This window comes from Streptomyces sp. NPDC102279 (assembly GCF_044766365.1).
Lineage (GTDB): Bacteria > Actinomycetota > Actinomycetes > Streptomycetales > Streptomycetaceae > Streptomyces.
The window spans coordinates 1-57,044 of the sequence record NZ_JBIWLU010000006.1; the positions used below are offsets into that span (position 1 = coordinate 1).

At 72.3% G+C, this 57,044-nt stretch carries 47 protein-coding genes and 2 pseudogenes (1 of these 49 running past the window's edge); 20 read left to right on the plus strand and 29 right to left on the minus strand.

Translation table 11 applies throughout. The features are described from left to right. The 3 genes from ACIRQH_RS15610 to glgB form a co-directional block, all read left to right on the plus strand. The coding region (locus tag ACIRQH_RS15610) for an alpha-glucosidase C-terminal domain-containing protein (RefSeq protein WP_404226184.1) at window positions 1–332 on the plus strand (332 nt) is incomplete at its 5' end. Between the two features lie 46 nt (window positions 333–378). After that, window positions 379–1,755 (plus strand): maltokinase, encoded by a 1,377-nt coding sequence (locus ACIRQH_RS15615; protein ID WP_404226187.1) that lies wholly within the window; start codon window positions 379–381, stop codon window positions 1,753–1,755. 141 nt (window positions 1,756–1,896) lie between these two features. Further along, window positions 1,897–4,059, plus strand: a complete 2,163-nt coding sequence (glgB, locus tag ACIRQH_RS15620) for a 1,4-alpha-glucan branching enzyme (RefSeq protein ID WP_404226578.1) — start codon at window positions 1,897–1,899, stop codon at window positions 4,057–4,059. Between the two features lie 29 nt (window positions 4,060–4,088). On the opposite strand, the gene ACIRQH_RS15625 is transcribed toward glgB, so the two are convergent. After that, entirely contained in the window at window positions 4,089–5,516 is a 1,428-nt protein-coding gene (locus ACIRQH_RS15625) for a M1 family metallopeptidase (RefSeq protein WP_358820336.1), read from the minus strand. Window positions 5,517–5,764: 248 nt separating this feature from the next. Between ACIRQH_RS15625 and ACIRQH_RS15630 the strand changes: the two genes are divergently transcribed. Next, on the plus strand, window positions 5,765–6,664 hold the full coding sequence (locus ACIRQH_RS15630; RefSeq protein ID WP_388872656.1) for a Gfo/Idh/MocA family protein: 900 nt from the start codon (window positions 5,765–5,767) through the stop codon (window positions 6,662–6,664). Between the two features lie 89 nt (window positions 6,665–6,753). Beyond that, window positions 6,754–7,719, plus strand: coding sequence for an ATP-dependent DNA ligase (locus ACIRQH_RS15635; RefSeq protein ID WP_358820334.1), 966 nt, complete (start codon window positions 6,754–6,756; stop codon window positions 7,717–7,719). Window positions 7,720–7,798: 79 nt separating this feature from the next. On the opposite strand, the gene ACIRQH_RS15640 is transcribed toward ACIRQH_RS15635, so the two are convergent. From ACIRQH_RS15640 to ACIRQH_RS15655, 4 genes are all read right to left on the minus strand, one after another. Next, complete coding sequence (locus tag ACIRQH_RS15640) at window positions 7,799–8,167, minus strand: DUF6479 family protein (RefSeq protein WP_358820333.1); 369 nt, start codon at window positions 8,165–8,167, stop codon at window positions 7,799–7,801. A gap of 100 nt (window positions 8,168–8,267) precedes the next feature. Then, complete coding sequence (locus ACIRQH_RS15645) at window positions 8,268–9,086, minus strand: methyltransferase domain-containing protein (RefSeq protein ID WP_358820332.1); 819 nt, start codon at window positions 9,084–9,086, stop codon at window positions 8,268–8,270. Between the two features lie 37 nt (window positions 9,087–9,123). Next, a complete protein-coding gene (locus ACIRQH_RS15650) occupies window positions 9,124–10,437 on the minus strand; it encodes an MFS transporter (protein WP_388872664.1) in 1,314 nt (437 codons plus the stop codon). A 161-nt stretch (window positions 10,438–10,598) separates the two neighbouring features. Beyond that, window positions 10,599–11,210 (minus strand): LysE/ArgO family amino acid transporter, encoded by a 612-nt coding sequence (locus tag ACIRQH_RS15655; RefSeq protein ID WP_358820330.1) that lies wholly within the window; start codon window positions 11,208–11,210, stop codon window positions 10,599–10,601. 66 nt (window positions 11,211–11,276) lie between these two features. Here ACIRQH_RS15655 and ACIRQH_RS15660 point away from each other — a divergent pair, with 66 nt between their 5' ends. Together ACIRQH_RS15660 and ACIRQH_RS15665 are read left to right on the plus strand one after the other, a co-directional pair. Continuing rightward, complete coding sequence (locus ACIRQH_RS15660; RefSeq protein WP_388872666.1) at window positions 11,277–12,194, plus strand: LysR family transcriptional regulator ArgP; 918 nt, start codon at window positions 11,277–11,279, stop codon at window positions 12,192–12,194. 189 nt (window positions 12,195–12,383) lie between these two features. Then, window positions 12,384–14,939: a SpoIIE family protein phosphatase gene (locus tag ACIRQH_RS15665; RefSeq protein ID WP_388872669.1), complete on the plus strand. Its 2,556-nt coding sequence runs from the start codon at window positions 12,384–12,386 to the stop codon at window positions 14,937–14,939. A gap of 25 nt (window positions 14,940–14,964) precedes the next feature. Here ACIRQH_RS15665 and ACIRQH_RS15670 read toward each other — a convergent pair whose 3' ends face one another. Together ACIRQH_RS15670 and ACIRQH_RS15675 are read right to left on the minus strand one after the other, a co-directional pair. Further along, window positions 14,965–15,951 carry an aldo/keto reductase gene (locus ACIRQH_RS15670; RefSeq protein WP_388872672.1) on the minus strand — a complete coding sequence of 329 codons (987 nt, stop codon included), beginning with the start codon at window positions 15,949–15,951 and terminating at the stop codon, window positions 14,965–14,967. A 71-nt stretch (window positions 15,952–16,022) separates the two neighbouring features. Next, window positions 16,023–16,688, minus strand: coding sequence for an NUDIX domain-containing protein (locus tag ACIRQH_RS15675; RefSeq protein WP_388872674.1), 666 nt, complete (start codon window positions 16,686–16,688; stop codon window positions 16,023–16,025). A 107-nt stretch (window positions 16,689–16,795) separates the two neighbouring features. Between ACIRQH_RS15675 and ACIRQH_RS15680 the strand changes: the two genes are divergently transcribed. Then, window positions 16,796–17,149 carry a hypothetical protein gene (locus ACIRQH_RS15680; RefSeq protein WP_358820325.1) on the plus strand — a complete coding sequence of 118 codons (354 nt, stop codon included), beginning with the start codon at window positions 16,796–16,798 and terminating at the stop codon, window positions 17,147–17,149. Window positions 17,150–17,175: 26 nt separating this feature from the next. Here the strand turns inward: ACIRQH_RS15680 and ACIRQH_RS15685 are convergent. The 6 genes and pseudogenes from ACIRQH_RS15685 to ACIRQH_RS15710 form a co-directional block, all read right to left on the minus strand. Then, a pseudogene (locus tag ACIRQH_RS15685) lies at window positions 17,176–17,459 on the minus strand (glycoside hydrolase family 16); the annotation flags it as partial. 138 nt (window positions 17,460–17,597) lie between these two features. Beyond that, the gene (locus tag ACIRQH_RS15690) at window positions 17,598–18,470 is read right to left on the minus strand and encodes a universal stress protein (RefSeq protein WP_388872677.1); all 873 of its coding nucleotides are present in this window, start codon (window positions 18,468–18,470) and stop codon (window positions 17,598–17,600) included. A gap of 152 nt (window positions 18,471–18,622) precedes the next feature. Next, window positions 18,623–19,663: a LacI family DNA-binding transcriptional regulator gene (locus ACIRQH_RS15695; protein WP_355877668.1), complete on the minus strand. Its 1,041-nt coding sequence runs from the start codon at window positions 19,661–19,663 to the stop codon at window positions 18,623–18,625. Window positions 19,664–19,725: 62 nt separating this feature from the next. Continuing rightward, a complete protein-coding gene (locus ACIRQH_RS15700) occupies window positions 19,726–22,485 on the minus strand; it encodes a glycoside hydrolase family 3 C-terminal domain-containing protein (RefSeq protein WP_388873070.1) in 2,760 nt (919 codons plus the stop codon). Between the two features lie 53 nt (window positions 22,486–22,538). Then, window positions 22,539–24,290 (minus strand): discoidin domain-containing protein, encoded by a 1,752-nt coding sequence (locus ACIRQH_RS15705; RefSeq protein ID WP_388872680.1) that lies wholly within the window; start codon window positions 24,288–24,290, stop codon window positions 22,539–22,541. A gap of 101 nt (window positions 24,291–24,391) precedes the next feature. Next, a complete protein-coding gene (locus tag ACIRQH_RS15710) occupies window positions 24,392–25,486 on the minus strand; it encodes a DUF1996 domain-containing protein (RefSeq protein ID WP_358820322.1) in 1,095 nt (364 codons plus the stop codon). A 421-nt stretch (window positions 25,487–25,907) separates the two neighbouring features. Between ACIRQH_RS15710 and ACIRQH_RS15715 the strand changes: the two genes are divergently transcribed. Beyond that, window positions 25,908–27,707 (plus strand): coagulation factor 5/8 type domain-containing protein, encoded by a 1,800-nt coding sequence (locus ACIRQH_RS15715; protein ID WP_358820321.1) that lies wholly within the window; start codon window positions 25,908–25,910, stop codon window positions 27,705–27,707. Between the two features lie 93 nt (window positions 27,708–27,800). Here ACIRQH_RS15715 and ACIRQH_RS15720 read toward each other — a convergent pair whose 3' ends face one another. From ACIRQH_RS15720 to ACIRQH_RS15735, 4 genes are all read right to left on the minus strand, one after another. Beyond that, window positions 27,801–28,421: a hypothetical protein gene (locus tag ACIRQH_RS15720; RefSeq protein WP_388872683.1), complete on the minus strand. Its 621-nt coding sequence runs from the start codon at window positions 28,419–28,421 to the stop codon at window positions 27,801–27,803. 137 nt (window positions 28,422–28,558) lie between these two features. Beyond that, on the minus strand, window positions 28,559–30,409 hold the full coding sequence (locus ACIRQH_RS15725) for a GMC family oxidoreductase N-terminal domain-containing protein (protein ID WP_388872686.1): 1,851 nt from the start codon (window positions 30,407–30,409) through the stop codon (window positions 28,559–28,561). Further along, window positions 30,406–31,788 carry a hypothetical protein gene (locus ACIRQH_RS15730; RefSeq protein WP_388872689.1) on the minus strand — a complete coding sequence of 461 codons (1,383 nt, stop codon included), beginning with the start codon at window positions 31,786–31,788 and terminating at the stop codon, window positions 30,406–30,408. The genes ACIRQH_RS15725 and ACIRQH_RS15730 overlap by 4 nt, the downstream gene beginning before the upstream one ends. Continuing rightward, entirely contained in the window at window positions 31,785–32,471 is a 687-nt protein-coding gene (locus ACIRQH_RS15735; RefSeq protein ID WP_358820317.1) for an FCD domain-containing protein, read from the minus strand. The genes ACIRQH_RS15730 and ACIRQH_RS15735 overlap by 4 nt, the downstream gene beginning before the upstream one ends. Before the next feature lie 299 nt (window positions 32,472–32,770). Here ACIRQH_RS15735 and ACIRQH_RS15740 point away from each other — a divergent pair, with 299 nt between their 5' ends. Then, window positions 32,771–33,934 (plus strand): glycoside hydrolase family 64 protein, encoded by a 1,164-nt coding sequence (locus ACIRQH_RS15740; RefSeq protein ID WP_358820341.1) that lies wholly within the window; start codon window positions 32,771–32,773, stop codon window positions 33,932–33,934. 78 nt (window positions 33,935–34,012) lie between these two features. Here ACIRQH_RS15740 and ACIRQH_RS15745 read toward each other — a convergent pair whose 3' ends face one another. Further along, complete coding sequence (locus tag ACIRQH_RS15745) at window positions 34,013–34,675, minus strand: TetR/AcrR family transcriptional regulator (protein ID WP_404226201.1); 663 nt, start codon at window positions 34,673–34,675, stop codon at window positions 34,013–34,015. A 125-nt stretch (window positions 34,676–34,800) separates the two neighbouring features. On the opposite strand from ACIRQH_RS15745, the gene ACIRQH_RS15750 reads away from it, so the two are divergent. Further along, entirely contained in the window at window positions 34,801–35,364 is a 564-nt protein-coding gene (locus tag ACIRQH_RS15750; protein WP_404226204.1) for an NAD(P)H-dependent oxidoreductase, read from the plus strand. Window positions 35,365–35,489: 125 nt separating this feature from the next. Beyond that, the gene (locus tag ACIRQH_RS15755) at window positions 35,490–36,167 is read left to right on the plus strand and encodes an AIM24 family protein (protein ID WP_358820314.1); all 678 of its coding nucleotides are present in this window, start codon (window positions 35,490–35,492) and stop codon (window positions 36,165–36,167) included. Window positions 36,168–36,237: 70 nt separating this feature from the next. Here the strand turns inward: ACIRQH_RS15755 and ACIRQH_RS15760 are convergent, their stop codons facing one another. The 3 genes from ACIRQH_RS15760 to ACIRQH_RS15770 all read right to left on the minus strand — a co-directional run bounded on the left by ACIRQH_RS15760 (window position 36,238) and on the right by ACIRQH_RS15770 (window position 40,831). Next, window positions 36,238–38,013 (minus strand): M4 family metallopeptidase, encoded by a 1,776-nt coding sequence (locus ACIRQH_RS15760; RefSeq protein ID WP_404226207.1) that lies wholly within the window; start codon window positions 38,011–38,013, stop codon window positions 36,238–36,240. Between the two features lie 674 nt (window positions 38,014–38,687). Continuing rightward, window positions 38,688–39,779, minus strand: coding sequence for a polyprenyl synthetase family protein (locus tag ACIRQH_RS15765; protein ID WP_388872703.1), 1,092 nt, complete (start codon window positions 39,777–39,779; stop codon window positions 38,688–38,690). After that, window positions 39,776–40,831 (minus strand): tetratricopeptide repeat protein, encoded by a 1,056-nt coding sequence (locus tag ACIRQH_RS15770; protein ID WP_358820311.1) that lies wholly within the window; start codon window positions 40,829–40,831, stop codon window positions 39,776–39,778. The genes ACIRQH_RS15765 and ACIRQH_RS15770 overlap by 4 nt, the downstream gene beginning before the upstream one ends. A gap of 323 nt (window positions 40,832–41,154) precedes the next feature. Between ACIRQH_RS15770 and ACIRQH_RS15775 the strand changes: the two genes are divergently transcribed. Beyond that, entirely contained in the window at window positions 41,155–42,051 is an 897-nt protein-coding gene (locus tag ACIRQH_RS15775; protein WP_388872706.1) for an aminoglycoside phosphotransferase family protein, read from the plus strand. 22 nt (window positions 42,052–42,073) lie between these two features. Here ACIRQH_RS15775 and ACIRQH_RS15780 read toward each other — a convergent pair whose 3' ends face one another. Next, on the minus strand, window positions 42,074–42,913 hold the full coding sequence (locus tag ACIRQH_RS15780) for a helix-turn-helix transcriptional regulator (protein WP_388872709.1): 840 nt from the start codon (window positions 42,911–42,913) through the stop codon (window positions 42,074–42,076). Window positions 42,914–43,015: 102 nt separating this feature from the next. On the opposite strand from ACIRQH_RS15780, the gene ACIRQH_RS15785 reads away from it, so the two are divergent. Further along, window positions 43,016–43,723 (plus strand): SDR family NAD(P)-dependent oxidoreductase, encoded by a 708-nt coding sequence (locus tag ACIRQH_RS15785; protein WP_404226212.1) that lies wholly within the window; start codon window positions 43,016–43,018, stop codon window positions 43,721–43,723. A 154-nt stretch (window positions 43,724–43,877) separates the two neighbouring features. After that, window positions 43,878–44,504 carry an alpha-ketoglutarate-dependent dioxygenase AlkB gene (locus ACIRQH_RS15790; protein ID WP_358820307.1) on the plus strand — a complete coding sequence of 209 codons (627 nt, stop codon included), beginning with the start codon at window positions 43,878–43,880 and terminating at the stop codon, window positions 44,502–44,504. A gap of 29 nt (window positions 44,505–44,533) precedes the next feature. Here ACIRQH_RS15790 and ACIRQH_RS15795 read toward each other — a convergent pair whose 3' ends face one another. From ACIRQH_RS15795 to ACIRQH_RS15805, 3 genes are all read right to left on the minus strand, one after another. Beyond that, entirely contained in the window at window positions 44,534–45,118 is a 585-nt protein-coding gene (locus ACIRQH_RS15795; RefSeq protein WP_388873073.1) for a TetR family transcriptional regulator, read from the minus strand. A 74-nt stretch (window positions 45,119–45,192) separates the two neighbouring features. Continuing rightward, complete coding sequence (locus ACIRQH_RS15800; protein ID WP_388873076.1) at window positions 45,193–46,638, minus strand: MFS transporter; 1,446 nt, start codon at window positions 46,636–46,638, stop codon at window positions 45,193–45,195. A gap of 141 nt (window positions 46,639–46,779) precedes the next feature. After that, window positions 46,780–47,982 carry an FAD-dependent monooxygenase gene (locus tag ACIRQH_RS15805; RefSeq protein WP_388872715.1) on the minus strand — a complete coding sequence of 401 codons (1,203 nt, stop codon included), beginning with the start codon at window positions 47,980–47,982 and terminating at the stop codon, window positions 46,780–46,782. 337 nt (window positions 47,983–48,319) lie between these two features. Between ACIRQH_RS15805 and ACIRQH_RS15810 the strand changes: the two genes are divergently transcribed. Continuing rightward, complete coding sequence (locus ACIRQH_RS15810; protein ID WP_404226216.1) at window positions 48,320–48,709, plus strand: tyrosinase cofactor; 390 nt, start codon at window positions 48,320–48,322, stop codon at window positions 48,707–48,709. Between the two features lie 33 nt (window positions 48,710–48,742). Next, on the plus strand, window positions 48,743–49,567 hold the full coding sequence (locus ACIRQH_RS15815; protein WP_388872721.1) for a tyrosinase family protein: 825 nt from the start codon (window positions 48,743–48,745) through the stop codon (window positions 49,565–49,567). Window positions 49,568–49,577: 10 nt separating this feature from the next. Here ACIRQH_RS15815 and ACIRQH_RS15820 read toward each other — a convergent pair whose 3' ends face one another. The 3 genes from ACIRQH_RS15820 to ACIRQH_RS15830 form a co-directional block, all read right to left on the minus strand. Beyond that, window positions 49,578–50,285: a ribonuclease H gene (locus tag ACIRQH_RS15820; RefSeq protein ID WP_358820303.1), complete on the minus strand. Its 708-nt coding sequence runs from the start codon at window positions 50,283–50,285 to the stop codon at window positions 49,578–49,580. Window positions 50,286–50,324: 39 nt separating this feature from the next. Continuing rightward, window positions 50,325–51,323: an ArsR/SmtB family transcription factor gene (locus tag ACIRQH_RS15825; protein ID WP_388872724.1), complete on the minus strand. Its 999-nt coding sequence runs from the start codon at window positions 51,321–51,323 to the stop codon at window positions 50,325–50,327. A gap of 111 nt (window positions 51,324–51,434) precedes the next feature. Continuing rightward, entirely contained in the window at window positions 51,435–52,232 is a 798-nt protein-coding gene (locus ACIRQH_RS15830; protein WP_358820301.1) for a VOC family protein, read from the minus strand. Window positions 52,233–52,375: 143 nt separating this feature from the next. On the opposite strand from ACIRQH_RS15830, the gene ACIRQH_RS15835 reads away from it, so the two are divergent. Both ACIRQH_RS15835 and ACIRQH_RS15840 read left to right on the plus strand, forming a co-directional pair. Continuing rightward, complete coding sequence (locus ACIRQH_RS15835) at window positions 52,376–53,392, plus strand: zinc-binding alcohol dehydrogenase family protein (RefSeq protein ID WP_388873079.1); 1,017 nt, start codon at window positions 52,376–52,378, stop codon at window positions 53,390–53,392. Between the two features lie 444 nt (window positions 53,393–53,836). Beyond that, window positions 53,837–55,624: pseudogene (locus tag ACIRQH_RS15840) on the plus strand (ABC transporter ATP-binding protein). Window positions 55,625–55,698: 74 nt separating this feature from the next. On the opposite strand, the gene ACIRQH_RS15845 reads toward ACIRQH_RS15840, so the two are convergent. Continuing rightward, window positions 55,699–56,181, minus strand: a complete 483-nt coding sequence (locus ACIRQH_RS15845) for a VOC family protein (protein WP_358820298.1) — start codon at window positions 56,179–56,181, stop codon at window positions 55,699–55,701. 199 nt (window positions 56,182–56,380) lie between these two features. On the opposite strand from ACIRQH_RS15845, the gene ACIRQH_RS15850 reads away from it, so the two are divergent. Further along, window positions 56,381–57,044, plus strand: the 5' portion of a protein-coding gene (locus tag ACIRQH_RS15850; RefSeq protein WP_404226221.1) for an alpha/beta fold hydrolase. 533 nt of this gene lie beyond the right edge of the window; the window shows 664 of its 1,197 coding nt (coding positions 1–664); its start codon is at window positions 56,381–56,383; its stop codon lies beyond the right edge, outside the window.

Consider the following 57,044-nt stretch of genomic DNA (forward strand, 5'->3'; position numbering starts at 1 on the left):
AGATCCGCAAACAGAACCCCGCCTTCGGACTCGGCTCCTACACCGAACTCCCCTCGTCCAACCCGGCGGTCTTCGCCTTCCTACGGGAAGCCCCCACCAACCAGGACGGAGCAGACGACCTCGTCCTGTGCGTCCACAACTTCTCCCGCTTCGCCCAACCCACCGAACTCGACCTCAGCGAGTTCACCGGCCGCCACCCCGTCGAACTCATCGGCGGCGTCCGCTTCCCGGCCATCGGCGAACTGCCGTACCTGCTGACCCTCGCCGGACACGGCTTCTACTGGTTCCGGCTGCGCAACGGGGTCGCCCCCGTCGGCGCGAAGCACTCGTGAAGCCGTGCAGCCCACAGCCCGCCCGCACCTGAAAGGACGTGTCGCCATGGCGAAGACCGCTCTGCACCGTCCGAGCGGCCTCGGTCCCGCTCCGCTGCTCACCTCGCTCGCCGAGATGCTGCGCGCCTGGCTGCCGCGGCAGCGTTGGTTCGCCGGCAAGGGCAGACCCGTCACGGACCTGACGCTGGTGTCGTCGACCGAGCTGTACCCGGGGTGCCTGCATCTGCTCGTCCGCACAGAACACCTGGGCCCGCCGGCCCACGGCGGCGCCGGTACTCCCCCGGCCGAGGACTGCTACCAACTGCTCCTCGGCGTACGGGAGGTGCTGCCCCCGCACCTCGCGCACGCCTTCATCGGCCGGGCGAGCAGCGGCCCGCTGGCCGAACTGACCGTGTACGACGCCTTCCACGACCCCAAGGCGGCGGGGCTCCTGCTGGAGCGGCTGCGCGTCTCGGGCTCGGCGGGCCCCCTGCGCTTCGAGCGTGATCCGCGCGTGACGGTGCCGGGCGGACTCGCGCCGCGGCTGCTCGACGCGGAGCAGTCCAACTCCTCACTGGTGTACGGGGACGCGTTCATACTGAAGGTCTTCCGGCGCGTCCAGCCCGGCATCAACCCGGACCTGGAGGTGCCGCGGGCGCTGGCCCGCCAGGGCTGCACCCGTGTCCCCGCACCCGCGGCCTGGTTCCGCACCTCGGAGCCGCAGGACGCCACGCTCGGTGTCCTCCAGCCGTATCTGCGCGACGCCGCCGACGGCTGGACGCTCGCCCTCGAATCGCTCACCTCGGAGAAGGACTTCACCGAGGAGGCGTACGAACTGGGGCGGGCCACCGCGGAGGTGCACCTCGCGCTGGCCACGGCGTTCCCCCTCGACACACCGAGCCCGGGCGGCAACAAGCGGCTCGCGGAGGCGATGCACGAGCGGCTCGACGCGGCGGTCCGGGCCGTGTCCGAACTCCGGCCCCACGCGGCCGGGTTGGGGTCCGCATTCGACGCGCTCGCCGGTCTGGACTCCGCGGTCCGCCCCGCCCAGCGCATCCACGGTGACCTCCACCTCGGCCAGGTCCTGCGAGCCGGGCAGCGGTGGTCGGTGATCGACTTCGAGGGTGAACCCGCCCGCCCGATCAGCGAACGCCGGCGTGTCCAGTCCCCCGTCCGCGACGTGGCCGGCATGCTGCGCTCCTTCGACTACGCGGCCCGCTCCCGTCAGCCGTGGCGCCCCGCGTGGGCGGACCGCTGCCGGGAGGCCTTCTGCGCGGGCTACGCCGTCGCCGCGGCCTGGGACCCGCGGGAGGAACCCGAGCTGCTGCGCGCGTACGAGACGGACCGCGCGGTGTACGAGGTGCTCTACGAGGCCCGCCACCGTCCCGACTGGCTGCCCGTCCCCATGGCGGCGGTCGGACGACTCGCCGACGCCCGCCCCTGACCCCTGTCCCCCGACCGACCCCGTCCGAGAACCGATCCCCAGAACCCCCCACTCCGAGAGGCCCGAGCCGTGACAGTCCGCACCGCAACCCCCCGCGTACGGCGCGCCAAGCCCGCCGCCCCGCCGGCGCAGCACACCGCGCTGGACCCCACGGACCGAGGACGGCTGCTGTCCGGCTCCCATCACGATCCGCACGCGCTGCTCGGAGCCCATCAGGTGCCGGGCGGCGTGGTGTTCCGGGCTCTGCGGCCGTACGCCCAGGGTGTGTCGGTAGTCGTGGACGGGCGCCGCACCGCGCTCGACGACCTGGGCGACGGTCTGTTCGGGGCGGTGCTGCCGGTCGACACGATTCCCGCGTACTCGCTGGTGGTGACGTACGAGGGCACCGAGTTCGAGACACAGGACCCGTACCGTTTCCTGCCCGCTCTCGGTGAGATGGACCTGCACCTGATCGGTGAGGGCCGGCACGAGGAGCTGTGGAAGGCGCTCGGCGCGGAGCCGATGACCCACGAGGGGGTCGTCGGGACGCGGTTCACGGTGTGGGCGCCGAACGCGCAGGGGGTGCGCGTCTGCGGGAACTTCTGCCACTGGGACGGCGCCTCGGGATTCCCGATGCGCTCGCTCGGTTCGTCCGGCGTATGGGAGGTGTTCCTGCCCGGGATCGGTGAGGGCGAGCTGTACAAGTACGACATCACGCGCCCCGACGGTTCGCGCACCCTGCGCGCCGACCCGATGGCCCGCCGTACGGAGGTTCCGCCGGCGACCTCCTCGATCGTGACCCGGTCGTCGCACACGTGGCAGGACGCCGCGTGGATGGACGCGCGGGCGAAGCGTCGTCCGCTCCACGAGGCGCCGTTCTCGGCGTACGAGGTCCATCTGGCCTCCTGGCGGCCCGGGTTGACCTACCGCCAGCTGGCGGACCAGCTCCCCGCCTACGTGACGGACCTGGGCTTCACGCACGTCGAGCTGATGCCTGTCGCCGAGCACCCCTTCGGCGGCTCCTGGGGCTACCAGATCACGGGCTTCTACGCGCCGACCGCGCGCCTGGGCACCCCGGACGACTTCAAGTACCTCGTCGACGCCCTCCACCAGGCCGGTATCGGCGTCCTGATGGACTGGGTTCCGGCCCACTTCCCGCGCGACGACTGGGCGCTGGCCGCCTTCGACGGACGCCCGCTGTACGAGCACGCCGACCCGCAGCGCGCCGACCACCCCGACTGGGGCACCCTGGAGTTCGACTACGGCCGCCGCGAGGTCCGCAACTTCCTCGTCGCCAACGCCACCTACTGGTGCGAGGAGTTCCACATCGACGGCCTGCGCGTCGACGCGGTCGCCTCCATGCTCTACCTCGACTACTCCCGCGAAGACGGCCAGTGGAGCCCCAACGAACACGGCGGCCGGGACAACCCCGACGCCGTGGCGTTCCTCCAGGAGATGAACGCCACCGTGTACCGCCGCAACCCCGGCGTCGTCACCACGGCGGAGGAGTCGACCGCGTGGGACGGCGTCACCCGCCCGACCTCCGAGGGCGGGCTCGGATTCGGGCTGAAGTGGAACATGGGCTGGATGCACGACTCGCTCGAGTACATCCAGCACGAGCCGATCCACCGCAAGTACCACCACAACGAGATGACGTTCTCGATGGTGTACGCGTACAGCGAGAACTACGTGCTGCCGATCTCCCACGACGAGGTCGTCCACGGCAAGCAGTCACTCGTCTCCAAGATGCCCGGCGACTGGTGGCAGCAACGCGCCAACCTGCGCGCCTACCTCGCCTTCATGTGGGCCCACCCCGGCAAGCAACTCCTCTTCATGGGACAGGAGTTCGCCCAGGGCGGTGAGTGGAAGGAGGCCGACGGCCCCGACTGGTGGCTCCTCGACCCCGCCTACGGCGCCGAGGCAGACCACCGGGGCGTCCAGGATCTCGTCCGCGAACTCAACACGCAGTACCGCGCGGAACCGGCCCTGTGGGAACGCGACACCGACCCGTCGGGCTTCCGGTGGGTCATGGGCGACGCGGCCGACGACAACGTCTTCGCGTTCCTTCGCCACGCCGCCGACGGCACCCCGCTCCTCGCCGTCACGCATCTCTCCCCCGCCGTCCGCCACAACTACCGCCTCGGCGTCCCCGACGACATCCCCGCCTGGCACGAGGTCCTCAACACCGACGCCCTGCGCTACGGCGGCAGCGACGTCACCAACCCCGAGCCGGTGAAGGCCGAGGCGATCGGCATGCACGGGCGTCCGACGAGCATCGAACTGACGCTGCCGCCGCTGGCGACGGTGTGGCTGCGGCCGGCCTGAGCCGACCGCAGCGAACGGGAAGGCCCGTCTCAGGGAGAGGCGGGCTTTCCCGCTGAATAGAGCCAGGTGTGGAAGAGGCCCGACAAGTCCTTGCCGGACTCCCGTTCGGACAGGCGGACGAACTGGGCCGTCGTACCGTGCCCGTCGCGGTGGCCCGCCGCCCAGCAGCGCAGGATGCGGAAGAACGCGCGGTCGCCGACCGCGGTGCGCAGCTGGTGCAGGGCCATGGCGCCGCGGGCGTAGACGGGCGTCTCGAAGATGTGCTCGCCGCTGCCGGGATCGGCGGGCGGGAACGCCCACAGGTCCTTGCCCGCGGGGGTGGCGTACAGCGCGTCGAAGGTCTGCTGGGCACTCTTGCCGCCGTGCTGCTCGGTGTAGAGCCACTCCGCGTACGTGGCGAAGCCCTCGTTGAGCCAGATGTCCTTCCACCTGGTCAGGCTGACGGAGTCGCCGAACCACTGGTGGGCGCTCTCGTGGACGAGGGTGCCGAGGTCGGGCGCGGAGTCGTAGACGGGCCGAGTCTGGGTCTCCAGGGCGTAGCCGACCTGCGGGGCCCGGTCGACGATGGCGCCGGCGGCCCGGAACGGGTAGGGGCCGAAGAGCTTGCTCTCCCAGGCGAGGACGGACGGCAGCTTCTTCAGGACCGGCGCCGCGTCGGCCGCCTCGCGGGGGTCGACCGCGTTGTAGACCTGGATGCCGTCGCGGGTGGTGTACCGCTCGACCTTGAACGTGCCGACGGTCGCCGTGGCGAGGTAGGCCGCCATCGGCTCGGACTGCCGCCAGCGGAAGGTGGTCCGGCCGTGGCTGGTCCGCTGTCCGAGCAGGACCCCGTTCGCGACGGCGGTCCGGCCCTGAGGAACCGTCAGCGTGAAGTCGTAGGACGCCTTGTCGGTGGGGTGGCTGTTCGCGGGGAACCAGGTCATCGCACCCTGCGGTTCGCCCGCCACGAAGGCGCCGTCGTCCGTGGGGATCCAGCCGTCCGGCGAACCGTCCGGGTCCGTGACGGGCTTGGGCGTACCGGCGTAGGTGACGGTGACGCGGAACTCCTGGCCCTGGTGGAGGGCCTTGCTCGGGGTGACGACGAGTTCCTGTCCGGTGCGCCGGAAGGACGCCCTCGCGTGGTCGACGGTGACACCGGTGACCTTCAGGCCGTTGAGGTCGAGGTCGAAGCGGGTCAGCCGCTGCGTGGCGCGGGCGGTGACGACCGCCGTGCCGTCGAGGTGCCGGGTCGCCGGGTCGTAGCCGAGGGTCAGGTCGTAGTGGCGGACGTCGTAGCCGCCGTTGCCCGAGAGGGGGAAGTACGGGTCACCCGCGCCCGCGGAGCCCGCGCTCCCGGCCGCCGTGGCGGGTCCGGCGGCGGTGAGCAGTGCGGCGAGGGCGACGGGAACGGCCGCGACGACGGCTTCGCGGCGCAGGACGGTCGTACGTCGTGCGGCCTGCTGCGGGCGTGGTCTCACGTTCGCTCCTCCGGTTCGACGGTGATCATCGCGCACAGCCTATGAGGCTCTCCGGCCGCTGCACCTCTCGATCGGGTCAAGTCCCGCCGAGCCCGCCCCGGCCGTCCCTCTGGCCGGACGGCGGGCCGGCGTGATGAAGTCTGTCCACGCGTCCGAAGATCCGGTGCTCGGCCGCCGTCACCTCCGGTGCCCGCTCCTCCGGCGCCGCCGCGGCCGACGGTACGTCAGGCCCGTACACCGCAGAGGAGATGCACGTGACAGGTACGTCGCCCACCTGGACCCAGGCCCCCGTGAGGGTGGGGCTCGTCGGCGCGGGGCCCTGGGCGCGGGCCGTGCACGCCCGGGTGCTCGCCGCCGGGCCGGAGACGCGGCTGACGTCGGTGTGGGCGCGCCGCCCGGAGGCCGCCCGGGAGACGGCGGAGCCGCACGGTGCCGCCGTGGCCGCGTCCTTCGAGGAACTGCTCGACACCTGCGAGGCGGTCGCCTTCTCGGTGCCGCCCGCCGTTCAGGCCGAACTCGCCCTCCGGGCCGCCGAGGCGGGCAAGGCTCTCCTCCTGGAGAAGCCCCTCGCGCTCGATCTGCCGTCGGCGCGGCGGCTCGTGGACGCGATCGACACGGCGGGCGTCGTCTCCCAGCTCGTCCTGACCAACCGCTACCACCCGGCCACCCGGCAGTTCCTCGACCGGGCGAGGGCCCTCGACGTCTCGGGTGCCCGGTCCTGCATGCTGGGCGGTGCCTTCCTGGGCGGGGACTTCGCGACGCCGTGGCGCCTGGAGCACGGGGCGCTGCTGGACATCGGGCCGCATCTGCTCGATCTGCTGGACGCCGCGCTCGGGCCGATCGTCCGGGTCCGCGGCGCGGGCGATCCGCGCCGCTGGGTCGAGCTGACCTGCGAGCACGAGGGCGGCGCGGTCAGCCAGGCCTCGCTGTCGGGGTCGGTGGACGTCGAGCGCGGCATCACTCGGATCGAACTGTTCGGCCGGCATCCGGAGGTGGTCTTCGACGGCGGCGCGCTCGACCACGAGGAGTCCTGGCCGGTGCTGCGCCGCGAGTTCGCCACGGCGGTGCGGTCGGGGCGGTCCGGCGAACTCGACGCCCATCGGGGACTGCGGCTCCAGACGCTGATCACCCAGGCGTTGGAGGGCTGAGGGTCCACGGCGGCGCGGGCGCGGGGCCGTTCAGGGGAAAGGGGCGACGGGCCGGCGTGTGCGGCCGGCGGTGTGTCGACACAACAGCTGTGAACCTGCCGCTGATCGCCCCCATGCTCGCGACACCCGGAACTCTGCCGGCCCCGGCACAGGACATGCGCTGGGCCTACGAGACGAAGCACGACGGCCAGCGCGCCGTGGTCTATCTGCCCGGCGACGGCAGCGTGCGGTTGCGGGCCCGGTCGGGCGAGGACATCACCGCGGCCTATCCGGAACTGCGTGCCCTCGGCGGTGTCCTCGGCACGACGCCGGCGGTCCTGGACGGTGAGGTGCTGGTCCTGGACGAACAGGGCCACGGCGATTTCCAGTTGCTGCAGTCCCGGATGGGCCTCGCCGGGTCGCCGGGCAAGGCGATCCGGCTCGCGGACCGGGCTCCCGCCCACCTGGTCGTGTTCGACGTGCTCCGGCTCGGCGACGACCAGACCGGTCTGCGCTACACGGTGCGGCGCCGGAAGCTGGAGGAACTCGCGCTGGAGGGGCCGTTCTGGTCTACGCCTGCGGCGCTGGTGGGCCACGGCGAACTGGCGCTCCGGGCGACGCGGGAGAGCGGTCTGGAGGGGCTGGTCTGCAAGCGGCTGGACTCGGTGTACGAGCCGGGAACGCGTTCGCGGTCCTGGATCAAGATCCGCAACATGCGCACGGCGGATGTCGTCGTGGGCGGCTGGGTGCCCGGACGGGGACGTCTGTCGGGCCTGCCCGGCGCGGTGCTCGTGGGGCAGCGCGCCGCCGGGCGGCTGCGCTACGTCGGGAGCGTGGGCACCGGCTGGAACGCGGCGGAGCGCACCGAACTCGCCCGGCTGCTGGGGGCCTCGGGAACGGACCGCTGCCCCTTCGACACGGTCCCGCGCGCGGGAGAGGCACGCTGGGTGCTGCCCCGGCTGGTGGGCGAGGTGCGCTACAGCACCCGCACCCGCGCGGGCCTGCTGCGCCAGCCCTCCTGGCTGCGGCTGCGCCCCGACCTCACCCCCGAGGAGTCGGCGGCGGATCTCCCGTAGGCGGTACGCCTGTTCTCCCGGTTCACCGCGCACGAAGGAGCCGGCCGCTCGCGGGCGGTCGGCTCCTCGGTGTCCCGGTTCAGGTTCTGCCGGGTCCGCCGCTGCCGAAGGATCCGCTGGATCCCGGTTGCCAGCGCTTGCGATGCTGGTCGTCGGCGTGCTTGGTGCTGGAGGAATGCATGTTGTACGGCATCAGCCGTTCACTCTCGTCGGCGGCGTGCGGGACCTCGTCGGGTTCCCGCATCTCCCGCTCCTCGTGGACCGCTCCGCCCTCGGGCAGCCTGGGCTGCTCCTCGGCGGTCGGTGGGGCCGATTCCTGACCCCGCACCCTGATGCCCATCCGGACCGCCCAGACGAGGGCGGCCACGATGACGAGGCCACCGACGAAGGCGGCGACCACGTTGGTCGTCGAATTCGCCAGGATCACTTCTTGGCTCGCGATGTACATGATGGTCGCGTACCCCCAATACAAGGGGAGATCGGCGTACTAATCCGTCAGCGACGGCCATCCCATTATATTCCGGATCATTTCGGGCGCCGCCACTCGTTCACGCCGGACGGTGCGCCACGGCCCCGAACATCGTCACGGACATGTGCAGGCCACCCTGCCGGGCCGCTTCCGCGAGCTCCTCGTAGAGGCTGTCCCGCTGGGCTTCGCCGATGAGGCCGCGGCGCATCGCCGACTCGGCCATCATCCGGATCAGCGGCCAGGCCACGGAGGTGTGGTCCTGGAGCAGCGCCTGCGAGCCCCGGTCGTCGATCACCAGTCCGGCGGCCGTCAGCCGGCCCACCAGCTTGCGGCCCGAGTACGGGTCGGCCGCCGCGGACAGCGCTCCGGAGGTCAGCGCGGCGACCGTCTCCGGGTCGCCGGGGTGCAGGATCGTGGTGGCCCAGTCGGTGTCCAGCAGGGCGACCCGACCGCCGGGGCGCAGCACGCGGGCGATCTCGACGACGGCCTTCTCCGGTTCGGCGAGGTGCTGGAGCACCCGTTCGCACCACACCACGTCCACGGTGGAGTCGGGCAGCGGCAGGGCGAGGGCGTCACCGTCGGCAAAGCGCGCGGAGCTGCCCGCCTCGGCCGCCCGCTGCTCGGCGACGGCCCGCAGGCCGGGGTTCGGTTCGAGGCCGAGCACCCTGCCCTGGGGCCCGACGGCGGCCGCGAGGTTGCGGGTCTGGGAGCCGGTCCCTGCGCCGATGTCGAGGGCCCGTTCCCCGGGCCGGACGGCCAGGGCCGAGTGGGCCCAGGAGCGCAGCCGGTGCACGCCGTTGTTGACGTCCTGTGCGTCCAGGGCACCGACCAGACGGGCCGTGCTGTCCACGCTGATGTTGGGCGCGTGGAATTCCGAAGTGGGTCGCGTGTCCCGCATGGCGGTCACTCTAGAACCACCTTGGTCATTTCCGTATTCAGATTGTGTAACGCCTCAGGGCCGGGGTGACCAAGGCCAGGACGAGCACCGCCACGACCACCAGGACACCGCCTCCCGCGACCGCGGCCTGCGCGCCGGCCAGTGATCCCGCCGTGCCGTGCAGGACGTCCGCGACACGCGGGCCGCCCACGACGACCACGGTGAAGACACCCTGGAGCCGGCCGCGCATCTCGTCGGTGGCTGCGGACAGCAGGATCGCGCCGCGGAAGACCATGGAGACCATGTCCGCCACCCCGGCCACGGCGAGGAAGACCACGGCGACCCAGAGGCTGTCGCTGAGTCCGAACCCCGCGATGGCCGCGCCCCAGGCGGCGACGGAGACGATGACCATCAGGCCGTGCCGCCGGGCGCGGGAGAAGGTGCCCGACAGCAGTCCGCCGAGGACCGCGCCGATGGGAACCGCCGCGAACAGCAGGCCGAGCGCCAGCCCTTCGCCGTAGGGCGCGTACGTCTCGGCGGCGAGCTGCGGGAACAGGGCGCGGGGCATGCCGAAGACCATGGCGATGATGTCGGCGAGGAAGGACAGCAGCAGCACCTTGTGCAGGGCGATGTAGCGGAATCCCGCGGCGACCTCGCGCCAGCCGGCCCGCCGGGAGCCGCCGCCGTCGAGCGGTGGCAGGGCGGGCAGCCTGACGACGGCCCACACGGTGACGCACAGGGCGAGGGCGTCGATCAGGTACAGCTCGGGCAGCCCGATGAGCGGGATGAGGGCGCCCGCCAGCATCGGGCCGGCCACCGAGCCGGTCTGCATGACGGTCGACCCGAGCGCGTTGGCGGCGGGCAGCTCGTCCGCGGGTACGAGCCGGGCGATGGAGGCGCTGCGCGCCGGGGAGTTGAGACCGAAGAATGCCTGCTGGAGGGCGAGGAGGACCATCAGGACGAGCACCGACTCCAGACCGGCAACGGCCTGGACCCAGAAGAGCAGCGATGTGACGGCTATGCCGCAGTTGGTGATGATCAGGAGCTTGCGCCGGTCCATGCTGTCGGCGATGGCGCCGCCCCACAGGGCGAAGAACACCAGCGGCAGCAGTCCGGCGAGGCTCGCGTAGCCGACCCAGGCGGAGGAGCCGGTGATGTCGTAGATCTGCTTGGGCACGGCGACGGCGGTGAGCTGGCTGCCGACGGCGGTGACGGCGGTCGACGACCACAGCCGTCGGTACGCGGGGCGGCGCAGCGGCCGGGTGTCCATGGCCCACCGGCGCCACCCGGTCCGACCCGGCAGTTCCGTGGCCCTGGCCCCCGCGTCCTGCGGGGCGGCGGCGCTGTCCGTGTTGCTCTTGCTCGTGTCCACGCTCGTCCTGGTTGCTTGGTACATCTTTCGATTCAGGGATCACTATGGCCGAGCGCGGGTGACGCGTGTCCCCCGGGGGACGGGATTGGTGCACAGGGCTCCACAGGTCCGGAATCGAACAGCAGGGGACGGGCCGGACGGCGACGGGCGTGTACGGCGGCTCAGGCGCCGGCGACCAGCGCGGTGCCCATCGCGATCATCGTCACGGCGACGAGGCCGTCCAGCACGCGCCAGGCCGTGGGCCGGGCCAGCGGGCGGCTGAGCAGCCGGGCTCCGAACCCGAGGGCGGCGAACCAGCACAGACTGGCGAACGCCGCGCCCAGACCGAACGTCCAGCGCAGCGGCCCGCGGTCGGCGGCGAGCGAGCCGAGCAGGAACACGGTGTCGAGGTACACGTGCGGGTTCAGCCAGGTCAGGGCGAGGCAGGTGAGGACGGCGCGGCGCCACGAGGCCGCGGATCCGGTCGCCGCGCGCAGCGCCGAGGGCCGCAGGACACGCCGCGCGGCGAGGACTCCGTAGACGATGAGGAAACCACCCCCGACCAGGCCGACCGCGGTGAGCGCGGCGGGCCAGGCCACCACCAGCGCGCCGACGCCGCCGACCCCGAGGGCGATGAGGGCCGCGTCGGACAGAGCGCAGATGCCCACCACGGCGAGGACCGCGTCCCGGCGGATCCCCTGGCGCAGGACGAAGGCGTTCTGCGCGCCGATGGCGACGATGAGGGAGAGACCGGAGCCGAATCCGGCGACCGCTGCGGTGAGGGCGTCTGTCATGCCTTCGACGCTAGAAAGCCGATCGTCAGGAGTACAGCTAAAGATTCTTACGTATCATTAGCGCTCGTGATGAAGGAACTGCCGCTCGACCAGGTCCGCACCCTTCTCGCGGTGGTCGACGAGGGCACCTTCGACGCTGCGGCGGCAGCACTCCACGTGACGCCCTCGGCGGTCAGCCAGCGCGTGAAGTCACTCGAACAGCGCACCGGCCGGGTCCTGCTCATGCGGACGAAGCCGGTGCGGCCGACCGAGTCCGGCGAGATCGTCGTCCGGTTCGCCCGTCAGCTGGCCCTGCTGGAGGGCGAGGCCCAGGCCGAGTTGGGCATGCCGGGCTCCGGGGAGCCCACCCGGCTGTCGATCGCGGTGAACGCCGACTCCCTGGCGACCTGGTTCCTGCCGGCCCTCACCCGCGTACCTCCTCGGCTGCGGCTCTGCTTCGAGTTGCGCCGCGAGGACGAGGACCACACGGCCGCCCTGCTGCGCGAAGGAGCGGTGATGGCGGCGGTGACGTCGTCGCCGGACCCGGTGGCCGGCTGCTCGGTCCGTGCGCTCGGGCGGCTGCGGTATCTGCCGGTGGCGGCCCCCTCGTTCGCCGACGAGTGGCTCGGCACCGGGACCGGCACGCCGCTGCACGAGGTGATCGGCGCCGCCCCGGTGGTGGCCTTCGACCGGAACGACGACTTCCAGGACGACTTCGTCCGGACCCTCACCGGCGGCGCAGCGGGTGCGCTGCGCCACTTCGTCCCCACCTCGGAGGGGTTCGTCGCGTCCGTGGCGGCCGGCATGGGCTGGGGCATGGTGCCGGAGGTCCAGGCCCGGCCGCTGCTGGAGGGCGCGCGGCTGGTCCGTCTGCTGCCGGGGCGGAGTGTCGACGTGCCGCTGTTCTGGCAGCAGTGGAAGCTCGACTTCCCCGCACTCGGCGCGATGGCCGAGGCCGTGGCGGCCGTCGCCGCCGAGACGCTGGACCACGGCCCGCCCGTCTGAATCACTGCCTTCCGAACGGGTCCCGGACCGCGCTCGACCCGGTATCTTCGCGCTGAGCACATCCGGGCACGACCGGAATGCTCGGGTTCCGTCCCGGTGCCTCGGGCGGTGCCGAGGTGCGGTCAGGGACCTGGGAGGCGCATTCTTGCTGTGTTACCCACCTGGCGGCGGGCGGACGAGGGCAGATCGATGACAGGGAGCGCCGAACGCGAGGACCGGGATCCTGACGGCCTGGCCACCCTGCTCAGTGACGCGGTGACGGACGCGATCCGCGCGGCCCGCGGATTCGCCGGCGGCGTCTACCTGCGATCCGGAACACCGGGTCTGCTGCGTCTGGCGGTGCTCGCCGGACTGCCGGGGCCGCTCTTCCGCCCCTGGTGGCGCATGCACGTGGAGCGGCCGTTCCCGGTCGCCGACGCCCACCGGCTCGGTGTCGAGGTCCTGCTCGCCGACCCGACGGAGACGATGCGCCGCTACCCGCAGCTCGCGGCGGGCCTGCCGTTCCGGTTCGGTTCGCTGTACGTCCCGGTGGTGGGCGGCACGACCCCGTACGGCGTCCTCACCGTCCTGCGTCCCTCGGCCTCGGACGCCACCGAGGTCCTGCCGGACCGGGACCGGATGACGGCCGTCGCGGAGGAACTGGGGGCCGCGCTGGCGGGGCTGGCCAAGGACGGGTGCCCGGTCGTGTGGGACGCGGAGCCCCTGGGCGCGCGCCCGCCGGCCGAGGGCCCCTCCTCACGGACCGTCGGCGGGTTCACCTGGGACCCGGTCACAGGCACGGTGACCGTGGACGACGCCCTGTGGGCGCTCCTCGGAACCCGGCACGAGACGTTCCCCGGCACGCCCGAGGCACTCGCGGACGCGGTGGCCCACGACGAACCCCGGCTGCTGCTGGCCGCCCTGCGCGAGACGGCCGCGGGCCGTCCGCCGCCCCACCCGTTGCCCGTACACACCGGCAGCGGCGAGCTGCGACTGCTCGACCTGTGGCCGTCGGGCGGGACGGGCGGCGCGCCGCACCGCGTCAGCGGTGTGCTCGTCGACCCGGGGCCGGGACCCGCCGCGGACGGGGCGGCCGACCAGCTCCCGGAGGGCGTCTTCGCCCTCGACCGGCTCGGACTGTTCACCTACGCCAATCCGCGCGCGGCGGAACTGCTCGGCCGCCCGCGCGCCGAACTGCTCGGGCGTTCGCTGTGGGACGCGGTCCCGTGGATGGCCCGGCCCGCGTACGAGGACCATCTGCGGGGCGCGCTGCTCTCCACCGAGCCGGTGCACTTCCGGGCCCGCGGCCCGCTGACGAACGACGCCGGGAGCACGTCCGGAACCACGGACGAGGCCTGGCTGAGCCTGTCCGTCTACCCCGGCCCCGGTGGTGTGACCTGCAAGATCGTGCCGCTCGGCCGGGCCGCGGAGACCACCGGCAACACTCCGTTCGGGACCGAGCCCGCCCGCTCCGCACACCTGGACCCCGACGAGACCGAGTCCGCAACCGCAACCGCGACCACGGCCCCGCTGTACCGGCCCATCGTCCTCGCCATCGCCCTGGCGGAGGCCGTGACCGCCCGGCAGGTGTCCGAGGTCGTGATGCGTGAACTGCTGCCCGCGTTCGGCAGCCGCCGCCTGGCGATCTATCTGCTCCAGGACCGCCGTCTGTACCTGGCCTGGGAGACCGGCTTCCCACAGGGGTTCCTCGCCCCCTTCGACGGTGTCGGCCTGGACGCCCGGCTGCCCGGCGTCGAGACGCTCACCAGCGGCCGTCCGCTCTTCTTCGAGTCGATGCAGCAGATGACGGCCGCCTATCCGGGCATCGCCCTCGACGCCAAGGTCGGCGCCCGGGCGTTCCTGCCGCTGATCGCCTCCGGGCGTCCCGTCGGTTCGTGCATCCTCGGTTTCGACCGGCCCCGCACCTTCAGCACCGAGGAGCGGACAGTGCTGACCGCGCTGGCCGGTCTGATCGCGCAGTCCCTGGAGCGGGCGCGGCGTTACGACAACGAGGCGGCGCTCGCCCGCGGGCTCCAGGAGGCCCTGCTGCCGCACCGGTTGTCGGCGCACCCGATGGTGCAGACGGCCGGCCGGTATCTGCCCGGCACGGTCGGCATGGAGGTGGGCGGCGACTGGTACGACGTCGTGGAGGCCGGTGACGGTCTGGCGCTGGTCATCGGCGACGTACAGGGCCACGGTGTCCAGGCGGCCGCCACCATGGGCCAACTCCGCAGCGCTGTAAGGGCGTTCGCGCTCGGGGACCATGCCCCGGACGAGGTGATGAGCGGCACCAACCGGCTGCTCATCGACCTCGACCCGGGCCAGTTCGCGAGTTGCTGCTACGTCCGGGTCGACCCGCTCACCGGCGTCGCCCGCGCTGCACGGGCCGGGCATCCGCAGCCGCTGCTGCGCCATCCCGACGGGCGCACCGAGGTGCTCGACCTGCCGGGCGGGGTGGTCCTCGGGGTGGATCCGCGGGCCGTGTACCCCGTGACGGAGCTGATGCTGGAACCCGAGGCCGTGCTGGCCCTGTACACGGACGGTCTGGTCGAGCAGCCGGGCACGGACATCGACGACGGTGTCGAGGCGCTGCGGGCGACGCTCGCCGGGGCGGGCTCGCCGCAGCGCTTCCGTCCGGGCGGCCACTCCCTGTCGCACGCCGCCGACCTCCTGACCGCGGAGGCCCGCCGGGCCCACGCCCGCCCCGACGACATCGCCCTGCTCCTCACCACCCGCCGCGCGCCCCACGACGGCGACAGGCCCTAGAGCCGCCCGGGAGGCGCGGCTCCGGTCAGTGGGCCTCGTCCAGGCGGGTCCGCTGGTCGGGGGTCAGCTCCAGGTCCACCGCCGCCAGGTTCTCCTCCAGTTGGGCCACCGAGGAGGCGCCGGCCAGCGGGATGACGGGCAGATCGGCGCCGATCTGCCAGGCCAGCACCACCTGGTTGAGGGTCGCGTCGCTCTCCTTGGCCACCTCACGCAGGACCGCCATCCGGGCGGCGGTGCCGGGGTGGTCGTAGTCGGAGGGCACCGGCTTGTCCGGCCGGCCGTACCCTCCGCCCAGCAGCGGGGAGTAGGCGACCAGGGTCAGGCCGGGTTCGGCGCCCAGATAGCTGAGGAGTTCACCGGTCGCGGCGCCGAGGCCGCCCTCGGGGAAGAGTCCACTGGGCACGTCGGCGCGGGGACGCAGCAGGCTGTGGTGGTACTGGAGGACCTCGTAGCCGGGCAGTCCGGCCGCGGTGGCGAGGGCACGGGCCCGTTCGACGCGCCAGACCGCGTGGTTGCTCACGCCGAGCAGTGCGACGCTTCCCTCGGCGACGAGCCCGGCGAACGCCTCGACGGTCTCGCGGGGTTCGACCCCGCGGTCCTCTATGTGCGCGTACAGCAGGTCGATCCGCTCGACGCCGAGGCGTTCCCGGCTCCGTTCGGACGCTTCGCGGATCACCTGGGCGGAGAGGCCCTCGGGGTTGTCGGTGAAGCTGGTTCCGGGTGCCAGCGGGCGGGCGCCGAGCTTGGTGGCGATGACGATCTCGTCGCCGATGCCCCGGCTGCGCCGCCAGCGGCCGAGGAGTTCCTCGCTCTGGCCGCCCTGTCCGCCGTCGGTCCAGAAGGCGTAGTTGTCGGACGTGTCGATGAAGTTGCCGCCGGCCTCGACGTACCGGTCGAGTACGGCGAACGACGTCTTCTCGTCGGTCAGCGAGCCGAACAGCATCGCGCCGAGCGCGAGCACACTCACCTCCCGACGGGTCGCGGGGTCGCTGCCGATGGTGCGGTACCGCATGGGTTCCCTCCCGTTCGGGCCCGAAGTCCTCGGGCCTGAAAGGGAGTCTGGAGCTTGGAGTGCTCTTGAGGTCAAGCCTTCCTGAACGGCCCTTCCAGAGCGGCCCACTGCAACAGCATGATCGTCTTGGCGTCGGCGATCTCGCCGGTGCGGACCATGGACAGCGCCTCGCGGAAGGGCAGTTCGACCGTCTCGATGTCCTCGCCCTCCTCCTCGAGGCCGCCGCCCTCGTGGGTACGGGTGGACGGGCCGTAGGAGGCCGCGTAGAAGCTCACCCGTTCGGTGACCGAGCCGGGGCTCATGAACACGTCGAAGACGTGCTCGACCGCGCCGACGGTGTGCCCGGTCTCCTCGATGACCTCGCGGCGCACGGCCTGCTCGGGATGCTCGTCCGCCTCGTCGAGGAGGCCGCCGGGGGTCTCGATCAGCATGCCGTCCGGGTGCCCGTTGACATATACGGGGTAGCGGAACTGCCTGGTCAGCAGCACGGTTTCCCGGTCGGCGTCGTAGAGCAGCAGGGTGGCGCCGTTGCCCCGGTCGTGCGTCTCGCGCTCCTGCGTGCTCCAGGTCCCGTCCGCGAGCCGGAGGTCGAAGGTCGTGCTGCGCTCCACGTACCAGTGGCAGGACAGGAGGCGCACGTCGCGGATCTTCACCCGGGGGTTGCCGGTCAGGTCGCGGCCCACCTGGTCGAGTCCGGTGCGGCCCCTGCGGTCCGGAGTGTCGATGCCCGCGGTCATCGCGCGCCGGCCCGGTGGGAGCGGGAGATGTCGTTCATGAGCCCTGTCTACCATCCCGACACCAAGATCCCTGCCCGAGCCGGGCCTCGCCCGTTTAGGCTCACGGCATGGAACAGACGGAGATCATCCTGCGCGCCATCGGCGTACTCACCGAGACCAACGCGATGGTGCGCAGGATCGCCCAGGACGAGGAGGCCGGCGTCGAGTCGGCGGAGAACAACCTGGGCGCGCTCGTCACGGAGGTGTTCCCCCGGGTCGAGGTGCCGGGCGACGCCGGCCCGGCGGAGGCCGGGCAGGCGGTCGCGGACGCGTATCTGCCCGCCGCCATCTCGCTGGTGGGCGCCTTCGCGTTCCTCTTCTCCGAACTCGCCGACCTCCACGACTCCGGCCGGACCGAGGTCAGCACGGCCGACCTGCTTCAGGATCTGGCTCTACGGATGTCCCGGGCCGGGAACGGGTGACCGACCCGCCCGGCCGCCGCGCCGTCTCACCTCTTCCGCTCGACGCGCACCCAGTCGATCTCGGCCTGAACGCCGCCGGCTGGACGCGGTCGACGCTGGACTGGGGCAGCCCCCAGTAGGGCGTGGTGACCTTGTTCCAGCCCGCCGGACAGGCGCCGCCGAGGGCGAGGTTGAGGATGACGTACTGGTTGCGGTCGAAGACCCACCGGCCGCGGGCGGACTCCAGCTTGTTGCGGGTCGTCTCCTGGACGACGGCGCCGTCGACGGAGAAGCGCATGCCCGTAGAGGCCCAGTCCACCGCGCAGGTGTGCCTGTCCGGGAGTCGACCGGAGCGGCATGGCACCGTCAGTACTTCACCTCAGGATTGGCACGGAGGGCCGTCAACACGGCTTCTGGGTTCGGGAGTTGAACGCGGCCGGGCGACGGGCCGGCCGCTTCCGACGGGCCGTCAGGAGTGCGGGACCACCGCCACGGGGCACGGAGCGTGGTGCATCACCGCGTGCGCCACGGAACCGATGCGGCCGCCCACCGCGGACCGTTCGACGCGGCGCCCGACGACCATCAGCTGGGCCCGGTCGGAGAGGGACAGCAGCACCTGGCCCGCGCTGCCCATCTCCACGTGCTCGGTGACGGCCACGTCGGGAAAGCGCTCCCGCCACGGCTGGAGCGCCTCGTCGAGAGCCTTCCGCTCGTACGGTTCCAGGCCGCCTGCCTCGTCGAGCAGCCGCAGCGAGGCGGGGCTGTAGGCGAACACCGGAGGCAGACTCCAGGCCCGTACGGCCCGCACCGTCGCTCCCCTGGCCGCGGCGGTCTCGAACGCGAACCGGAGGCCCGGCGCGCTGTCGTCGGGGCCGCCCTGCTGGCCCACCACGATCTCCCGGCCCCCGGCCTCGCCCTCGGGGCGGTCCTCCGTGCGCACGAGGACCACCGGGCCCGGTGTCCGGGAGATCACCTGCTGGCCGACGGAGCCCAGCAGGAAGCCGACGAACGCGCCGTACCCGCGCGAACCGAGGACCAGGACGCCCGCCGGGGTGGCGATCCGCAACAGCGCCTCCACCGACTCACCGTCGAGCACCTCGGCCGTCACCCGCAGACCCGCGTGCCGGTCGGTCACCGTACGGGCCGCGTCCTCGACCATGCCGCGCGCCCAGCGCTCCTGGTCCTCCCGGTCACCGCCGCCGACCATGTCGTGCGGCGGCCAGTGCCAGGCGTACACCACCCTGAGGGGCAGATCCCGGCGGACCGCCTCCCTGGCCGCCCAGCCGAGCGCCGCCCTGCTCTCGGGAGATCCGTCCACGCCCACGGTGATGGGGTCGGTCATGCGCCTGCCTTCCGTCGCCGGCCCGCCCGCGCGGCCGGTGGCTCTTCCCTCTTGACCGGTCCAGTGTCCGCCACACACCTCGGCGTACCCGGCAGACCGGGGTGAACGGGCCCCGTGTGGCACAGCGGTCCGACCCCCCTGCCGGACGAGCCTCAGGCCGAGGCGCGGACCACGATCTCCGGGTCGAAGATCAACGACGTGGGCTCCGTGCGTACGCCCCGGATGTGCTCGTCGAGGAGCCGGGCCATGGCCGCGGCCATCTCCTCCACCGGCTGGCGCACGGTGGTCAGCGGGGGCCGGCAGGTCACGGCCACGCTGGAGTCGTCGAACCCGACGACCGCGACATCGTCCGGCACCCGTCGGCCCTGTTCCCGCAGCACCTGGCACACGCCCTGCGCCATCAGATCGTTCGCGGCGAACACCCCGTCCACGTCCGGGTGTTCGGACAGCAGTCCGGACATGGCGGCCATGCCGCTGTCCAGCGTGAACCCGCCCTCGGCGACCGGGACGTACGGGTGGCCCCTGCGGGCCATCGTGTCGCGGAAGCCGGCGAGCCGGTCCTGGCTCGCGGCCACCCCGAGGGGCCCGGTGACGGTGACGATCCGCCGGCAGCCCCGGTTCAGCAGGTGTTCGGCGGCGAGGCGCGCGCCGTCCCGGTGGGCGAGGTCGACATAGCTGAGCGCGACGGGCCGGGTGGGACGGGCGAAGAGGACGGCGGGCAGGCCCGCGCCGGCGAGCAGCGCCGGCAGCGGGTCGTCGGCGTGCGTGGAGACGACGAGCGCGCCGTCGGCGCTCCCCTGCCGCAGGTCGGTCAGCACCTGGTTCCGGGTGTCCGCGGACTCGGCGAACATCAGCAGCGGATGCATCGACCGCGGACGCAGGTATCCCACGACGCCGCTGACGACCCGTCCGAAGAAGGGGTCCGCGAACACCCGCGCCGCGAAGGCGTTCTGCTCCTCCCCCGGTGTGTCGCCCGCGCCGGACACGATCAGGGCCACCGTCTGGCTGCGCCGGGTCACGAGCGATCTGGCGGCCCGGTTGGGCGCGTACCCGGTCCGCTCGATGGCCTCGCGCACCACTTCCTGAATTCCGGGGTCGACGTTGCGGACACCGTTGATGACCCGGGAAACGGTCGCGCGCGAGACTCCGGCCTCCCGCGCGACATCCTCCAGCGTGGGAGCCTGTCTGCTCATGGCGGCACCCTAACCGCCCGGCCCCGCCTCGGGATAGAGCGCTCTCCGCGACCTCCGGGGGCTCAGCGCGAGGCCCGGACCAGGGTGACGGCCGTCAGCGGGAGTGATCCGGCGGAGCGGCCCGCGAGCACCCGGTAGGGCCCCGGCCGTGTGTGCCACGCGTGGGTGTTCTCCTCCCAGTGACGCAGCGCGCGGCCCGGGATCCGCACCACCGCCGTCGTCCGCTCGCCCGGTGCGGCGTGTACGGCCGCGTAGCCCGCGAGCCAGCGTTCCGGGCGCTCCAGGGGGCCCGGAGGTCCGGCGAGATAGACCTGGACGACCTCGCGTCCCGGGCGCCCGCCCGTGTTGCGCAGCCCGATCCGCACGGTGAAGGACTCACCGGCCACCAGGTCGTCGGGGACGTCGAGCGCTTCGTACGCCCAGGTGGTGTAGCCGAGTCCGTGTCCGAACCAGTAGGCGGGCGTGCGGTGGTGGCGCGCCCAGGCGCGGTAGCCGATGTGCAGGCCCTCGTCGTAGTCGAGGCGGCCGTCGACGGGTCCGGTGCGGGTGACCGGGGCGTCGGCGAGCGTGCCCGCCCAGGTCGTGGGCAGCCGGCCACCGGGTTCGGCGTGCCCGAACAGCACGTCGGCGAGACCGGCGCCGCCCTCCTGCCCGGGGAACCAGGTCAGCAGCACAGCCCCCGCCTGTGCGCGCCAGGGGAGTTCCACGGGGCCACCGCTGTTGACGACGACGACCGTGTGCGGGTTGGCGGCGGTCACCGCCCGGACCAGGTCGTCCTGACGGCCGCCGAGCCCGAGGTCCGTCCGGTCGTAGCCCTCGGACTCGCCGTGCTCGGTGGTGCCGACGACCACGATCACGGCGTCCGCGTGCCGGGCGGCCACCGCGGCCTCGGCCAGCGCCGCCCGGTCGTCGGGGCGTGGCGGAGCCGCGGTCACCACGGTGGCCCGGCCGGTGCCGGGGGCGAGTTCGCGACGAGCCGTCACCCGCACCGCGCGTCCTGCCGTGAGCGGGACGCGGACGCGGTGCACGGGCGGGTTCACGTGGACGACGGCCGGATCGTCCGTCTCCCGAGCGAACTCCCCCTCCAGGACGACGCGTTCGTCGATGGTCACGCTCATCCGGCCGAATCCGCCGACGCCGATCGTCCATGGCCCCGACGTTCCCGGGACCAGCAGGGCGGTGATCTCGACGGTGTGCGCGCCGGGGAGCACGGGGGGTTCCAACTGGCGTCCGCTGAGCCGGTGTTCGGAGTGCAGTTCGCTTCCCGCGGCGTCCAGCAGGCGGAGCCGGACTCCGGGGGTGTCCGTCGTGGGATCGGTGCACAGGTCCGGTGCCAGGGGCGGCGGCGGCGCGTCGGTCGACGGGCCCGGTACGTGGACGACCCGGGTGCCGTCTCCCAGCGCGGCCCTGATCCCGTCGAGCGGGGTGACGACGTGCCGTGGGAAGACGCCGGCGCTGCCGCCGCCCTGCGTGCGGGGCAGAACGGCGTGCGCCCCGATCACGGCGACCGTCCGCAGCCGGCCGGGATCGAGCGGGAGGACGTAGCGGTTGTGCAGCAGAACGGCGCTCGCGGCGACGGCCCGGCGCAGCAGGGCCCGGGCGTCCAGGTCCGTGTCCCCGGCCCCGTCCTCCGCCTCGGCACCGACAGGGGTACCGGCAGCAGGACGCGCGGGGTGCGCGGCTGCCGTCTCCGCTCGGGTGGACGGAACGGCCGTCGCACGGAGGTGATCCGAGGCTTCGCCACGAGGATCGGACACGGTGCCGATGCGCGATCCGGCGTCGGCGTCGGCGTGCCCACCGGAACCGCTCTGCGTACGTGCGCGGCCGAGGGTCTCGGTTCCGCCCCGGAGCACGGCACCGGCAGCCGCACGGCGGACGGCATCGTCCGGGTCGTCCGTGCGAGCGCCGGCACCGGCGGGGGTTTCGGCGACGGCGCGGGCCGCCGCGTCCACCGGCGGTTCCCCGAGTGCCCCGCACGCCGCCGCGAGCGTGAGCAGTCGGCGGACCTTGTCGTCGACGGCCGCCGACGCAACGCGTCCGTCCTCCACGGCCCGCACCAAGGCGGCCCCCCAGGCGCTGTCGGGTCCCGGCATGGCGAGGTCGAGGCCGGCGCGGGCCGCCGGGTCGCCGTCCCGTAGCGCCCCCCAGTCCGAGACCACCACGCCGTCGAATCCCCACTCCCGCTTCAGGGGGTCGTCGAGCAGCGGACTCGCGTTCATCGTGCTGCCGTTGACGCCGTTGTACCCGGCCATGACGACCCGGACGCCGGCCTCGACGGCCGCCTCGAACGGCGCCAGGTAGACCTCACGCAGTACCCGCTCCGACACGCGGACGTCGACGGTCAGCCGGTCGGTCTCGGAGTCGTTGGCCACGTAGTGCTTGGCCGTGGCGGCCACCCCGTGCGCCTGGATGCCCCGGACGAGCGCCGCGCCGGTGCGGCCGGTGAGTTCGGGGTCCTCGGAGAAGCACTCGAAGTGCCGTCCGCCCAGCGGGGTGCGGTGCAGATTGAGGGTGGGCGCCAGGACGACGTCGACCTCCTTGCGGCGCGCCTCGGCGGCGAGCAGGCCGCCGAGGCGTTCCACGAGTCGCTCGTCCCACAGTGCGCCGAGCGCCGATGCCGAGGGCAGCAGCAGGGAGGGGTCGCGCTCGTCCCAGGACTGCCCCCGCACTCCGGCGGGGCCGTCCGACAGGACCATCTCCCGCAGTCCCAGGGCCGGTTCGGCCCGGGTGCGCCAGGTGGTCGCGCCGGTCAGCAGCCGGACCTTCTCGCGGAGGGTCAGTTTGCCGAGGAGCCGTTCGCGTTCCGCCTCGTCGTCCGTCATCTCCATGTGTCCGGCCTCATTCCTGGGAGAGCGCTCTCCCGTTGGTGTCCGACTCAGTTGTAGACGCCGAACTCATACAGCGAATAGCCCCACCCGGTCCCTCGCGCGGTTCCGTTGACCCGGACGTAGCGTCCGGTTCCGGAGACGTCGAGGTCGTCGACGCCGCCGTTGCCGTCGGTGACGCTGCGGACGGTGGTCCAGTTCTGTCCGTCGTCCGAGGTCTGCACGGTGTAGGCCTTGGCGAAGGAGGTCTCCCAGACCAGTTGTACGTGCCGGAACGAGGTGCGGCTGCCGAGGTCGACACGGAGCCACTGGGGGTCGCTCCAGTCGCTGGCCCAGCGGGTGGTGAGGTTGCCGTCGACGGCGCCCGCGGCGGTGCAGGGGCAGTCACCGCCGCCCGCCTGGGCCGAGGAGGCCGTGGCCGGCTTGCCGCGGGCGATGTTCGTGCCGCTCGGGACGGGCGGTACGACGCGGAAGGAGCGGGTCTCGACGCCGACGTTGCCCTTGCCGTCCTTGGCCTTGACGTAGATCTTCCAGACGCCGGGCCTGTCCGGCGCCGTCACCCTGAGCCGGCCACCGCCGAGGTCGGTGGAGGGCAGCGTGACGAGCTGCTTGCTCTGGTCGATGTAGTTGCTGTTGTCCTGCACCTCGTACGTGATCGGGTCGCCGTCGGGGTCGGTGGCCTTCACCGCGAGGGTGAGGTCGCCCCCCGCGGGCACCTTGGCGGCGTCGCCCTCGACGGTCAGGTCGGAGATGACCGGCGGGGTGTTGTCGTGCGAGGTGTCCGCGCCGTACGCCTTCTTCACGGCGTAGTACGACAGCCGCTTCTCGCCCGCGGGCAGCAGGTTGAACCAGATGCCGCCGAAGTCGTACTCGGTGCCGTAGTGGAACATCGTGGCGCCGAGCGCGACGCCCTTGTGCCCGGTGACGCAGTTCCACGCCCGGGTGTATCCGTCGGCCTTGGCCCGGTCGGTGGGCTCGGCGGGAACGCCGTTCGCGTCGTCCGGGACCTCCCACTCGCCCGCGGGGCCGGTCTCGGTGACGATGTACGGCTTGGTGTAACCGCCCTGCTGCCAGGCCGCCTTGACGTCGCAGATCGCGTTGTAGGCGTTCACGGCGTAGAGGTCGAGGTCGGGGGCGTTCTTCTTGTAGTACGGCCAGGCGCCGGTCCACGCGTCGGTCGAGGTGACGGGGTGGTTGGGGTCGACGGCGTGGATCTTCTTGGTGATGTCGTTGACGAGGGTGGTGTACGCGTTGCGCTGGCGCTCCAGCTCGTCACCGCTGTAGCAGTTCTGCAGGCCGAGCACGGACTCGTTGCCGACGTTCCACATCAGGACACCGGGGTTGTCCTTGTAGGTGGCCGCCCATTGCGGGAACTCGGTGAGGACCTGGTTCTTGTAGGCGGTGTCCGTCAGGTAGTTGACGCAGCCGCCGCTGCCGGGGCCGCCGCCGGGCTGCAGCCAGAAGCCGGCGATCACCTTGATGCCCTGGGCGGCGGCCGCGTCGAAGAGCGGCTTGCTGGAGGCGTCGGTGCCCCAGGTGCGGACGGTGTTGACGCCCATGGACTTCAGGTCGGGCATGTAGCGCGGGGCGTCGCTGACGGACGGCCCCCAGGTGAGGCCCTTGATCTGGTACGGGCTGCCGTCGACGGTCAGTTGCCAGTTGCCCTGCGAGCCGGTGACCTTGACGACGCTGCCGGCGGCGTGCGCGGCCTGGGAGGGCAGCGCGACGAGAGCTCCCGCGGCGAGCAGGCCCGCGGTGAGGGGCGCCGTGACGCGGCGCCGGGTGGTACGGGATGCGGTCATGAGTGTCCGTCCGGTGTGCGGGTGAGGGGGGAAGAGCAAGAGGTCGGTCGGTGGGGGTCCCGCCGGCCGGGGCCATGTACCGGCCGGCGGGAGCGCCGGCGTCAGGGAAGCCGGTAGTTCGCGTCGAGCGCCGCGCCCGCCTCGGGGTGCGTCTGGTCGTAGCCGCGGGCGTCGCACTGGAGGCCACCGACGACACAGTGGTCGACGAGCGCCTTGAGTGTCGGCGCGTCCCACGCGTTGAAGAAGTCGTAGTGGAAGGAGTAACCGGCACCGCTCGCCAGCTTCACCTTGGACATGTCACCGTTGACCGGGAAGGCCATCTTGAACTCGATCATCGGCAGGGCGACGGGGTGGTCGTCCGGGCAGATGTTGTTGTTCGTGCCGGGGTTGACCACCGGATACGCCATGTGGCTCTGGTGGTTGGGGGTGTCCAGGTACTTGCCGTCCCAGCAACTGGGCGCTTGGAAGCGGATGTTGAGCTGGACGTCGGCCCTGTTCGGGCACTGCTGCGGGAAGTCGACGTTGAAGAAGCTGTCGCCGCACTCCCAGCCCTCCACGAAACCGCGGTGGTTGCGGAAGTCGGCCGCGGACTGCATGGGGCTGCCGACGACGAAGCGCAGCCCCTTCGGGAAGGGCCGCACGCTGGTGTAGTCGGTGACCCCGGCCTTGTAGTAGATGACCTGGGGGCCCACCGGTAGCACGGGTGTGCTGCCGTTGAGCAGGGTCGGCATCCAGTAGGCCGACTTGTCACCGGGGGCCTTGCAGGTGGTTCCGCCGGAGTCGAGCGAGGCGGTGGTGCTGGCCGCGTTCGTGGTGGTGTTGCCCATGAAGGTGTGGTCGTGCGACTTGCCCGGCTGGCCGGGGTAGACGATCGGGTCGTCCGGCCGGGTGTGGGACACCGAACAGTTCGCCTGGAACTCGTGGAAGTACCGGTGCGTCGGCTCCGCCTTGGAGGGGACGACCCCGGTCACCGGCGGGTTCGCCGGGATGTATCCGTCGCCGTCCGGGTCCTCGGGCGAGGCGAGCGTCGAGACGGGCATCGCGTGCCCCGTGTGGACGGTGGCCGAACCGGCCACCGAGGCGGCCGCGCCGGGCGCCGGGTCGGCGCTCATCGCCACGCCGGCCAGGCCGAGCGTGGTGAGGACCAGTGCGCTGGACATAAGGATTCCTGAGACGATCTTCGATCTCCGTGCCATGGAGACCTCCTGCCACGTCGATGGGGACGGTGGGGGTCGGGCGGCCCGAGGACGGAATGCTGTCCGGGGCCGCCCGCGTGACGGTCCATCACATGTGCCGAGGAAACTGGGAGAGCGCTCTCCCGTCCAGGAGTGTTGTGGCGGGTGCGCAAGGGTGTCAAGGGAGCTGACGGAGAATCACTGCGTGCGATGCGCGCACCTCTTGAACACACCAGAACCCCGGGGAACCTCACTCAACTGCCCCCAAACGTCTATCAAGTGCGGCAAATACAGGCCGAGTTGACGGTTCACTCCGCAACAACATGCGGGACTCCGGTCACAACTCTTGACGCGTCGTTCACCTGGATGAAGCATGCATCGGCAAGAGAGCGCTCCCCCAACCTCCCACCGTTCACTTCCTGAACCAGGAGAGTCGCCCCCCATGTCTCACACCCCCACGGACACCCCGGACTCCGGCCGCTCCCCCGTCGCGCGCCGCACCGTTCTCGGAGCGATGGCCGCCGCCGCGGCGGCGCCGGGGCTCCTCGCTCTGTCCTCCCCCGCGTCCGCCGCGCCGGCCCCGCAGCCGGCCGCCCTTCCCGGCGGCGGTGACCTGGGCCCCAACGTCATCGTCTTCGACCCGTCGACGGCGGGCATCCAGGCCAAGCTCGACCAGATCTTCAAGCAGCAGGAGACCGCCCAGTTCGGCACGGGCCGCTACGCGCTCCTGTTCAAGCCGGGTACGTACAACGGTCTCAACGCCCAACTCGGCTTCTACACCTCGATCGCGGGCCTCGGCCTGTCCCCGGACGACACGTCGATCAACGGTGACGTGACCGTCGACGCGGGCTGGTTCAACGGCAACGCCACCCAGAACTTCTGGCGTTCGGCGGAGAACCTCGCGCTCAGCCCGGTCAACGGCACCAACCGCTGGGCGGTCGCGCAGGCGGCGCCGTTCCGCCGGATGCACGTGAGGGGCGGCCTCAACCTCGCCCCGAACGGCTACGGATGGGCCAGCGGCGGGTACATCGCCGACAGCAAGATCGACGGTTCGGTGGGCCCGTACTCGCAGCAGCAGTGGTACACCCGCGACAGTTCGGTGGGCGGCTGGTCCAACGCCGTCTGGAACATGGTGTTCTCGGGCGTCCAGGGCGCGCCCGCGCAGTCCTTCCCGAACCCGCCGTACACCACGCTCGACACCACCCCGGTCTCCCGGGAGAAGCCGTTCCTGTACCTCAACGGCAGCGAGTACCGGGTGTTCCTGCCGGAGAAGCGCACCAACGCGCGCGGCGTCACCTGGGGCAACGGCACTCCGCGCGGCTCGTCGCTGCCGCTCAGCCAGTTCTACGTGGCCAAGCCCGGTGTCACCGCCGCCACCCTGAACGCGGCGCTCACCCAGGGGCTCCACCTGCTGCTGACGCCCGGCATCTACCACCTGGACCAGCCGATCCAGGTCAACCGCGCGGGCACCGTGGTCCTCGGTCTCGGCTACGCCACGCTGATCCCGGACAACGGCGTCACCGCGCTGCGGACGGCCGACGTCGACGGGGTCAGGCTCGCCGGATTCCTGATCGACGCCGGACCCGTCAACTCCAACACGCTCCTGGAGGTCGGCCCGACGGGCGCCTCGACGGACCACTCGGCCAACCCGACCACCGTGCAGGACGTGTTCGTGCGCATCGGCGGGGCCGGGGCGGGCAAGGCGACGACCAGCATGGTCATCAACAGCCGTCACACGATCATCGACCACACCTGGGTGTGGCGGGCCGACCACGGCACGGGCGTCGGCTGGGACACCAACCGGGCGGACTACGGCATCCGCGTCAACGGCGCCGACGTCCTCGCCACCGGACTGTTCGTCGAACACTTCAACAAGTACGACGTGCAGTGGTACGGCGAGCGGGGCCGCACCATCTTCTTCCAGAACGAGAAGGCCTACGACGCGCCGAACCAGGCCGCGATCCAGAACGGCAGCATCAAGGGGTACGCGGCGTACAAGGTCGCCGACTCCGTGACCACGCACGAGGGCTGGGGGCTGGGCAGTTACTGCTACTACAACGTCGACCAGACGATCGTGCAGCACCATGGCTTCGCGGCACCGAACAAGCCCGGCGTGAAGTTCCACGACCTGCTGGTCGTCTCGCTGGGCGGAGCCGGTCAGTACGAGCGGGTCATCAACGACACGGGGGCGCCCACGTCGGGCACCTCCACCGTGCCGTCCACGGTGGTCTCGTACCCCTGACGGTTCCTGCCCGCGGCACACGGCCGGGACCCGTCCTCGACAGGAGGCCGGGTCCCGGCGGTGCGCGGCCGGCTGTGACGCGACCGCCGCGGGTCAGTAGCGCTGGGCCTTGGCGAGCACGGGGGTGAGCTGGGGTTCCGCGGGCTGCCGGCTGACCACGACCGGCTGTGCGCGCTTGCCCGGGTCGAGGTTCTCCTTGCCGACGTAGCGGGTCTCCACGACCTTCCCGTCGGGGTTCTTGAAGTCGACCTGGACGGCGTACGACGCCTTCTGTCCGGTCTTGTTGGTGATGGTGACGACCACGGCGCGCAGCCCGCCGGTCTCCCCGGTGGGCAGACCGGTCATGCTGACGTCGGAGGTCGCGTTACCGGCGCCCTCGACGCCCTTCAGTTCCTTCTGGGCGGTAACGGCGGCGCGCTCGGTGTCGGCGTTGACCGACGCCGCGAACTCCGAGGCCCGCGCCGACACGGAGGCGGCCGCCGACGATGCCCGGCCGCTCGCGGACTCGATGATCGAGGAGGCCGCCGAGGCGATCGCGGAAGGCGGTGTCCCCGTGAAGTCGGAGGCGTTCGGCGGGGTGGGGTTGGCGGAGGCCGCGCCGCTGTCGTCGCTGTCCGAACTGCACGAGACCAGGACGGAGCCGCACGCGATCGCGGCCAGCAGGGCAGCGACACGCCGTGATCCGCTTCGGCCGGGGGTTGCGCGTCTGCTCATGGGGGCTCGCCTCTTCCTGCCGTACGGGGACGGGGGCTCGTCGGCTCGTCCACTTCCGTTCGTACGGACTCCCTCATGCTCCGTGCCGTCAGCGGTGGCGGCGAACCACGGGGGCCCATTGGGGTGGCGTGCGGATCTCAGCGGGCCGCTCCCGTGCGGTCGAGCCACGCCTGCGACACCGCCAGGGCCGCCGCCATGATGCTCAGCTGCGGGTTGACCTCCGGGCAGCCCGGCAGCACCGAGCCGTCCGCGACCAGCACACCGTGGACACCGCGCAGCCTCCCCTCGGGGTCGGCGGGCGCGCGCCCGGGGTCGGCGCCCGCGGCGACGGTACCGGTGGGGTGGAACGCCGACAGGTGCAGATCGCGGGGCCCCACGCCCGCGAGGAGGTCGTCGAGCGCGTCGAGCGAGCGGGCCCGGGGCGCGCTCGCGACACCTGTGAGGACCTCCTCCGCGCCCGCGGCGAACAGCAGGCGGCCCATGGCGCGTACGGCTGTCATCAGGCGTTCGCCGTCGCGCCGGTCGAGGGCGTAGCCGACGAGGGTGCGGTCACGGCCCACGACCCGGCCGGAGGGGCGGTCGGCGATCATGGCGCCGAGAGTGGCCAGGTGGTCGGCCTCCTCCAGCTCGCGCCGTAGTTCACGGCCGAGGCCCGGCAGGACGAAGCTGCTCATGCCCGGCGGGCTCGCGGTCGCCTCGACGAGGACCCCGCGCTCGTGGAGTTCCTCGACCCCGACACTCTGCAGCACACCCCGCGAGGCCGTGACGGGTTCGGCGAAGCGTCCGGCGACGCTGGTGGCCGGGTGCACGCTGAGGTTGCGGCCGAGGCGAGGATGCCCGCCGAGACCGGAGCGGCGCAGCAGCGGTGGCGTGTGGAGTGTCCCGGCCGCGGTTACGACGAGGGGCGCGAGGATCTCCAGTTCGCTGCCGTCGGCCCGGCGGGCCAGTACCCCTGCCGCGCGGGGCGCGCCCGGCACGTCCCGGTCCAGCAGGACGCGGTGGGCGCGCACTCCGGTGACGATCCGGGCGCCAGCCGCACAGGCGTCGGGCAGGACGGAGAGCTGGACGCTCTGTTTCGCGCCGGTCGGGCAGCCCACCACGCACTGGCAGGAGCCTCTGCAGCCGGGCGCGTTGCGGCGCAGGGGCGCGGCCCGCCAGCCGAGCCGTTCGGCGCCCGCGAGGGCGAGCAGGCCGTTGTTGCCGAGGACGTCGAGGGGTTGCGGCGCCACGCGGAGGGTGCGCTCCACCTCGTCGAGGAGGGGCCCGAACCCGTCGGCCAGTGCGAAGCCGAACGTGCCGCTCCAGCGGGCCAGGACGTGGTCCGGAGTCCGGTAGCACGTACCGGAGTTGACCACGGTGGTGCCGCCGACGGCGCGGCCGACCGGCAGGAGCAGCGGCGGGTTGCCGAGGGCCACGGTGGCGCCGCCGTCCCGGTACAGCTCGGCGAACCGGTCGAGGGGTGCCCGGCGCCCGAAGGAGGCGGTGGAGTGGTGTTCGCCCTCCTCCAGGACCACCACGGCGAGTCCGGCGCGCGCGAAGGTCCGGGCGGCCGTGGCACCGCCGGCGCCGGAGCCGACGACGATCACGTCGGCGGTGCTCCGGGCGGGCCAGTCACCGGCGGGGGTGCAGTCGAGCGGCGGATCCGGCGGCGCTGCCGTGGGGGCGGGCGCGGGGCCGGCCGCCATCCGTTCGGTGCCGGCGGCGAGCAGCACGGGGACCTTGAGGACGTCGAGGAGCGGGGCGAGCCGGGGCCGTGCGGCCAGGGAGCCGAGGACGTCCTCGCGTTCGCCGGGCGCGAGGGCCGTCAGACGTCTGCCGGTGCGCAGGACGGTGTACGTCTCCAGGGCGGCGACGGCGGTGCGGACCCCCGCGCGGGCGGGTCCCGGCAGGGCGGTGAGGACGGCGTCGAGACGGTTCGGTACGCGAGCGGGCCAGTCGGCGTCACCCGTGTCGGCGAGGAGTGCGGCGACGAGTCCCTCGGCGGTCATCGGTCGCCCGCCTCGGCGTGCGCGGTGCCGTCGAGTTCCCAGGTCGCCTCCGGCCGCCAGCGGCCCCACCAGCGTTCCAGCACGATGCGGGCGTCGGCCGACTCGCTGTTGCGGCACACCGCGGAGGCTCCGTCGGGGTCGCGGTAGGTGAGGGCGAGGGTCCGCTCGGGGTGCTGCTTCACCTGAACGCGGATGCGGCGCAGCGCCGTTCGTCCGGTGACCGTCCATTCGGGCAGTCCGAACGCGGCGCGGAACCGTCCGAGGCCGAGCCAGCCGACGGCGGAGCGTTCGGGGCGCCGGGGCCAGGTCCGGCCGTGGCGGCGCAGTCGCAGGAAGACGAGCGGGGGCAGTCGGCGCAGGGCGGGCCGGGTGGACACGGCAGCGACGATCTCCAGGACGTCGCCGTCGCCGAGTTCGGCGTGCAGCCAGGTCCACCGGTGGGCGTTGCCGTGCCCGTAGATCCGGGCCGAGGCTCCGGGTGCGCCGCGCAGGGTGAGGGTCGTGCCGCCGTAGGTGAACGTGCCGTCGTAGGTGGCGCGGGCGGCCGGGAGCATCTGGGCCGCGGGGAGCAGGGGTCGGTTCCAGGACCAGCGGGGGAAGGTGAACAGCGGTTCCGCCTGCGGTCGTTCGTCGATCTTCCACTGGAAGTCGCCCGCGGTGCCGCTCAGTCGTCCCGCCGCACTGCTCACCCCGTCGGCGGCGAATCCGTCCGTCGGGCGGGTCCAGGGAACGGGTCCGAAGCGGGCGTGCGTCACCTCGCCGTCGCGGGGGAACGCCGCGACCCAGCCGTGCGCGACGGGTCCGGATCCGTCCGTGGGCGCGGTGAGTTCGTGGTGCACCCACACTCCCGTGCCGGTCCCGGGGTCGGTGAGGGTGGTGTACCAGACCTCGGTGCGGCCCGGAGCGCCGTTCCAGCGGGGGGCCATGTGCCGCTCGGGGTCCTCGCGGCGGGGGAAGCGGAAGCTGAGCAGGAACGGGGCGAGGCCGGTGGCCGCGGGGAAGCGCAGGACTCCCTCGCCGAGCCGCTTCTCGCCGTCGTACACCGTGAAGGGCAGCACCGTCATCGAGGTGAACGGGCGGCGCGGGGTCACGGACTTCCAGCCGTCCAGGGTGAGGCGGCGACCGTCGGCGGTGAAGGCGAGCCGGTAGCGGATGCGCCGGCGGGCGATCGGCGAGATCTCCAACTCGCCCGTCGCGCGGGGGTCGTCGGTGTGTCCGGCGATCCGGACCCGGCCGGTGAGGCGGGCGTTGGTCGTCCGGTGCGGCAGGAGGACCCGGTCGGCGTCGGCGCGCAGGTCGAGGCGGACGCGCCGGTCGCCGGGTTCGCCGTCGAGACGGACCGTACCGAGCATGGTCTCGGTGAACACCGTGCCCCTCACGCGAGGCCGTCCAGCATGATGCGCTCGGTCTCCCGCAGATAGGCGCCGGCCGCCGCGTGGGCCCGGTCGGCGTCTCCGCCGGTCACCGCGTCGACCACCGGCACCAGGCGTTCGTACGCCGCCCGCGGATCGGTGAAGGGGCCCTTGAGGAGGGAGCGGACGGGCAGGTAGGCGTTGAAGAGGGTGTTGGTCAGCAGGACGTAGACGCGATTGCCGGTGGCCCGGGCCAGGGCACGGTGCACCTCGATGTCCGCGAGCTGTACGGCGTCGGCGCCGTCGGCGCCGCGGACGGCGTCGAGGAGCGCGGCCAGTTCGGCGCGCTGTGCGCGGCTGCCCCGGACGGCGGCCCGCTCGGCTATCAACGCGCCGATGCCGCGCCGGACTTCGAAGACCTCACGCACCCATCCGGCGTCGTGCCGGACCAGCATCGGCAGCAGATCCGCCCCACCGAGCCGGGCGTAGTCCCGCACCCTGGTCCCGACCCCGTGCCGGGTCTCCAGGAGTCCCGCCTGGACGAGCCGTCCGAAGGCGTGCTTGAGGGTGGTGCGCGTGACGCCGTACCCGTCGGCGAGCCTGCGCTCGGGGGGCAGGTAACTCCCCGCCGGGTGCCGGCCGTCGAGGATGTCCGTGCGCAGTCGGTCCTCCAGGACGTCGACGATCGTCTCGCGGGGCAGAGCCTCCACGATTCCCCCTTCGGGCAGTGGCTGAGTGGATGAGCCACTGAACCAGTGGACACCGCTCACGGTCAACCCCACGTGGACACGCGCCTGTTGTCGGGTCATGGCGTGAACTCGTCGTCTCGCAGGACAGGTTGGACCGGACCAACTTTGCGTGAATCGTTGACATGTACGCCGCCCGGCGCAATTCTGAGAGCGCTCTCAAAAGGAAACGGACGAGCCCCGTCCGCGAAAATCCACCTCGCTGAACCCCCACATCAAGGAGGCAGAGAGTGCGCGCGACATCCAGATGGACGACCTGGGCCCTGGCCGCTGCCACGCTCACGACAACCCTGCTCACCTTCGGCACGCCCTCCCGCGCCGAGGCCGCGGTCCCTGCGACCATCCCCCTCACGTTCACGAACAACTCGGGCCGCAGCGAACCGGTCTACATCTACGACCTCGGCACCCAGCTCTCGACGGGACAGCAGGGCTGGGCCGACGCGGGAGGGGCGTTCCACGCCTGGCCGGCGGGCGGCAACCCGCCGACCCCCGCGCCGGACGCGTCGATCGTGGGCCCGGCCAACGGCCAGACGAAGACGATCCAGTTGCCCAAGTTCTCCGGGCGGCTCTACTTCTCGTTCGGGCAGAAGCTCGACTTCCGCGTGACGACCGGCGGACTCGTGCAGCCGGCCGTGCAGAATCCGAGCGACCCGAACCACAACATCCTCTTCAACTGGTCCGAGTACACACTCAACGACTCCGGCCTGTGGATCAACAGCACCCAGGTCGACATGTTCTCCGCTCCGTACGCCGTCGGAGTCAAGGCGGCGGACGGGACCACGAAGACCACAGGTCACCTCAAGCCTGGCGGCTACACCGGCTTCTTCAACGCGCTGCGGAGCCAGCCCGGCGGCTGGGCCAACCTCATCCAGACCCGGTCCGACGGGACCGTGCTGCGGGCGCTCGCCCCGGGGCACGGCATCGAGGGGGGCGCACTTCCGGCCACCGTGATGGACGACTACGTCAACCGCGTCTGGCAGAAGTACAGTTCCTCGACGCTGACGGTCACACCGTTCGGTGACCAGCCGAACACGAAGTACTTCGGTCGGGTCTCCGGTGACGTCATGAACTTCACCAACAGCTCCGGCGCGGTGGTCACCAGCTTCCAGAAGCCCGACTCGGACAGCATCTTCGGCTGCTACAAGAAGCTCGACGCGCCCAACGACCTGGTGAGGGGCCCCATTTCCCGCACGCTGTGCGCGGGCTTCAACCGCTCGACGCTGCTCACCAACCCCAACCAGCCGGACTCCAGCGCCGCGAACTTCTACGCGGACTCGGTGACCAACCAGTACGCCCGCAAGATCCACGCGCAGATGGCCGACGGCAACGCCTACGCGTTCGCCTTCGACGACGTCGGGAACCACGAGTCCCTCGTCCACGACGGCAACCCGCAGCAGGCCTACGTGACGCTGGACCCCTTCAGCTGACCGACGCCACGGGGGCGGGACGGGGCGGGTGTCAGGACAGGGCACCCGCCCCGTTTCCATGTGCCGTTCCCACTCGCCTCAGGACCGAGCGGGGCGCGGGGCGAGGCTGCGGTCCACCAGGTCGCGCCAGCCGGACTCCAGACGTTCGAGGGGCATCCCCCGCTGCCGGGTCAGGTGGCTGACGAGCACCGGGTCCAGGTACCCCATCAGGGACTGGGCGACCAGTTCGACGTCCGCGCCCGGGCCCGCCTGGCGCAGCAGCATGCACACATGCATCAGCCGCACCCGGTACGGCGCGGAGGTGAAACGGCGGCTCGCGTCGGGCTCGGCGGCGAGATACAGATCGAGCTGCTCGGAGGTCTGGCGCAGGGTGCGGCAGCCGAAGGCGCGCAGCCGCTCCGCCGGGGAGGCGCCGGGCCCCAGGGGTGCCGGACCGGTCATGAAGGCGGCCTGGAAGCGCTGCTCGGTGTGGTCGAGCAGGGCCATCAGCAGGCCGGTGCGGTCGCCGAAGCGCCGGAACACGGTCCCCTTGCCCACCCGCGCCGCGGTGGCGACGGCCTCCATCGTGAGCCGGTCCACCCCCTCCTCCTCGACCAGGCGGGCTGCGGCCTCCAGCAGCCGCGCGCGATTGCGTGCGGCGTCGGCGCGCAGCGGGGCGCCGCCGGGGGCGGTCAGCTCCATCAGGACCGGCTCGTCGGACGAATCCTGTCGCTTCGGGAACGGCGGGAGTGGCGTGGACATGAACCCAGCGTAACGGCAATCGGGGACAACTGGACTGCGGTCCGCTTCGGTGATAGACCTGTAAGCGGACCTCGGTCCGGTTTGTTGCGGCAGTGTTTCAGCGTTTCCAGTATCGGGAGATATTCATGTCCGTTCGCATCCTCGCGCTCGTCGGCAGCCTGCGCGCCGGTTCCCACAACCGTCAGCTCGCCGAGGCGGCCGTGAAGCTCGCCCCGGAGGGTGCCGAGGTCGACCTCTTCGAGGGCCTCGCCGAGATCCCCTTCTACAACGAGGACATCGACGTCGAGGGCGATGTTCCCGCCGCCGCCGCCCGGCTGCGCGAGGCGGCCGGCGCCGCCGACGCCTTCATCCTCTTCTCCCCCGAGTACAACGGCACCATCCCGGCCGTCCTGAAGAACGCCATCGACTGGCTGTCCCGTCCGTACGGCGCCGGCGCCTTCACCGGCAAGCCGGCCGTCGTGGTCGGCACCGCGTACGGCCAGTTCGGCGGCGTGTGGGCGCAGGACGAGGCGCGCAAGGCCGTGGGCATCGCCGGCGGCACCGTGCTGGAGGACGTCAAGCTCTCCGTCCCCGGCTCCGTGGTCCGCTTCGCGGAGACGCACCCGGTCGACGACGCCGAGGTCGCCGCCCAGATCACCGAGGTCGTGAACCGGCTGCACAGCCACGTGGGCGCGGTCGAAGCCGTCTGACAACTCCCTTGTGGGCCGGTCCGGTTGATCCGGGCCGGCCTTCGGCATGTCGCAGCTCGGTCACCGGGCGTCCCAAGATCGCCACGCCTCTGGCGGAGCCGCGGCCTCCGCGACAGGATGCCCGCATGAAGAGTGATCTCTTTTCCAGCGACCACATGGTGCAGCCCGCCGTCGCGCCGGGCATGACACTGCAGAACGCCAAATCCATCAAGTACGCCGTCCAGGGGGAGATGTTCGCGCGCCAGGGCGCGATGGTCGCCTACCGGGGCAGCCTCCAGTTCGAGCGCAAGGGCCAGGGCGTGGGCGGCATGCTCAAGCGGGCCGTCACCGGTGAGGGACTTCCGCTGATGACCGTCCGCGGGCAGGGCGAGGCCTGGTTCGCGCATGAGGCGCAGAACTGTTTCATCGTGGGCATCGAGCCCGGCGACGTCTTCACGGTCAACGGCCGCAACGTCCTGTGTTTCGACGCCACGTTGTCGTACGACATCAAGACCGTGAAGGGCGCGGGCGTCACGGGCGGTGGCCTGTTCAACAGTGTCTTCACCGGCCATGGCGACCTGGGCCTGATATGCGAGGGCAATCCCCTGGTCATCCCCGTCACGCAGCAGCAGCCGGTGTTCGTCGACACGGACGCCGTCGTCGGCTGGACCGCGCATCTGCGGACCTCCCTGCACCGGTCGCAGTCCATCGGCTCGATGATCCGCGGGGGATCCGGCGAGGCGGTGCAGCTGAAGCTGGAGGGCGAGGGATACGTCGTCGTCCGGCCCAGTGAGGTGACACCCCAGAAGCAGCAGCAGCACTGACCGGCACCGCGCCGGAAAGCGGAGGTCGGGGGTGTCACGCCGCTACGGCGTGACACCCCCGACCCGTCCGTCAGTGCTTCGCGGCAGGGGTGTTGGCGGCGGTGACGTTCACCGCCGCCCAGGCCTTGCCCACCGCCTTGTACTCGGTACTGCTCGCCCCGTACAGGTCCGCGGCCGCCTTGAGCGTGGCCTTGCGCGCGTCATGGAAGTCGGTCGTGGAGACCATGTACCGGGTCAGAGCGCGGTAGAAGACGGCGGTCGACTTGGCCCGGCCGATGCCGGTCACGCGGGAGCCGTCGAATGTCGGCGAGTCGTACGTGACGCCGCCGATCGTCTTGCGTCCGCTGCCCTCGGCGAGCAGGTAGTACGCGTGCGAGGAGACGCCGGAACCGGCGTGCACCTCCGTGTCGTAGGCGGCGGGCGACCAGTAGTCGACAGCCTCCTCCAGCAGGTCGAGGGACGGGTGGTCCAGGCGGCGCAGGAACTTCTGCGCGAGGCCCAGCTTCTCGCCCACCAGGTAGTTCGGCGGGTTCTTCGGGTTGTTCGCCGCGAACTCGACGTTGGAGCCGAAGATGTCGGCGAGCGACTCGTTCAGGGAGCCCGGCTCGCCGTACTGGTTGCCCTCGTCGTCCACGCGGGTGGGTTCGAGCGCGGCGGTCGCGTCGACGACTCCGTGGGTCAGCTCGTGTCCGGTGACGTCGAGGACGACGAGCGGCTTCTTGAAGTACTGGCCGTCGCCGTCGCCGTACAGCATGCAGCCGCACGTCGAGTCCCAGAACGCGTTGCCGACCTTGTTGCCGAAGTGGACCATGCCACGGGCGCCGGTGCTGTTGTTCTTGATGCCCTTGCGGCCGAAGGTCTTCTTGTAGAAGTCCAAGGTCTTGGTGATGCCGTACTGCGCGTCCACCGCGGCGCTTGACCTGGAAGCCGTGGTGCCGGTGCCCCACTTGTTGTCGCCGTCGGTGAACTTCTTGCCCCGCGCGAAGGACTCCAGCTCCTGCCCCTTGGCGTCCCGGGTCTCGGTGTTCCACCGGGTCGGGTCCTTGAGGAGATAGCTGGTCCGGGCGGTCCGGGTGGTGGTCAGCGCCACCTTGCCGGCGAAGAGCGAGGCGCCGCTTCCGGTCGCCGTGGCCGGGTAGTGGCCCGCTCGCGCCGCGTTCGTCAGACCCGGGAGTCCGGCGGCGAGACCGGCCTGCGGGGTGGCGCTGCCACCCCGCTCGCGCAGCGTGTCCGCCAGGGACGGCGAGATGAACTCGTCGTTGTCCGGGATGCTGCTGCGGATCCTGCCGCTGTGGGCGTCCACCACGACCGTGCGGGAGCCGCCGGCCTCCGTGGTGCCGCTGTCCGTCACGGTCACCTGATAGGCGAGGGCGGCGCCGCCCTCACGGGCGTCCACGACGAGTCGGGCGTCGCCCGCGTCGCCCCGGGCCGCGTCCGCCGCCTTGCGCTCCGCCTGCCGGGGCGTCAGCTTCGCCTCTACGGTGGCGGGCTCGACCGGGTGGCCGGCCGCCCGGGTCACGCCCAGGTACCGCGACCGCTCGCCGAGGTGCACGACCAGGTCGCCGCCGAGGACCGGAAGGCCCTGGTGGGCACGGACGAAACGCACGTGCTGCTTGCCGTCGGGGTCCGTCATCACGTCCTTGGCCAGCAGGGTGTCGCCCCGCGCCACCCCGGTGTCCTCGGCGTGGGCGAAGGCGGCCGCCCTGGCGGATGCCACCGGCGAGGAGGACGCGGCCGCCTCGCGGGCGGGAGCGTCGGGCACGGCCGCGAGGGCGGGGCCCGGAAGCGTGGCGGCCGTCGTCACGGCGACGGCTATGGCCACGCGGCGTATGTGGGGTCTACGCACTGAGTTCCTTCGGTACGGGGCGGCCGGCAACGCCAACCGCCCTGTGGCACGGCGCTGTTCGGCGCCGCGGGGGCTGGTCGGGCCCCGGGTCACCACCGGCCGACATGACCGGCGGTGCGTCGACCGGACAGATGTGAGCGGCCCTGAGCCGGTTGCCTGCCGGGACAGGCGGGGAGGCGGATGTGACCCATGTCGCACGGGGAGCGGCCGACGTCGGACCGCCCGGAGGGGAACCGGACGAACTTCCAGGTGCTCAACTGCCGGGCCACCGGCACCTGTCGGCGTACACCGCTTCCGCGGGAGGAAGAAGGGCGGCCGACACCTTCCGGGTACGGAGGCGTCGGCCTACGAGGCCGTACGGCCGACGCGCTCCGGGGGCGGGGAGGCATCAAGAAGCAGCCCACCCGGCCACCTGACCTCGTGACGTTCAGGAGGTGTCGGGCTGCCGGGCCGCGCCTTCGGTGCGCTCGCCCCGGCGTCGGAGCGACGAGCCTCCGGCGCTCGGTGCTGCCTGTTGGCAGGCCGTGCGGTCGGCACGCTCCGGGGTCCGAGGGGTCCGGAGCGAGGCAGGCGCGGTGGGCCGCGCGGGCCCCTTGGAGACCCGATGGAGGCCGTAGGAGCCCGGCCGCCGATCTGCGGCACCGGTGCGGCCCGGACCCCGAGGGCCGGAGTCGTCAGACCGTCCTGTCGGCCAACGCCGAGAGCAGGGTGCGTAGTTCGCCGAGGGGGCCGGGGGCGAGCCGCAAGGACGTCAGTCGTGCCCGCGCTTCGGCGAGGTGGCGTCGGGCCTCGTGTTCGGCCCGGGTGCGTCCCCCCGCCCGCTCGATCAGGGCCGCCGCGCGACGGACGCCGTCACCGTCGAGGGCGCCCGGGGTGGTGAGGAGCTCGGCGAGTTCGCCGCCTCCGGGCGTCGCGTCGAGGGCGGCCAGAACCGGCAGGGTCTTCTTCCCCTGGCGCAGATCGCCGTGGACCGGCTTGCCGGTGCTTTCCGGGTCGCCCCAGACGCCCAGCACGTCGTCGGCGATCTGGAACGCGACGCCCAAGTGGCGCCCTGTTCCGTCGAGTTCGGCCACGGTACGGTCCGCGGCGCCGGCCAGCCGCGCACCGAGCGCGAGCGCGCAGCCGAGCAGCGCACCCGTCTTGCGCTCGGCCATCGTCACGTACTCCTCCGCACAGACCGCCTCCGGGCCGGTCCAGGGGCGCTCCGCGAACAGAAGGTCGTCGGCCTGGCCGCCGACCAGGTCACCGAGGGCGGTGGTCAACTGCCGTACGGCGCCACCCGCGTGGGGTGTGTCGGCGAGGGTCTCCACACCCAGCGCGAACAGCGCGTCGCCCGCGAGCACGGCGGGGCCGGTGCCGTACGCCTTCCACAGGGCGGGGCGGCCACGGCGCAGCGCGTCGCCGTCCATGATGTCGTCGTGGAGCAGCGAGAAGGTGTGGACGAGCTCCACCGCCACGGCTCCCGGAACGCCCGCGTGCCCGGGACCCGAGACCGCTTCCGCGCCGAGCACCGCCAGCGCCTGCCGGATCCCCTTGCCACGGCTGGGACCGGCGCCGTCGGGCTCGCGGAGGCCCAGCGCGTAGCGGGCCATCTCCGCGACCCAGGGATGCAGACCGTCGATCGCTTCCGTCAGGGCGGGGGCGGTGAGGTCGCGGCAGCGACGCAGGATGTTCCCGGCGTCGAGCGGCGCGGTACCGGTGCGGTTCGCCGTCGCGGCCGGTGTCACGGTCGCCGCCGTCAGCCGGCGCAGGGCGGTGGGGGTCATCGTGCGGCCTCCGCTCCGGCGCGGGTCGACGTCAACCCGAGTTCCGTGCGGGCCCGTTCGACCATCTGCCGGGCGTGCCGCAGACCGATGCCGTCCAGGAGGTCGGCCAACTCGGCCAGTTCGGCGGCGGTTTCCTCACCGGCCCGCCCCAGACGCGCCAGGGACTTGGCCAGGCCGAGCCGGGACAGCGCACGTCCGCGTGGCTCGCTCATCTCCTCGAACTCGGCGAGCGCCTGGGTGTAGACGTCGCGGGCCTCGGCGTAACGCCCCGCTCGATAGAGGACGTTGCCGCGCATCTTGTGGTTGTAGGCGAGTGCGCCGGAGAGCTTCATGGCACGGCAGGACGCTTCCGCCTCGGTCAGCAGGTCCAGGGCGCGCTCCGTGTCGCCGTCGCGCACGGAGACGATGTCCGCGAGGCCGCGCAGCGCCCAGGCGTGTCCGCGCCGGTCCTCGGCGCCGGCGGCTATCCCGGCCGCCTCCTCGAAGAGGGCGTACGCGGTGTCGTACCCGCCGGTGTTGCGGTGGATCTGGGCGATGCCCTCCAGGGCCCACACGGTGTGGCGGGCCTCGCCGCGCTTGCGGGCCTCGGCCAGGAGCTGTTCGTGGAGGGTGGTCACCGCCTCGTAGTCGCCCTGGATGCGGCCGGTCTCGGCCATGCCGGCCAGGGAGTAGCCGCGCACCACGATGTCCCCGGACCGCCCGCCCAGTTCGGCGGCGAGCCGCAGCAGCCGCCATGCCAGCGGGAACGCGCCGCGCTGCCGGGCCAGCGTTCCGCCGCTCCACAGTGCCCACGCCATGGCGGCACCGTCACCCGCCTCACGCGCGGTGCGGTAACTCGCCTTCCACGCGCGGTCCGCGTCAGCCACCTGCCCGAGTCTGCGGTGCGCCTCGGCGACCGCGAGCCCCGACCGGGCGGCCTCGGTCCGTTCCCCCGCCCGCTCGGCGGCGCGCAGTTGCTCGGTCCCCGCCGCGAGGACGTCGGTCAGCGAGGAGTTCACGGACAGGGTGGTCAGAGCGCCCTGGTACTCCGGGGCGAAGGCCTTGCCGTACATGAATGCCTTTCCGTCTGCCACCGTCCGGCCGCAGGCGGTGCGGCCCGGTGGTGTGCTGTAGCTGGCTGTCGTGAGGCACTGACACAGGGAGGCGGCGATCCACGCGACGTATACACGGCATGTATACGCAAGGTGTATAGTTCGCCCGGTTTTCGCGCGTGAATTCCCGCTCGATGGTGGTCGCGGTGTCAGCCGCCCGTTGCCGATCAAGACGGCGAACGGGTTCGCGGGGTTGCCTCCCGACCCGAATCACGTTGCGGCGGAGTCCGAACGGGCCGCAGGATGACCGCGGTCCACCTCCTCGCGACGGAAAGCAGGCACGGATGTCCGCAGGCCCGATGCACGCCGACGAGGCGCGGATCGACGGTCCGCTCGTACGGCGACTGGTGGCCGGGCAGTTCCCCCGGTGGGCCCGACTGCCGCTCAGGCGCGTCGAGTCGGCCGGAACCGTCAACGCCCTCTACCGGCTCGGCGCCGACCTGGCCGTCCGGCTTCCCCGGGTGCCGGGCGGTGCCGAGGACGTGACCAGGGAGGCCACCTGGCTGCCGCGGCTCGCTCCGCTCCTCCCCGTCCCCGTACCGGAGATCCTCGGTCTCGGCGCTCCCGCCGAGGGGTACCCCTGGCAGTGGACCGTGCTGCGGTGGATCGACGGCGAACTGCCCGTTCCCGACGCCCTGTCCGACGCGCGGGGCCTGGCCACCGACCTCGGCGCCTTCGTCGCCGCGCTGCGCCGGGCCGGTCTTGCGGACGGTCCGCGCGCCTACCGCGGCGACCCCCTGAAGACCGTGGACGCCGAGACGCGCTCGGCGATCGAGGAGTTGCGCGGCGCGATCGACACCAGGGAGGCGACGGCGGCCTGGGAGGACGCGCTCGCGGCGCCGGCGTGGACGGGGCCGCCCGTCTGGCTCCACTCGGACCTGATGCCGATGAACCTCCTGACCCGGGCGGGCCGTCTCGCCGCCGTCATCGACTTCGGCACGCTCGGCACCGGCGATCCCGCCTGCGACCTCATCCCGGCCTGGAACCTTCTGCCCCCGGGGGCACGGACCGTCTTCCGGGACACGGCGGGCGCCGATGACGCCATGTGGGCGCGGGGCCGCGGCTGGGCGCTGTCCATGGCCCTGATCCAACTGCCGTACTACCGCACGACGAACCCGGTGATGGCCGACAACGCCGAGCATGTGATCCGCGCCGTACTGGCGGAGCGCCGGGCAGGCTAGCGGACACCGTGCGGCTCCCCCCTCAGTCCACCAGCGCCTGCGTTCCGAGGACGCCGAGGAGGGCGACGCGTTCGGCGTCCTCCGTGCCGGGCTCCGCCGTGTAGACCATGATCCGCAGGTCGTTGCCCGCGACGCCGAGCACGTCGCAGTCCAGCGTCACCGCCCCCACCCGTGGATGGTCGACGGTCTTGCGCGCGGCCTCGTGGTGGGCGACGGCTCCCGAGTCCCACAGTTCCGCGAACCGGTCACTGGCCGCCCGCAGATCGGCGATCAGCCGGCGCAGGCGCTGGTCGGCCGGATAGCGGCTCGCCGTCACGCGCAGGTCGGCCGCGAGCGTCGCCTCGAAGGTCCGCCGCTCCTCCGGCGTGTGGCGTACGCGGCTGCCGGGGCCGGCGAAGTTGCGCCAGACGCCGTTGCGTTCGTTACCGCGCCACCCCGAGGGGTCGCCCAGCAGGGCGGCGTGGAGCGGGTTGGCCAGCAGCAGGTTCCACGCCGCGTCGTACACCGCGACGGGCGTCCCCGTCAGCCGGTCCAGCAGCCGGTGGACGCCCGGTGTGATGTGCGTGGGCACCATGCCCCGGCCCGGCGGCACGAGCCCCGCCACCTGGAAGAGGTGCTCACGTTCCGCGGCGGACACCCGCAGCGCCCGCCCGAGTGCTTCGACGACCTGCTCCGAGGGGTTGGCGGCCCGGCCCTGTTCCAGCCGGGTGATGTAGTCGACCGAGATCCCCGCGAGGAGGGCCAGCTCCTCGCGGCGCAGGCCCGCCGCGCGCCGGTGGCCGCCGCCCGGCAGCCCCGCCGCCTCCGGGGAGACCCGGTCGCGCCAGAGCCGTACCGTCCGCCCGAACTCCGTGCTCGCCATGCCCTCAACTGTGCACCCCGGCACGTGCGGGTGCCTGGTACCGACAGTCCCAGGAAGACCGGACGCCTGGTTGTCCGCACCGCGCCGACCGATTCTGGACCCATGACCACCACACTGATCACCGGAGCGAACAAGGGTCTCGGCTTCGAGACCGCCCGTCGGCTCGTCGCGGCGGGCCACACCGTCTACGTCGGCAGCCGCGACCCCGAGCGGGGGCGCCGTGCCGCCGAGGAACTCGGGGCACGTGCCCTCGTCATCGACATCACCGACGACGCGTCCGTCGCGGCCGCGGCGAAGACCGTCGAGGCCGCGGGCGGCCTGGACGTCCTGGTCAACAACGCCGGTGTCGAGGGGCGCGGCGCGGGCAACAGCGTGATCGGCGCCGCCGACACCACCGCGGACACGATGCACGAGCTGTTCGAGACGAACGTCTTCGGGCTCGTCCGCGCCACCCACGCCTTCCTCCCGCTCCTCCAGCGGTCCGCCGCCCCGGTCGTGGTGAACGTCAGCAGCGGCCTGGCCTCGCTGACCGGGATGAGCGACGCCGGCTCGCCGGGCCACTTCTACCCGGGCATCGCGTACCCGGCGTCCAAGACGACCGTCAACATGATCACCGTGCAGTACGCGAAGGCGTTCCCGGACATCCGGATCAACGCGGTGGAGCCCGGCTTCACGGCCACCGACCTGAACGGCAACACCGGGGTCCAGACCGTGGAGCAGGGCGCCGAGATCATCGTGCGCATGGCGAGCGTCGGCCCGGACGGGCCGACCGGTGGCTACTTCGACGCGCAGGGTCCGATCCCCTGGTGACCGTGTAGGTCCGGCGGACCCGCGCGGACACCCGCACCACCGGGCTCCGCGGCGGCCGCCGATCGCACGTGATCCACGCGCCGTCGCGGCCGGCACGGCAGGGTGTCGGTCTCGCCATGGAACACACATTCGAATACGGGGGTACGCTGGCCGTATGGCCATGCACCTCCAGGGCTCGCTCTTCGACCAGACGGACGAGCTCCACCTGGGTCCGCTGAACGGGACGCGCCGCACCGCACTGGGTGCCGGCGCCTGGATCGACCTGCTGCCCGGCTGGCTCGGCGGCGCGGACGAACTGTTCGCCCGGCTCTGCGCCGAGGTGCCGTGGCGGGCCGAACGCCGCCAGATGTACGAGCAGGTGGTCGACGTACCCCGGCTGCTCTCGTACTACGGCGTGGGCGACGCCCTGCCGCACCCGGTCCTCGGCGAGGCACGGGAGGCGCTGTCCGCCCACTACGCGGAGGAACTCGGCGAGCCCTTCACCACGGCAGGGCTCTGCTACTACCGGGACGGCCGCGACAGCGTGGCCTGGCACGGGGACCGGATCGGCCGGGGCGCCCGCGAGGACACGATGGTCGCCATCCTCTCCGTGGGCGCGCCCCGCGACCTGCTGCTGCGCCCCCGGGGCGGCGGCGAGACCGTGCGGCGGCCGCTCGGCCACGGCGACCTCATCGTGATGGGCGGTTCCTGCCAGCGCACCTGGGAGCACGCGATCCCCAAGTCGGCACGTGCGGCGGGGCCCCGGATCAGCGTCCAGTTCCGGCCCACCGGGGTGAACTGACCGGCGCCGCCCCGCACGGGTCGCCCGGCTCAGGGAGCGAGCTGGGCCTGCACCGCCGGCGCGTACCGGTCGACGATGTCGTCGACGCCGGTGGCGCGCAGATGCGTACCCCGCGCGATGCCGTACATCACGCCGAGGCCGAGCAGGGTGCTCAAGGCGAGTTCGGCGCGCAGGCCCGCGCCCGGTCCGCTCAGCCGCTCGGCGAGACGCTCGCTGACCTGGGTACGGAAGTTGGCGCGCAGTATGTCCCCCTGCTCCCCGTGGAGCGGGGCGAAGACGATCCGCAGGACGGGGTCGGCGCCCCGCTGCGTCTGGCCTTCGAGGAGGTGCCGGACCATGTGCCGGCCCAGTTCCTCCAGCGGGGCGTCGAGCAGGGCGTCGGCGTCGGACTCGAAGGACATGACGCGGGCGAACAGCGCGTCCTTGTTGCCGAAGTACTTCAGGACCAGCGGCGCGCTCACGCCGGCCCGGTCGGCGACCGCCTTGAGCGTGATGTCCGCGTGGGCGTGCCGGGCGAGGAGATGGCGGGCCGCCCGCAGGATGGCCGCCTTGCTGGCCTCGGCGTCGCGGCGGGGCGCCACGGGGGCACTGTCCGCCTCCGCGGCCGGTGCCACGGCGGCCGGCTGGTCGCCGGGCCCCGGGGCGGTCGCGGACGCGGTGAGACCGGTGGGGGGCGTGGTCACGGTGCTCAGGCTCCTTCGAGGGCCTCGTCGCGGGACGCGCCGGTACGGCTGCCGGTGCGCGGGGTCACACGCGAGGTGGGGTCGCCGGGTATCGACAGGGCGGCCGCGCAGGCCACCAGTGCGACCGTACCCGCCATGACGAAGGCCAGCAGATAGCCGTGCAGCGTCGGTATCGGGGCGCCGGCGACGAGGCTCGTGTGGTGGACCAGCACCGCGGCCACCGCGGCGCTGCACACCGCCTGCCCGATCGTGCGCATCAGGACGTTGACGCCGTTGGCGGACGCGGTCTGGCCCGCGGGAACCGCGCGCAGGATGAGGGTCGGCAGAGCGGAGTACGCGAACGTGGTGCCGATGGCGCAGACCGTGGCGCCGATGATGATCATCCACAGGTCGCGGCTGTCCAGGATCCGTATCGCGTAGCCGGAGGCGATGATCGCGGTGCCGATGGCCAGCGTGACGCGCGGGCCGCGGGCCGCCGAGATGCGCGCCGAGACGGGCGAGAGGAAGAGCATGGTGACTCCGCCGGGCAGCAGGCACAGGCCGGTCGCCACGATGGACAGCCCGAGTCCGTAGCCGGTGGCCTCGGGCGCCTGCACGAGCTGGGCCGTGACGAGCGAGTTGCCGTAGAAGGCGAAGCCGGTCAGCAGGGCGGCGATGTGCGGCAGGGCGACACGCGGACGGGCGGCCAGCCTCAGGTCGACGAGAGGGCTCACGGCGCGCAGTTGCTGCCGCACCCACCCGGTGAGGACCACGGCGGAGGCGGCGAACAGACCGAGGACGCTCGGACTGCTCCAGCCCCAGGTGCCGCCCTGCGACACGGCGAGGAGCAGGCACACCAGCCCGGCGGCCAGACCCAGCGCACCCGGCGTGTCGAAACGCCCGGGCTCGCGCACCGGGGACTCGCGCACCGCCCACCAGGCGAGTGTGAGCCCGACGACGCCGAGGGCGGTCGTGGCCCAGAACATCACGTGCCAGTTCGCGTACTGGACGAGCAGGGCGGCGAGGGGGAGACCGAGTGCGGCCCCGATGCCCACCGTGGAGCTCATCAGGGCGACGGCGGAGCCGGTGCGCTCGGGCGGCAGTTCGTCACGCAGGATGCTGATGGACAGCGGCACCACGGCCGCCGCGGCGCCTTGAAGGGCCCTCGCCACGATCAGGATGCTGATGTCCGAGGTGAGCGCGCACATGAGCGAGCCGACCGTCATCAGCCCGAGGGCCATCAACAGGACGCGCCGCTTGCCGTACATGTCGCCGGCGCGACCGAGGACGGGCGTCAGTACCGCTCCGGAGAGGAGGGTCGCGGTGACCATCCAGGAGACCGCGCCCGCGGACGCGCCGGTGAGCCGGGGAAGGTCGGGCAGCAACGGGACGACCACCGTCTGCATGACGGCCATGAGGATCCCGCCGAACGCGAGGACGGGAATCGCGAGCCGCTCGCGCAGGGCCGCCATGAACACTCCAGGAGTAGGCACGAAGAAAGAGGTGAATGGCCATTCACCTTACCGGTGAATGGCCATTCACCCCAAGCGGGCCTTTCTCCGCCGCGGCGTCAGGAGGGCCTTTCCCCACATGGGCGACCCTCTTGCCCGCCGCTAGCGGTGCGAGCGGGCCTGCACGCTCCTGGCCACCTTGGGTCCGAGCCAGCGCTTGAAGCGGCGCAGCGCCTCCAGCCGTCCGGCCGCACGGTCGATCCGGTAGTAGAGCTGCGGCGGAACGTACGGCAGGAGCGGCGAGTGCCGCTGGCCGAGCAGCGCGAACATCTGGGCCGGCGGCAGACGGATGTAGCGCGGCAGGCTCTCGTACCACTGGGCACTGTGCCGGGCGGCGCTCTGCACCGGCAGCAGTTCCGCCCTGCGCTCACACCCGTACGCGTCGAGGGCGGTCTCCAGGTCCGTGTGCTCCCCCAGCGCGCGGGCCAGCGAGATGGCGTCCTCCAGGGCGAGGGTGGTGCCCGCGCCGATGGAGTAGTGGGTGGTGTGGGCGGCGTCGCCGAGCAGGACGAGGTTGCCGCGGTGCCAGGTGCGGTTCGTCAGGGTCCGGAAGGTGAGCCACTGGGCGGCGCCGTCCGGCTGCGCCCGGCCGATCAGCCCGTGGCCGTCGAGCAGGTCGACGAAGAGCTTCTCCAGGAGGGCGAGACCGTCGCTCTCGCTCGCCGTGTCGAGCCCGAGGCCGGTCCAGGTCTCCGGGGAGCACTCGACGACGAGCGTGCTCCGGTCGTCGCCGAACCGGTAGGCGTAGCACCACACCCAGCCGTGGTCCGTCTCCACGAAGGAGAAGGTGAAGGAGTCGAAGACCCGGGCGGTGCCGAGCCAGACGTAGTAGTTGCGCCCGACGGCGGTCTCCGTGCCGAAGTGGTCGGCATGGCGCTCGCGCAGGGCGCTGTTGACACCGTCCCCCGCGACGACGAGGTCGGCGTCGGGCAGCTCGTCGGGCGTGATCTCCCGTTCGTACTCGACACGCACGCCGAGCGCCCGGGCGCGCTCGGCGAGCAGGTCGAGCATCCGGCGGCGGCCGATGCCGAATCCCTCGTCCCCGGGGTGCACGGTCGTACGGTCGCCGACGTGGGCGACTCCGTCGTTCCAGCACACCGAGTTCTCGCGGACGGCGAGGGCGGACACGGGGTCGCCCTCGCGCAGCTTGTCGAGCAGGCCCGCCCAGTAGGTCACGCCCCAGCCGTACGTGGATCCGGCCGGGTTCCGCTCATGGACGGTGATGTCATGGGACGGATCCTGGAGCTTCATCAGGATCGAGAAGTACAGACTTGCGGGTCCGCCACCGACGCACGCGATCTTCACGCGCACTCCCCTATGTTGCACAAAGCGGTCAATTGATCACGAAGAGTAGCAGGGCTCGGCACCTCGGGAGTTCACGCCAGTTCACGGGCGTGATCACCGCCACTCGGCGCGGACCGCCACAGCAAGATCATCGGCAACAGGCCTCCGTGCCGCAGGATTTGCTTCGGCGGCGCCTCGCGGCCACGCCGGACAGCAAGATCATCTTCGTTCAATCTTGCACGACATGTACATGAATGTCTGGATCGCAGCCAACCGACATTCGGCGATTTCTCCCGCTGTTTGACGATCCGATAGGCATATCGGGTCAGCAACTCAGCCGATTCCAGGAGGAGTCCGTATGCCAGAACTCACCCGACGCCGCGTTCTCGGATCAGCCGCCGCACTCGCCACGGCCGCCGGCGCCCAGGCCCTCACCGCCCCCTCGGCGTCCGCGTCAGCCGCAAGGCCGACAGCCGACGAGCACCACCACGGCGGCCCGGAGGCCTTCGACGAGGTCTTCCGGGGACGCCGCATAGAAGGCCGACCGGTCACCGGGGGCGGCCACCACCACGGCGGCGGATACGCCGTGTTCATCGACGGTGTGGAACTGCATGTGATGAGCAACGCCGACGGGAGCTGGATCAGCGTCGTCAGCCACTACGACCCCGTGCCCACCCCGCGTGCCGCCGCCCGCGCCGCCGTCGTCGAGCTGCAGGGGGCACCCCTCGTGCCCTTCGCCGCCAACTGAACCACCCGGCAAGCAGATCGTGGAGTTCCGCACATGACCGTACGCAAGAACCAGGCGAGCCTGACCACGGACGAGAAGCGTCGTTTCGTCGACGCTCTGGTCCAGCTCAAGCGCAGTGGCCGGTACGACGCCTTCGTCACGACCCACAACGCCTTCATCCTCGGCGACACCGACAACGGCGAGCGCACGGGCCACCGTTCACCGTCGTTCCTGCCCTGGCACCGCAGATTCCTTCTGGAGTTCGAGCGGGCCCTTCAGTCCGTGGACGCCTCGGTGACGCTGCCCTACTGGGACTGGACCGCCGACCGCACCGCGCGCTCCTCGCTGTGGGCGCCCGACTTCCTCGGCGGCACCGGGCGCAGCCTCGACGGCCGGGTGACGGACGGCCCGTTCGCCGCCTCGGCGGGCAACTGGCCGGTCAGCGTGCGCGTCGACACCCGGACCTATCTGCGCAGGTCCCTGGGTGCCGGAGTGCGTGAACTGCCCACCCGCGCCGAGGTCGAGTCCGTACTGTCGATGGCGACGTACGACATGGCGCCCTGGAACAGCGCCTCGGACGGCTTCCGCAATCACCTGGAGGGGTGGCGGGGCGTCAATCTGCACAACCGGGTGCACGTCTGGGTGGGCGGGCAGATGGGGACCGGAGTCTCCCCGAACGACCCGGTGTTCTGGCTCCACCACGCCTACATTGACAAGTTGTGGGCGCAGTGGCAGCGCCGGCACCCGGGCTCCGGCTATCTGCCGGTCGGGGGCACACCGAACGTCGTCGACCTGGACGAGACGATGAAGCCGTGGAACGACGTGCGGCCCTCGGACCTGCTGGACCACGCGGCCTTCTACACGTTCGACACGGACTGACCCCGGGCCGTCAGGCGTTGCTGGACGCCTCGGCGCGGCACTCGGGGTGACCCCAGCCCTGGCCGTTCTTCGCGATGGTCTCGCCCGCCGCGTACGAACGCCCGCAGACGCAGCGGCCCGGGAACTTCGCCTTGAGGGTGCGGGCCGGCGCGCCCTGCCGGGGCGTCTTGGCGGCGGTCCTGCGGCGGGCCGGCGCGGAGGAGGCGGGGGTGTCGGGCGACGCCGGCGGCTCCGCGGACCCGAGGTCGCTTCCCGCGGGCTGCTGCGCGACGGCGGCCTGGCTGGCTGCGCGGTCGGCGAAGTCGTTCAGCCGGTCGCCGTCGACCTGGTGGGCGGGGACGTAGCGGAACTCCACGCTGCGGCCGGTGAGGAGTTCGTCGATGCGGGCGACGAGTTCCTGGTTGGCGACGGGCTTGCCCGCAGCCGTCTTCCAGCCCTTGCGCTTCCACCCGGGCAGCCAGGTCGTGACGGCCTTCATCGCGTACTGGGAGTCCATTCGGATCTCCAGCGGGACATCGGGCGCGATCGCCGTCAACAGGCGTTCCAGCGCCGTCAGTTCGGCGACGTTGTTGGTGGCCGTGCCGAGTGGGCCCGCCTCCCAGCGGGTCGGGGTCTCGTCCCCGTCGGCGACGACCCAGGCCCATGCGGCAGGTCCCGGGTTTCCCTTCGAGGCCCCGTCACAGGCGGCCACAACACGTTCAGGCATGGCCCCGATCATGCCACGCCCGGACGGTGCGCCCGCGCACGGGGAGCGGGCTCACGGCAGCACCGCGTGGCCCGCGCCGGCCAGCAGCCGCAGGCCGAGCGGGGTGGCCCTGTGCAGCACGTACTTCCCGTCGCGGTGACTGGCCACGAGCCCCCCGTCGCGCAGGACACCGATCTGGTAGCTGACGCTGGGCATCGCGATCCCCACGGCCTGGGCCACGTCGGAGGTGGTGCGGGAGCCGCCGAGGGCGACCTCCGTCAGGACGGCGGTCCGGGTGCGGCCCAGCAGGCGTTCGACGCCGCCCTCCGCGTTCCGCGCGACGGTCAGCGGGGCCTTCTCCACCGGGTAGACCAGCACCGGATCGAGGCCGGGGTCGGCCAGCGCCGTCGGGCGGCGCCAGCAGAAGAACGAGGGGACGAGAAGCAGTCCGCGCCCCTCCAGGTACAGGTCGCGTTCGGTGGGATAGTCCACTTCGAGGACCGGGGCCCGCCAGCGGGCCATCGGACGCAGCCCCTCCAGCAGCGCCTGTGTGCCGCCGTCCAGGACGGTCCGGGAGCGCAGCTCGACATCGTTGCCGACCGCTGTGCGGATGTGCGGCCAGTACGGTTCGACGAGCGTCCGGAAGTAGGCGGAGAGCGCCGCGGCGAGGGACGTGAGGGTGTCGCCGCCGGGGCGCCCGAGCGAGGTCGTCCAGGACGGCAGCGGACGGGAGTCGGCCAGCCGGGTCAGGTCCCGGGTCAGCCGGTGGCGGGGGGTCCTGCGCAACGCGTCGAGACCGGCCGGCAGTCCCCCGCCGGTGACCGGCGGGGTCAGGAAGTCCGGGATGTATCCGGCCGCCGGGATCAGGGTCCGTAAGGGGCGCAGCGCACGGCCCGCGAGAGCGTCCGTGGCGAGGCGGTCGCGGGCCGCGCGCCGCCAGTGCCCGAAGTCCAGCGGTCCCTGCCCGGTCTCCAGCCGGCAGACGCTGCAGACCAGTTCCCACAGGGGATCCGGCTGCCGGGCGACGCGCACGTTCTGCAGGTCCTGCGAGGTGAAGTGGATGCGCAGCATGCGGTCTCTTTCGCTCGCCGTCCTGGTGGGGGGTCCGGCCACCCGGGGGCGGCACGGTCACAAGGAGGGACGATTACCGCATGCGTGTGGTTGCCCACGCGCGCCAAGGCGTCAGGACACGTCCGTCATCCCGGGCATCTCACCCTGGGTCGTGGACATGTCGATCACGGAGAACGACGCGCCCTGCGGGTCGCTGATCGCCGCGAACCGGCCGAACGGGCTGTCCATGGGACCGAACCGCAGGACACCGCCGCGCGCGGTCGCCCGGGCCACCGCCTCGTCGCAGTTGTCGACGCCGAAGTACACGTTGACGTACGGCGGCACCTCGGGCGGGAAGTCGTCCGTCATCGTCATCCGGCCGAGGACGGGGTTCCCGTCGAGGCTGAAGACCCGGAAGTCGACGTTGTCGTCCTCGACCTGCTGGGCGGCGAAGGGGAAGACCGCGGGGAAGAACGGGTCCGACTTGCCGGGGTCGCGGGTGAAGACCTCGGCCCAGGCGTACGCGCCGGGCTCACCGATCTTCTCGAAGCCCTCGTGCACGCCCGCCTGCCAGACACCGAACGCGGCACCGCTGGGGTCACGGGCCAGCGTCATGGTGCCGAAGTCACCGACCTGCATCGGCTCCATGAGCACCTCGCCGCCGTTGGCCTTGATCTTCTCGGCGGTCGCGGCCGCGTCCGGGGAGGCGAGGTACAGGCACCAGGCGGACTGGCCCTCCTGCCCGGGCATCGGCGGCACGACGGCGGCCACCGCCTTGCCGTCGGAGAAGGCCTGCGTGTAATTGCCGTACTCCGAGGACGCCTCGCCGAACGTCCAGCCGAGCACGTCACCGTAGAAACTCTTGGCCCCCTCGACATCGCTGAACATCGCGTCCGCCCAGCAGGGCGTTCCTTCAGGCTGTACGGCCATGACCAGTACCTTCTCCGGTTCGGTGGACGGTTCCGTTGTTCACGCTAGCCAGGCTTCGCCCGGGTCGCGCGCCGAGCGGCGGTCGCTGCACGAGACTGGACGGAGGGGCGGTCGAGGTCGTCGACGGGACGGGGTGCGCGATGATGCGGGCGTGGGAAGTGGCCCGGCCGGGGCCGGTCGAGGGCGAGCCGCTGCGGCTGGTGGAGAAGCCGGTGCCGGTGCCGGGGCCGGGCGAACTCCTGGTGCGGGTGAGTGCCTGCGGGGTGTGCCGCACCGATCTGCACATCGCCGAGGGCGACCTGCCCGTGCACCGACCCGGCGTGACACCGGGCCACGAGGTCGTCGGCGTGGTGGCGGGAACGGGTCCCGGGGCCCGCGGCTTCGCGCCCGGCGACCGGGTGGGCGTCGCCTGGCTGCGGCGCACGGACGGCACCTGCGCGTACTGCGTCCGCGGCGCCGAGAACCTCTGCCCGGCGTCCGAGTACACCGGCTGGGACGTCGACGGCGGCTACGCGGAGTACACGACGGTGCCGGCCGACTTCGCCCACCGGCTGCCCGAAGGCGTCGACGGCGTGGCCCTGGCTCCGCTGTTGTGCGCGGGCATCATCGGGTACCGGGCGCTGCGCAGGGCCGCGCTGCCGCCGGGTGGCCGGCTCGGGCTGTACGGCTTCGGAGGCAGCGCCCACCTCTGCGCGCAGCTCGCGCTCGCCGAGGGTGCCAACGTGCACGTCCTGACGCGGGATCCCGCGGCGCGACGGCTGGCGCTCGCGCTGGGCGCGGCGTCGGCGGGCGGCGCGTACGACGAGCCGCCCGAGCGCCTCGACAGCGCGATCCTCTTCGCACCGGCCGGTGACCTGGTGCCGGTCGCGCTGCGGGCGCTGGACCGGGGCGGTGTCCTGTCCGTGGCGGGCATCCACCTGAGCGACGTGCCGCCGCTGCGCTACGAGAGCGAACTCTTCTACGAGAAGGAGCTGCGCAGCGTCACCTCCAACACGCGGGCGGACGGCCGCGCGTTCCTCTCGCTCGCCGCGCGGCACGGTGTGCGGGCGACGACGCACGTCTATCCGCTGTCGCGTGCCCCGGAGGCGCTGCGGGACCTGAAGGCGGGCCGCTTCGACGGCGCGGCGGTGCTGGTGAACGACACCGCGCCGCCCGGCTGAGCGTGCGGGCGTCCCGCCGTCGGGCGTGGATGGAGCCGGAGTGTGGTGCGGCGGAGGTGCGATGGCGGGCCTGGACGGTGAGGGCACGGCGCGGGCCGCGGTGCCGTCCGACGCCATGGACGACGCCGTCGACTCGATCGGCACCACGCTGGACGAACGCACGACCTGCGAGGAGCTCGCCGCGAGCTGGTCGACGCGGTCCTCGGAAAGCTCGACGCCCGGCACGGAGGACGAGGTGGCCGTCCTCGCGGCCCGCACCCGCGCCCGCCGGCACCGGCACCGGCACCGGCACCGGGCTGAACCTCGCCCGCGGTCCGCGCCGGCAGCACCCGTACAGCGGCGGTACGGGTCCGGGCGCGGGACCCGGTCGCGGGTGTACCGGATGGCCGGTCTGGGGAGAGAGCGCTTGCTCCTTGACCCGGCCACTGGAGGGGACCACCGCCGATGGCGTCGTCCGACAAACCGCTCGACCACCGCTACCGGGACGAGCACCCGATCCGCACCCTCGCCTATCTGTTCCGGGCCGACCGCGCCCGGCTCGCGGCGGCGTTCCTCGTCTTCACCGTCAAACACAGCCCGCTGTGGCTGCTGCCGCTGATCACCGCGACCATCATCGACACCGTCGTCCAGCACGGGCAGGTGACCCGGATCTGGGCGAGCGCCGGGGGCATCCTGTTCATCCTGCTGGTCAACATCCCGATGCATCTGCTGTACGTGCGGCTGCTCTACGGCAGCGTGCGCCGCATGGGCACGGACCTGCGCTCGGCGCTGTGCACCCGGATGCAGCAGCTGTCGATCGGCTACCACTCGCGGGTCAGCGCGGGCGTCCTCCAGGCCAAGGTGATCCGCGACGTGGAGACCGTGGAACAGATGGTGCAGCAGACCGCCGAGACAGGACTCGGCGCGCTCACCGTGCTCACGGGCGGTCTCGTCGTCATCGCCGTGCGCACACCCGAGTTCGTGCCCGTCTTCCTGTGCGTGGTGCCGGTCGCCGCCCTGCTGGTGGCCCGGCTGCGGACGCGACTGCGCACTCAGAACGAGCACTTCCGGCACGAGGTCGAGCATCTGTCCTCGCGGGTCACGGAGATGACCCGGCTGATACCCGTCACCCGGGCCCACGGTCTGGAGGGGAAGGCGCTGCGCCGCGTGGACGGCACCCTGCGTCAGGTGCTCAGTTCCGGTCTGCGCCTCGACCTGCTCAACGGCCGGTTCGCGTCGCTGGCCTGGGTGTTCCTGAACGCCGTCGGCGTCCTCTTCCTGACGGGCGCGGCGCTGGTGTCGTACTACGGGTACTGGAGTGTCACGCCCGGCGACGTGGTGATGCTGAGCGCCTTCCTGACCACGCTCACCACCTCCACGACGACCCTCGCGGGGCTGGCGCCGGTCATCACCAAGGGCCTGGAGTCGGTGCGTTCGGTCGGCGAGGTGCTCCAGGCTCCCGAACTGGAGGACAACGAGGGCAAGTCGGAGGTCGTCTCGGTACGCGGCGCGGTGGCTTTCGAGGGGGTGGGCCACACCTATTCGGAGGGGCCGGGTCACGGTCACGAGGAAGGGCGTCCCGCCGTACGGGACTTCACCCTCACGGTCGCTCCCGGGGAGACCGTCGCGCTGGTGGGCGCCTCGGGGGCGGGCTAGTCGACGGTGCTCAACCTGGTCATCGGGTTCATCCGTCCCACCTCGGGCCGGCTGCTGCTCGACGGCACCGACATGGCCGGCCTGGATCTGCGGACCTACCGGCGGTTCGTGTCGGTCGTGCCGCAGGAGTCGATCCTCTTCGACGGCACGGTCCGCGAGAACGTCGCCTACGGCATGGACGACGCCGGCGACGACGCGGTGCGCGCGGCTCTGCGGGACGCCAACGCGCTGGAGTTCACGGACCGGCTGCCGCAGGGCCTCGACACCCTGGTGGGCGAGCACGGCGCCCGGTTGTCCGGGGGACAGCGGCAGCGGCTGGCCATCGCGCGGGCGCTGATCCGTGATCCCCGGGTCCTCATCCTCGACGAGGCGACCTCCGCCCTCGACACCCGCTCCGAGGCGCTCGTCCAGCAGGCGCTGGCACGGCTGCTACGGGGCCGCACCACGTTCGTCGTGGCGCACCGCCTGTCCACCGTCCAGGGCGCCGACCGCATCGTGGTGATGGACGACGGGGCGATCCAGGAGGTCGGCTCCCACGAGGAGCTGATCCGGCGGGGCGGCGCGTACACGGCGCTGCACTCGGGACAGCTCGCGTGACCCTCACCGGGGGCGCCGTCCACCGGCGCCCCCGGTCGGGTCCGCCGCGGCTGCAGCTCGGCCGCGGGCCGCGGTCACTCCCCCGCGTACGCCTTCTCCAGGGCCGCCATGTCCAGCTTCGACATCTGGAGCATCGCCCGGGTCGTGCGGGCGGCCTTCTGCGGGTCCGGGTCGGCGATGAGGTCGATGAGCCGGGCGGGGACGACCTGCCAGGACAGGCCGTACTTGTCCTTGACCCAGCCGCAGGGGCCCGCCTCGCCGCCGTCGCCGACGAACCTGTTCCAGTAGTGGTCGACCTCCTGCTGGTCGGCGCAGTGGATCTGGAAGGAGATCGCCTCGTCGAACGTGAACTGGGGCCCGCCGTTGATCGCGACGAACTTCTGGCCGTTGGCCACGAACTCGGCGGCCAGGACGGAACCCGCGGGACCCGGCCCCGCCTCGGTGTAGCGGCCGATCCTGCCGAGTTCGGAGTTCTTGAAGACCGAGACGTAGTAGTGGGCGGCCTCCTCGGCCTGGCCGTCGAACCACAGACTCGTGGTGAAACCGTCGGCGGGCATGCGTACCTCCTCGGGCGGAAAACGTCGTCACTACTGTCGACCGATCCTCGTCCGAAAACTCATCTGCCGCGCGGCCACGCATTCACCCGGGCTACGCGCGGCCGGCCCGCCGCCACCGTCGGGCGATGCCGTCATCGGGCTCCCGACGTGGGAAAACCCCTTGCCCGGCGGGCCTCGGCCGGAGTTAACATCCGCGGACATGAACCTCACCGACACCCCCGGCGTCCGCCCGTTCCGTCTCGACATCCCGCAGAGCGACCTGGACGACCTGCACCAACGCCTCGACCGCACCCGCTGGCCCGACGAACTCCCCGGGGTCGGCTGGGCCTACGGAGTTCCGAGGGACTATCTCCAGGAGCTCGTCCGGTACTGGCGGCACGACTACGACTGGCGCGCGGCCGAGGCGCGTCTCAACACTTGGCCGCAGTTCACCACCGAGATCGACGGGGCCCGCCTGCACTTCGCGCACATCCGGTCGCCGGAACCCGACGCGACACCGCTGATCGTCACGCACGGCTGGCCGGGGTCGATCGTCGAATTCACCGACATCGTCGGACCGTTGACCGATCCCCGCGCACACGGCGGCGATCCGGCCGACGCCTTCCACCTGGTCGTGCCGAGCATTCCCGGATTCGGCCTCTCGGGGCCGACCCGCGACACCGGCTGGGAGTTCACCCGGGTCGCCGCCGCGTTCGCCACCCTCATGGAGCGCCTGGGCTACCGGCGCTACGGCGCGCAGGGCGGCGACTGGGGCGGGGCGATCTCGCGTGAACTGGGGCGGTCCCATCCGGAGCGGCTGATCGGCGTCCACCTCAACCTGCTGCCCGGCTCGTCCGCCACCGTGGAACCGACCGCCGGGGAAC

Bases quoted from the DNA above. Each gene is read 5' to 3' on its own strand.
- ACIRQH_RS15790 (WP_358820307.1), top strand. From the start codon at position 43,878: ATGGCCATGCACCTCCAGGGCTCGCTCTTCGACCAGACGGACGAGCTC.
- ACIRQH_RS15780 (WP_388872709.1), bottom strand. From the start codon at position 42,913: ATGGCGAGCACGGAGTTCGGGCGGACGGTACGGCTCTGGCGCGACCGG.
- ACIRQH_RS15800 (WP_388873076.1), bottom strand. From the start codon at position 46,638: ATGGCGGCCCTGCGCGAGCGGCTCGCGATTCCCGTCCTCGCGTTCGGC.
- ACIRQH_RS15810 (WP_404226216.1), top strand. From the start codon at position 48,320: ATGCCAGAACTCACCCGACGCCGCGTTCTCGGATCAGCCGCCGCACTC.
- ACIRQH_RS15765 (WP_388872703.1), bottom strand. From the start codon at position 39,779: ATGACCCCCACCGCCCTGCGCCGGCTGACGGCGGCGACCGTGACACCG.
- ACIRQH_RS15755 (WP_358820314.1), top strand. From the start codon at position 35,490: ATGAAGAGTGATCTCTTTTCCAGCGACCACATGGTGCAGCCCGCCGTC.
- ACIRQH_RS15750 (WP_404226204.1), top strand. From the start codon at position 34,801: ATGTCCGTTCGCATCCTCGCGCTCGTCGGCAGCCTGCGCGCCGGTTCC.
- ACIRQH_RS15745 (WP_404226201.1), bottom strand. From the start codon at position 34,675: ATGTCCACGCCACTCCCGCCGTTCCCGAAGCGACAGGATTCGTCCGAC.
- ACIRQH_RS15705 (WP_388872680.1), bottom strand. From the start codon at position 24,290: ATGACCGCATCCCGTACCACCCGGCGCCGCGTCACGGCGCCCCTCACC.
- ACIRQH_RS15820 (WP_358820303.1), bottom strand. From the start codon at position 50,285: ATGATCGGGGCCATGCCTGAACGTGTTGTGGCCGCCTGTGACGGGGCC.
- ACIRQH_RS15775 (WP_388872706.1), top strand. From the start codon at position 41,155: ATGTCCGCAGGCCCGATGCACGCCGACGAGGCGCGGATCGACGGTCCG.
- ACIRQH_RS15645 (WP_358820332.1), bottom strand. From the start codon at position 9,086: ATGCGGGACACGCGACCCACTTCGGAATTCCACGCGCCCAACATCAGC.
- ACIRQH_RS15670 (WP_388872672.1), bottom strand. From the start codon at position 15,951: ATGCGGTACCGCACCATCGGCAGCGACCCCGCGACCCGTCGGGAGGTG.
- ACIRQH_RS15675 (WP_388872674.1), bottom strand. From the start codon at position 16,688: ATGACCGCGGGCATCGACACTCCGGACCGCAGGGGCCGCACCGGACTC.
- ACIRQH_RS15720 (WP_388872683.1), bottom strand. From the start codon at position 28,421: ATGAGCAGACGCGCAACCCCCGGCCGAAGCGGATCACGGCGTGTCGCT.
- ACIRQH_RS15700 (WP_388873070.1), bottom strand. From the start codon at position 22,485: ATGACGGACGACGAGGCGGAACGCGAACGGCTCCTCGGCAAACTGACC.
- ACIRQH_RS15615 (WP_404226187.1), top strand. From the start codon at position 379: ATGGCGAAGACCGCTCTGCACCGTCCGAGCGGCCTCGGTCCCGCTCCG.
- ACIRQH_RS15825 (WP_388872724.1), bottom strand. From the start codon at position 51,323: ATGCTGCGCATCCACTTCACCTCGCAGGACCTGCAGAACGTGCGCGTC.
- ACIRQH_RS15665 (WP_388872669.1), top strand. From the start codon at position 12,384: ATGACAGGGAGCGCCGAACGCGAGGACCGGGATCCTGACGGCCTGGCC.
- ACIRQH_RS15770 (WP_358820311.1), bottom strand. From the start codon at position 40,831: ATGTACGGCAAGGCCTTCGCCCCGGAGTACCAGGGCGCTCTGACCACC.
- ACIRQH_RS15690 (WP_388872677.1), bottom strand. From the start codon at position 18,470: ATGACCGACCCCATCACCGTGGGCGTGGACGGATCTCCCGAGAGCAGG.
- ACIRQH_RS15695 (WP_355877668.1), bottom strand. From the start codon at position 19,663: ATGAGCAGACAGGCTCCCACGCTGGAGGATGTCGCGCGGGAGGCCGGA.
- ACIRQH_RS15680 (WP_358820325.1), top strand. From the start codon at position 16,796: ATGGAACAGACGGAGATCATCCTGCGCGCCATCGGCGTACTCACCGAG.
- ACIRQH_RS15640 (WP_358820333.1), bottom strand. From the start codon at position 8,167: ATGTACATCGCGAGCCAAGAAGTGATCCTGGCGAATTCGACGACCAAC.
- ACIRQH_RS15845 (WP_358820298.1), bottom strand. From the start codon at position 56,181: ATGCCCGCCGACGGTTTCACCACGAGTCTGTGGTTCGACGGCCAGGCC.
- ACIRQH_RS15655 (WP_358820330.1), bottom strand. From the start codon at position 11,210: ATGACAGACGCCCTCACCGCAGCGGTCGCCGGATTCGGCTCCGGTCTC.
- ACIRQH_RS15725 (WP_388872686.1), bottom strand. From the start codon at position 30,409: ATGACCGCCGAGGGACTCGTCGCCGCACTCCTCGCCGACACGGGTGAC.
- ACIRQH_RS15630 (WP_388872656.1), top strand. From the start codon at position 5,765: ATGCACGTGACAGGTACGTCGCCCACCTGGACCCAGGCCCCCGTGAGG.
- ACIRQH_RS15785 (WP_404226212.1), top strand. From the start codon at position 43,016: ATGACCACCACACTGATCACCGGAGCGAACAAGGGTCTCGGCTTCGAG.
- ACIRQH_RS15815 (WP_388872721.1), top strand. From the start codon at position 48,743: ATGACCGTACGCAAGAACCAGGCGAGCCTGACCACGGACGAGAAGCGT.
- ACIRQH_RS15835 (WP_388873079.1), top strand. From the start codon at position 52,376: ATGCGGGCGTGGGAAGTGGCCCGGCCGGGGCCGGTCGAGGGCGAGCCG.
- ACIRQH_RS15830 (WP_358820301.1), bottom strand. From the start codon at position 52,232: ATGGCCGTACAGCCTGAAGGAACGCCCTGCTGGGCGGACGCGATGTTC.
- ACIRQH_RS15715 (WP_358820321.1), top strand. From the start codon at position 25,908: ATGTCTCACACCCCCACGGACACCCCGGACTCCGGCCGCTCCCCCGTC.
- ACIRQH_RS15710 (WP_358820322.1), bottom strand. From the start codon at position 25,486: ATGGCACGGAGATCGAAGATCGTCTCAGGAATCCTTATGTCCAGCGCA.